The 57,671-nt window shown below is 57.2% G+C and carries 48 protein-coding genes, 2 tRNA genes and 2 pseudogenes (2 of these 52 cut by a window edge); 19 read left to right on the forward strand and 33 right to left on the reverse strand.

Annotated elements, in window-relative coordinates; all coding sequences use genetic code 11:
* Positions 1-930: the 3' portion of an iron-containing alcohol dehydrogenase gene (locus tag ACTZWX_RS03755; RefSeq protein ID WP_444712788.1), read on the forward strand. Its footprint begins 258 nt before the window's first position; 930 of the gene's 1,188 nt are visible here — the last part of the coding sequence; the start codon falls outside the window, past its left edge; its stop codon occupies positions 928-930.
* Between the two features lie 173 nt (positions 931-1,103).
* Positions 1,104-1,883 (forward strand): substrate-binding periplasmic protein, encoded by a 780-nt coding sequence (locus tag ACTZWX_RS03760; protein ID WP_444712789.1) that lies wholly within the window; start codon positions 1,104-1,106, stop codon positions 1,881-1,883.
* 4 nt (positions 1,884-1,887) lie between these two features.
* Here ACTZWX_RS03760 and ACTZWX_RS03765 read toward each other — a convergent pair whose 3' ends face one another.
* Positions 1,888-4,374, reverse strand: a complete 2,487-nt coding sequence (locus ACTZWX_RS03765) for an ABC transporter permease (protein WP_444712790.1) — start codon at positions 4,372-4,374, stop codon at positions 1,888-1,890.
* Complete coding sequence (locus ACTZWX_RS03770) at positions 4,374-5,093, reverse strand: ABC transporter ATP-binding protein (protein ID WP_444712851.1); 720 nt, start codon at positions 5,091-5,093, stop codon at positions 4,374-4,376. Before ACTZWX_RS03770 ends, ACTZWX_RS03765 begins: the two co-directional genes overlap by 1 nt.
* Before the next feature lie 69 nt (positions 5,094-5,162).
* On the opposite strand from ACTZWX_RS03770, the gene ACTZWX_RS03775 reads away from it, so the two are divergent.
* Positions 5,163-5,822, forward strand: a complete 660-nt coding sequence (locus tag ACTZWX_RS03775; RefSeq protein WP_444712791.1) for an arylesterase — start codon at positions 5,163-5,165, stop codon at positions 5,820-5,822.
* Here the strand turns inward: ACTZWX_RS03775 and ACTZWX_RS03780 are convergent.
* Positions 5,765-6,739, reverse strand: a complete 975-nt coding sequence (locus ACTZWX_RS03780) for a YheT family hydrolase (protein ID WP_444712792.1) — start codon at positions 6,737-6,739, stop codon at positions 5,765-5,767. The genes ACTZWX_RS03775 and ACTZWX_RS03780 overlap by 58 nt on opposite strands.
* A gap of 72 nt (positions 6,740-6,811) precedes the next feature.
* Between ACTZWX_RS03780 and ACTZWX_RS03785 the strand changes: the two genes are divergently transcribed.
* Positions 6,812-6,887: transfer RNA gene (locus tag ACTZWX_RS03785), tRNA-Asn, on the forward strand.
* A 52-nt stretch (positions 6,888-6,939) separates the two neighbouring features.
* Here ACTZWX_RS03785 and ACTZWX_RS03790 read toward each other — a convergent pair.
* Positions 6,940-8,229, reverse strand: coding sequence for a M18 family aminopeptidase (locus tag ACTZWX_RS03790; RefSeq protein ID WP_444712793.1), 1,290 nt, complete (start codon positions 8,227-8,229; stop codon positions 6,940-6,942).
* A gap of 115 nt (positions 8,230-8,344) precedes the next feature.
* Here ACTZWX_RS03790 and ACTZWX_RS03795 point away from each other — a divergent pair, with 115 nt between their 5' ends.
* Together ACTZWX_RS03795 and ACTZWX_RS03800 are read left to right on the forward strand one after the other, a co-directional pair.
* Entirely contained in the window at positions 8,345-8,830 is a 486-nt protein-coding gene (locus tag ACTZWX_RS03795) for a hypothetical protein (protein ID WP_444712794.1), read from the forward strand.
* Between the two features lie 105 nt (positions 8,831-8,935).
* Positions 8,936-9,541 carry an outer membrane beta-barrel protein gene (locus tag ACTZWX_RS03800; protein ID WP_444712795.1) on the forward strand — a complete coding sequence of 202 codons (606 nt, stop codon included), beginning with the start codon at positions 8,936-8,938 and terminating at the stop codon, positions 9,539-9,541.
* A 252-nt stretch (positions 9,542-9,793) separates the two neighbouring features.
* Here ACTZWX_RS03800 and rlmKL read toward each other — a convergent pair whose 3' ends face one another.
* Positions 9,794-11,977: a bifunctional 23S rRNA (guanine(2069)-N(7))-methyltransferase RlmK/23S rRNA (guanine(2445)-N(2))-methyltransferase RlmL gene (gene rlmKL, locus ACTZWX_RS03805; RefSeq protein WP_444712852.1), complete on the reverse strand. Its 2,184-nt coding sequence runs from the start codon at positions 11,975-11,977 to the stop codon at positions 9,794-9,796.
* Between the two features lie 322 nt (positions 11,978-12,299).
* Between rlmKL and rmf the strand changes: the two genes are divergently transcribed.
* Complete coding sequence (gene rmf, locus ACTZWX_RS03810) at positions 12,300-12,512, forward strand: ribosome modulation factor (RefSeq protein WP_058090550.1); 213 nt, start codon at positions 12,300-12,302, stop codon at positions 12,510-12,512.
* A 178-nt stretch (positions 12,513-12,690) separates the two neighbouring features.
* Here the strand turns inward: rmf and ACTZWX_RS03815 are convergent, their stop codons facing one another.
* Positions 12,691-13,719 (reverse strand): quinone-dependent dihydroorotate dehydrogenase, encoded by a 1,029-nt coding sequence (locus ACTZWX_RS03815; protein WP_444712796.1) that lies wholly within the window; start codon positions 13,717-13,719, stop codon positions 12,691-12,693.
* Positions 13,720-14,122: 403 nt separating this feature from the next.
* Here ACTZWX_RS03815 and ACTZWX_RS03820 point away from each other — a divergent pair, with 403 nt between their 5' ends.
* Entirely contained in the window at positions 14,123-15,286 is a 1,164-nt protein-coding gene (locus tag ACTZWX_RS03820; RefSeq protein ID WP_444712797.1) for a cation diffusion facilitator family transporter, read from the forward strand.
* 13 nt (positions 15,287-15,299) lie between these two features.
* Here the strand turns inward: ACTZWX_RS03820 and ACTZWX_RS03825 are convergent, their stop codons facing one another.
* The gene (locus ACTZWX_RS03825) at positions 15,300-16,799 is read right to left on the reverse strand and encodes a RimK family protein (RefSeq protein ID WP_444712798.1); all 1,500 of its coding nucleotides are present in this window, start codon (positions 16,797-16,799) and stop codon (positions 15,300-15,302) included.
* A 198-nt stretch (positions 16,800-16,997) separates the two neighbouring features.
* On the opposite strand from ACTZWX_RS03825, the gene rimI reads away from it, so the two are divergent.
* Positions 16,998-18,113, forward strand: coding sequence for a ribosomal protein S18-alanine N-acetyltransferase (rimI, locus tag ACTZWX_RS03830; protein ID WP_444712799.1), 1,116 nt, complete (start codon positions 16,998-17,000; stop codon positions 18,111-18,113).
* On the opposite strand, the gene uvrB is transcribed toward rimI, so the two are convergent.
* Complete coding sequence (gene uvrB, locus ACTZWX_RS03835; protein ID WP_058090546.1) at positions 18,114-20,171, reverse strand: excinuclease ABC subunit UvrB; 2,058 nt, start codon at positions 20,169-20,171, stop codon at positions 18,114-18,116.
* Between the two features lie 191 nt (positions 20,172-20,362).
* On the opposite strand from uvrB, the gene ACTZWX_RS03840 reads away from it, so the two are divergent.
* A complete protein-coding gene (locus ACTZWX_RS03840) occupies positions 20,363-21,547 on the forward strand; it encodes a pyridoxal phosphate-dependent aminotransferase (protein WP_444712800.1) in 1,185 nt (394 codons plus the stop codon).
* A 71-nt stretch (positions 21,548-21,618) separates the two neighbouring features.
* A tRNA-Asn gene (locus tag ACTZWX_RS03845) sits at positions 21,619-21,694 on the forward strand.
* A 601-nt stretch (positions 21,695-22,295) separates the two neighbouring features.
* Here ACTZWX_RS03845 and pyrF read toward each other — a convergent pair.
* From pyrF to purU, 12 genes are all read right to left on the reverse strand, one after another.
* Positions 22,296-23,006, reverse strand: a complete 711-nt coding sequence (pyrF, locus tag ACTZWX_RS03850) for an orotidine-5'-phosphate decarboxylase (protein WP_444712801.1) — start codon at positions 23,004-23,006, stop codon at positions 22,296-22,298.
* A 30-nt stretch (positions 23,007-23,036) separates the two neighbouring features.
* Positions 23,037-24,206 (reverse strand): lipopolysaccharide assembly protein LapB, encoded by a 1,170-nt coding sequence (gene lapB / locus ACTZWX_RS03855; RefSeq protein ID WP_444712802.1) that lies wholly within the window; start codon positions 24,204-24,206, stop codon positions 23,037-23,039.
* A complete protein-coding gene (locus tag ACTZWX_RS03860) occupies positions 24,206-24,508 on the reverse strand; it encodes a LapA family protein (RefSeq protein WP_072677098.1) in 303 nt (100 codons plus the stop codon). Before ACTZWX_RS03860 ends, lapB begins: the two co-directional genes overlap by 1 nt.
* Before the next feature lie 70 nt (positions 24,509-24,578).
* Positions 24,579-24,875 (reverse strand): integration host factor subunit beta, encoded by a 297-nt coding sequence (locus ACTZWX_RS03865; protein ID WP_058090541.1) that lies wholly within the window; start codon positions 24,873-24,875, stop codon positions 24,579-24,581.
* A 132-nt stretch (positions 24,876-25,007) separates the two neighbouring features.
* Positions 25,008-26,699 (reverse strand): 30S ribosomal protein S1, encoded by a 1,692-nt coding sequence (rpsA, locus tag ACTZWX_RS03870; RefSeq protein WP_058090540.1) that lies wholly within the window; start codon positions 26,697-26,699, stop codon positions 25,008-25,010.
* A gap of 131 nt (positions 26,700-26,830) precedes the next feature.
* On the reverse strand, positions 26,831-27,511 hold the full coding sequence (cmk, locus tag ACTZWX_RS03875; RefSeq protein WP_061332741.1) for a (d)CMP kinase: 681 nt from the start codon (positions 27,509-27,511) through the stop codon (positions 26,831-26,833).
* The gene (locus tag ACTZWX_RS03880; RefSeq protein ID WP_444712803.1) at positions 27,511-29,739 is read right to left on the reverse strand and encodes a bifunctional prephenate dehydrogenase/3-phosphoshikimate 1-carboxyvinyltransferase; all 2,229 of its coding nucleotides are present in this window, start codon (positions 29,737-29,739) and stop codon (positions 27,511-27,513) included. The genes cmk and ACTZWX_RS03880 overlap by 1 nt, the downstream gene beginning before the upstream one ends.
* A 1-nt stretch (position 29,740) precedes the next feature.
* Positions 29,741-30,865: a histidinol-phosphate transaminase gene (hisC, locus tag ACTZWX_RS03885; protein WP_152438336.1), complete on the reverse strand. Its 1,125-nt coding sequence runs from the start codon at positions 30,863-30,865 to the stop codon at positions 29,741-29,743.
* 33 nt (positions 30,866-30,898) lie between these two features.
* Positions 30,899-31,996 (reverse strand): prephenate dehydratase, encoded by a 1,098-nt coding sequence (gene pheA / locus ACTZWX_RS03890; RefSeq protein ID WP_072677094.1) that lies wholly within the window; start codon positions 31,994-31,996, stop codon positions 30,899-30,901.
* 2 nt (positions 31,997-31,998) lie between these two features.
* Positions 31,999-33,081, reverse strand: coding sequence for a 3-phosphoserine/phosphohydroxythreonine transaminase (serC, locus tag ACTZWX_RS03895; protein WP_072677093.1), 1,083 nt, complete (start codon positions 33,079-33,081; stop codon positions 31,999-32,001).
* Positions 33,078-35,651, reverse strand: a complete 2,574-nt coding sequence (gyrA, locus tag ACTZWX_RS03900) for a DNA gyrase subunit A (RefSeq protein WP_444712804.1) — start codon at positions 35,649-35,651, stop codon at positions 33,078-33,080. The genes serC and gyrA overlap by 4 nt, the downstream gene beginning before the upstream one ends.
* Positions 35,652-35,777: 126 nt before the next feature.
* Positions 35,778-36,632, reverse strand: a complete 855-nt coding sequence (purU, locus tag ACTZWX_RS03905) for a formyltetrahydrofolate deformylase (RefSeq protein WP_058090533.1) — start codon at positions 36,630-36,632, stop codon at positions 35,778-35,780.
* A 140-nt stretch (positions 36,633-36,772) separates the two neighbouring features.
* Between purU and ggt the strand changes: the two genes are divergently transcribed.
* Genes ggt through ftsH form a run of 3 tightly spaced genes read left to right on the forward strand, consistent with a single transcriptional unit; the run spans position 36,773 to position 40,727 of the window.
* On the forward strand, positions 36,773-38,536 hold the full coding sequence (gene ggt, locus ACTZWX_RS03910; RefSeq protein WP_444712805.1) for a gamma-glutamyltransferase: 1,764 nt from the start codon (positions 36,773-36,775) through the stop codon (positions 38,534-38,536).
* 44 nt (positions 38,537-38,580) lie between these two features.
* Positions 38,581-38,829 (forward strand): YkoF family thiamine/hydroxymethylpyrimidine-binding protein, encoded by a 249-nt coding sequence (locus ACTZWX_RS03915; protein WP_061332734.1) that lies wholly within the window; start codon positions 38,581-38,583, stop codon positions 38,827-38,829.
* Positions 38,826-40,727, forward strand: a complete 1,902-nt coding sequence (ftsH, locus tag ACTZWX_RS03920; protein ID WP_444712806.1) for an ATP-dependent zinc metalloprotease FtsH — start codon at positions 38,826-38,828, stop codon at positions 40,725-40,727. Before ACTZWX_RS03915 ends, ftsH begins: the two co-directional genes overlap by 4 nt.
* Before the next feature lie 13 nt (positions 40,728-40,740).
* On the opposite strand, the gene ACTZWX_RS03925 is transcribed toward ftsH, so the two are convergent.
* Genes ACTZWX_RS03925 through yghU form a run of 3 tightly spaced genes read right to left on the reverse strand, consistent with a single transcriptional unit; the run spans position 40,741 to position 44,869 of the window.
* On the reverse strand, positions 40,741-41,598 hold the full coding sequence (locus ACTZWX_RS03925) for a universal stress protein (RefSeq protein ID WP_444712807.1): 858 nt from the start codon (positions 41,596-41,598) through the stop codon (positions 40,741-40,743).
* Positions 41,588-43,987: a Lon protease family protein gene (locus ACTZWX_RS03930; RefSeq protein WP_444712808.1), complete on the reverse strand. Its 2,400-nt coding sequence runs from the start codon at positions 43,985-43,987 to the stop codon at positions 41,588-41,590. Before ACTZWX_RS03930 ends, ACTZWX_RS03925 begins: the two co-directional genes overlap by 11 nt.
* Before the next feature lie 9 nt (positions 43,988-43,996).
* Positions 43,997-44,869 carry a glutathione-dependent disulfide-bond oxidoreductase gene (gene yghU / locus ACTZWX_RS03935; protein ID WP_444712809.1) on the reverse strand — a complete coding sequence of 291 codons (873 nt, stop codon included), beginning with the start codon at positions 44,867-44,869 and terminating at the stop codon, positions 43,997-43,999.
* A gap of 161 nt (positions 44,870-45,030) precedes the next feature.
* Here yghU and ACTZWX_RS03940 point away from each other — a divergent pair, with 161 nt between their 5' ends.
* The 5 genes and pseudogenes from ACTZWX_RS03940 to ACTZWX_RS03960 all read left to right on the forward strand — a co-directional run bounded on the left by ACTZWX_RS03940 (position 45,031) and on the right by ACTZWX_RS03960 (position 51,870).
* Positions 45,031-45,756 carry an ABC transporter ATP-binding protein gene (locus ACTZWX_RS03940; RefSeq protein WP_444712810.1) on the forward strand — a complete coding sequence of 242 codons (726 nt, stop codon included), beginning with the start codon at positions 45,031-45,033 and terminating at the stop codon, positions 45,754-45,756.
* A gap of 4 nt (positions 45,757-45,760) precedes the next feature.
* Positions 45,761-48,139 carry an ABC transporter permease gene (locus ACTZWX_RS03945; protein ID WP_444712811.1) on the forward strand — a complete coding sequence of 793 codons (2,379 nt, stop codon included), beginning with the start codon at positions 45,761-45,763 and terminating at the stop codon, positions 48,137-48,139.
* Positions 48,140-48,162: 23 nt separating this feature from the next.
* Positions 48,163-49,368 carry an efflux RND transporter periplasmic adaptor subunit gene (locus ACTZWX_RS03950; RefSeq protein WP_444712812.1) on the forward strand — a complete coding sequence of 402 codons (1,206 nt, stop codon included), beginning with the start codon at positions 48,163-48,165 and terminating at the stop codon, positions 49,366-49,368.
* 128 nt (positions 49,369-49,496) lie between these two features.
* Positions 49,497-50,807 (forward strand): annotated as a pseudogene (locus tag ACTZWX_RS03955) (methyl-accepting chemotaxis protein).
* Between the two features lie 84 nt (positions 50,808-50,891).
* Positions 50,892-51,870: pseudogene (locus ACTZWX_RS03960) on the forward strand (IS110 family RNA-guided transposase).
* A gap of 322 nt (positions 51,871-52,192) precedes the next feature.
* Here the strand turns inward: ACTZWX_RS03960 and ACTZWX_RS03965 are convergent.
* The 10 genes from ACTZWX_RS03965 to ACTZWX_RS04010 form a co-directional block, all read right to left on the reverse strand.
* Positions 52,193-52,486, reverse strand: a complete 294-nt coding sequence (locus ACTZWX_RS03965; protein WP_444712813.1) for a HigA family addiction module antitoxin — start codon at positions 52,484-52,486, stop codon at positions 52,193-52,195.
* Entirely contained in the window at positions 52,486-52,764 is a 279-nt protein-coding gene (locus ACTZWX_RS03970; RefSeq protein ID WP_444712814.1) for a type II toxin-antitoxin system RelE/ParE family toxin, read from the reverse strand. The genes ACTZWX_RS03965 and ACTZWX_RS03970 overlap by 1 nt, the downstream gene beginning before the upstream one ends.
* Positions 52,765-52,872: 108 nt before the next feature.
* Positions 52,873-53,376 (reverse strand): hypothetical protein, encoded by a 504-nt coding sequence (locus ACTZWX_RS03975; RefSeq protein ID WP_444712815.1) that lies wholly within the window; start codon positions 53,374-53,376, stop codon positions 52,873-52,875.
* Position 53,377: 1 nt separating this feature from the next.
* Positions 53,378-53,692 carry a hypothetical protein gene (locus ACTZWX_RS03980; protein ID WP_444712816.1) on the reverse strand — a complete coding sequence of 105 codons (315 nt, stop codon included), beginning with the start codon at positions 53,690-53,692 and terminating at the stop codon, positions 53,378-53,380.
* A gap of 243 nt (positions 53,693-53,935) precedes the next feature.
* Positions 53,936-54,559, reverse strand: coding sequence for a DUF2931 family protein (locus ACTZWX_RS03985; RefSeq protein ID WP_444712817.1), 624 nt, complete (start codon positions 54,557-54,559; stop codon positions 53,936-53,938).
* Between the two features lie 170 nt (positions 54,560-54,729).
* Complete coding sequence (locus ACTZWX_RS03990; protein ID WP_444712818.1) at positions 54,730-56,001, reverse strand: T6SS phospholipase effector Tle1-like catalytic domain-containing protein; 1,272 nt, start codon at positions 55,999-56,001, stop codon at positions 54,730-54,732.
* Between the two features lie 27 nt (positions 56,002-56,028).
* Positions 56,029-56,382, reverse strand: a complete 354-nt coding sequence (locus ACTZWX_RS03995) for a PAAR domain-containing protein (protein ID WP_444712819.1) — start codon at positions 56,380-56,382, stop codon at positions 56,029-56,031.
* A gap of 187 nt (positions 56,383-56,569) precedes the next feature.
* A complete protein-coding gene (locus tag ACTZWX_RS04000; RefSeq protein ID WP_444712820.1) occupies positions 56,570-56,914 on the reverse strand; it encodes a DUF4345 family protein in 345 nt (114 codons plus the stop codon).
* Between the two features lie 137 nt (positions 56,915-57,051).
* Positions 57,052-57,327 (reverse strand): hypothetical protein, encoded by a 276-nt coding sequence (locus ACTZWX_RS04005; RefSeq protein ID WP_444712821.1) that lies wholly within the window; start codon positions 57,325-57,327, stop codon positions 57,052-57,054.
* A 74-nt stretch (positions 57,328-57,401) separates the two neighbouring features.
* Positions 57,402-57,671 carry the final stretch of an AbiU2 domain-containing protein gene (locus tag ACTZWX_RS04010; protein WP_444712822.1) on the reverse strand. It continues 342 nt past the right edge of the window, so 270 of the gene's 612 nt are visible here — the last part of the coding sequence; its start codon lies beyond the right edge, outside the window; it ends in the stop codon at positions 57,402-57,404.

The raw sequence follows: 57,671 nt of genomic DNA on the forward strand, positions 1-57,671 counted from the left end.
TACCGCAAGGAAAAGTGCGATTCCATTATTGCCGTGGGCGGCGGTTCCGCCATTGATACCGGCAAAGCCGTCAACATTCTGGTCTCCGAAGGTGGCGATGACATCGCCAAGTACAGTGGCGCAGGTATTCTGAAGCATCCCCTGAAGCCCTTCTTCGTGGTACCAACCACAGCCGGAACGGGCTCTGAAGTCACATCCGTTGCCGTGATTACTGATGAGAAAAAAGGCGTGAAGCTGCCGTTCACCTCATCGTTCCTGTTGCCGAATGCGGCGATCATCGACCCACGGATGACGCTGACCCTGCCTCCCCATATCACCGCCGCAACCGCCATGGATGCCATGACTCACGCGGTCGAAGCGTTTACCTGCATGGCCAAGAATCCGCTGAGCGATGCCTATGCCACGGCTGCCATCAAAAAGGTGAGCCAGTCACTTACGGCGGTGATGGACAACCCCAAAGACGAGAACGGGCGGCTTGAACTGGCCCAGGCCTCTACCATGGCCGGCATTGCCTTCTCCAACTCCATGGTTGGGCTGGTACACTCCCTGGGCCACGCAACCGGCGCGATCTGCCACCTGCCCCATGGCCTGTGCATGAGCCTTTACCTGCCGTATGTTCTTGAATTCAATATTGAAAGCATCCGTGAACCCTTGGGCGAGCTGCTGCTCTATCTGGAAGGCCCGGAAGTTTACTCAGCAACCCCGGCGGCGCGCCGCGCCGAAGCCAGCATCTCCGCCATCCGTAAACTCAGGGATGCGCTGCACAAGCGTTGTGAGCTGCCCCGCACTCTGAAGGAAACCGGAAAGGTGCTGGAGAGCCAGTTGGAGGCCATTGCCGAGATGGCACTGGACGATGGCTCCATCATGTTCAACCCGCGGGAAGTTACCCAAGAAGACGCCCTTGCCGTGCTTCGGCGGGCCTGGGCCTGATCACAGATGTCACGTGGCTAACCCATTGGTCGATGGGTTAGCCTAAAGTCAGATTCACAATGATTGATTTATAGGAGGAAGGCGTTACCATTTAGCGACGTTCTGGCAGGGAGTTGGCCGGGTAAGTTTGACCGATGTACCGCAGTGGCCTGCAACAACCTGAGTTTCTTTTAATGAACGATCTTTTGTCCAGAGCATCGCTTTTATCACGCCGTAGCCTTGCCATCCTGACGGCGAGCCTGTGCCTGTCCATGGCGGCACACAGTGGCGAAGACCAATCCGGGACCTTCCGTTTCAACATATCCCCCAACGGCTATCCCCCATACCTGATTGTGGATGGTGAGAAGCCCTCCGGCATCATGTGGGACGTGGTCGCGCTGATCGTGCCGCGCCTCGGTTACGATCTTGAGTTCATGAAAATTCCAAGAAAGCGAGTCGACCAGATGCTGGCCGACGGTTTTCTGGACGGCACCCCCCGTGCCATCGAATGGACGGAGAAGCCCGAGCAGTATCTGTTCACCAACCCGGTTGTCCACGTAGAGGAAGTGTTCTTCTTCGCAAACGGCGCCGAATTTGAGTACAACCACCCGAGCGACCTGTTCGGAAAAACCGTGGTTACTCACCTGGGCTACATGTACCCTGCCCTTGATTCCTACTTCGAAAGTGAACAGATTCGGCGTTTTGACGTCTCCCGTGACCGGGATATGTTCCGGTTTCTGCTGCACGGTGAGCGGTTTGACACGGCACTGGCCGATCGCCTTGTCGGCAAGTGGATTATTAAAACCGAGGGTGTGTCGGAACAAATCAGCAGCTCAGAGACGGCCATCAGCCAATACGGTTTTCGGATTATGGTGCGCCCGGAATGGACCGAGTTCACAGAAGCTTTCAACGAAGAGCTGGACAAGATTCGCGAGAACGGCGAGCTACAGGCCATTCTCGCGAACTATCGCTGATAGTTTATTCCAGCCGCCGCAACAGCAGCATGGGTGACACACTGAGAACCGGGCGCAACTGCCAACGCCCGAACAACGCAAGCAGCACCGCACTGATGAAAGGAATGGGCAGCATCACCTGCCAGTGCCAGCGGAAATTGCCCTCAAACATCCGGAGCTGTAGCGCATAGACCGCAGCCTCTGCCGCAAGAACCCCCATGATACCCGCCACAAAGCCCAGCAAGGCAAACTCCAGCATGGTACTGCGGGCAAGCAACGACTGCTGACCGCCCAGGGTGCGAAGCAAAGCGCCCTCCCGCTGACGATCCCGCAGTGTGGCGCTGACCACCGCCGCCATCACCACCAGAGCCGCCGCCAGGATCAACGCTAGAATGGCTTCGATGGCTTGAGTAACCTGGTGCACAATCTGCCGGATACGCTCGATGATATGATCGATTTCCAGTACCGAGACGGTCGGGAACTGGCGTGAAAACTCGTTCAGCGCCACTTTGTTACCCTCATCCAGATGGAAACTGGTAATCCAGGTGCCAGGCATATCCGTCAGCCCGCCGCCCGGCGGGAAGGCCATATAGAAGTTGGGTTTCATGCTGTCCCATTGCACCGTACGAATGCTGGTGACCGGTTCTGTGACTGTTTCCGAACCGATGGTGAAGGTCAGGCGATCCCCCATGACCAGCCCCATACGTTCTGCCAGCTCTGCCTCAACCGACACACCGATGATGTCGCCGGGGGCAAACCACTCGCCGGCGACAATCTCATTATCTTCAGGCAGCTCCGCCATCCAGGTCAGGTTCAGCTCACGGTTCAGGGCACCAATGCGTTCATCCTTGCTCACGGCCTCAAGAACCGGCTGATCATTCAGTTCCGTCAAACGCCCGCGCACCATGGGATAGATTGTATCCAATGGTGCGTCACGCTCTGCCCAGAAGGCTTCCACATCGTCCACGGCATCCGGTGCAATGTTAATCAGAAAGTGATTAGGGGCATTATCCGGTAACTGGGCCTGCCAGTCGTCGAGCAAAGAGGTGCGCACCAGAATCAGCGTGGCCGCCAGCATGAGTGTCATGGCAAACACCGCCATTTGCGCCATGCTGGCCTGCCGATGCCGGTAAAGACCTACCAGGGCCAGGCGCCAGGCGTTGCCGCCACCCCGTACACGGCGCAGAATCGCCACCATCAGGCCACCAACCAGCGCCAAAACGGCCAACAGGAGTGCCAGGCCGCCCAACAAGGCAAACACCAGTGCAACCTCGCCAGCGTATAGCCAGACCAAACCAAACACGGCCAGAATCGCAATCGCAATATCGGGGATCGCGTCTCGTCCACTTTCCCCGGGCTGCGCCCGCAAAACCCGCATGGCAGCCACGTTACGCAACCGGCGAATAGGTGGATAGGCAAACGCAAACAGGGAAACCAGGGCCGTGAGCAAAGCCGGCAGCAGGGCCGAAGGCGCCAGATGGAAATCGACCGGCTGCTCCAGCACGTCACTCAACAGGCGAACCAGAATCCAGAACAGCGGCAGCGCCACCAGAAGACCACCAATCACCCCGGCGATACCCCACAGCGCCAACCGGCGCAGGTAAAGGCCGCCAATTCCCCGGCTAGACAGCCCGAGGGTCTTAAGAAGTGCCACGGTATCCCTCTGAGACAAGGCGTACTGACGGCTGGCAACCGCCACCGCCACTGCCGCCAGCAGAACCGCCAGGCTGCCACCGAGCAACAGGAAACGTTCAGCACGCTCCAGGGACCGGGAGAAGGTTTCGCCATCGCGTACGCTTTCCCATTCATGGCTTGGTTCCAGGCGCGGCTCCAGCCATTGATAGTAATCGTCAAGCAGGTTGTCCGGGCCGGCGAACAAGTACACGTACTCGGCACGGCTGCCTTCCTGTATCACGCCGGTGCCGGGCACATCGTCCACATGAATCATCACACGGGGTGCCAGGGAAGAGAGCCGGAAGCCGCCATCTGGCTCCCGTATCAGCAGGCTGGTGATCTCAAGTTCAAGATTGCCCACCTCGAGCGTTTCACCAATCTCCAGCTCCAGCAATCGCAGCAACCTTGGGTTTACCCAGATCTCGCCCCTCCCGGGGCCGGCGGCCACGGTTTGGCGAGCAGCATCCGCACCTGGCTGAATTTCGATCTCGCCACGTAACGGGTATTCGTCACTGACAGCCTTGACCGACACCAGCTGGAACCCGCCCTCCCCAAAGACCATGGTGGAGAATTCAATCAGCTGGCCGGTTTCCAGGCCCCGATCACGGGCTTCGTTAATCCATTCACCCGGCACTGGCCGGCCATTTTCCGCCTCAAGCTGACGGTCCGCCGCCAGAAAGGAGCTGGCCGAAGACACCAGGGTTCGCTGCAACTGGTTGGCGAACAGGGCAATGGTGGCGACGGTGGCCACGGCAATCACCAGGGCCACCAGCACAACCCGTACATCACGTTCGCGCCAGTCCCGGCGCACCGACATCAGTTTTTTTGCAGCCGCCATCAGTCAGCCAACTCCCGGGCCGCTTCCGGCTCTGTCAGCACACCGGCTTCAATGTGAAGTTGCCGGCCACACCGGGCTGCCAGGTGTTCATCGTGGGTGACCATGACCAATGTGGTGCCCTGCTCCCGGTTCAGATCCATCAGCAGATCCGACACCGCCTGGCCCGTGCGGTTATCCAGATTGCCGGTGGGCTCATCGGCAAACAGGATCACCGGGTCTGAAGCAAAGGCCCGGGCAATGGCGACCCGCTGCTGCTCACCACCAGACAATTGCCGTGGCGTGTGGCTCAGGCGCTCGCCCAACCCTACACGCTCCAGCAGCTCTTTGGCCCGCGTCTCCGGCGATTCCATCCCCGCCAGTTCAAGGGGCAGCATTACGTTCTCCAGCGCGCTCAGCGCCGGCAAAAGCTGGAATGACTGGAACACGAAGCCAACCCGGCTTGCCCGGAGCTGGGCGCGCTGGTCTTCCGTCAGGCTGCTGATTTCAGCACCGTCCAGCTCTACTTTCCCTTCGGTCGGGGTGTCCAGCCCGGCAAGCAATCCGAGCAAGGTGGTTTTTCCGGAACCGGAGCGGCCAACAATGGCTACGGACTCTCCCCGATTGATTTCCAGACTGACCCCCTGCAAGATCGTCAACGTATCAGTTTCCAGGCTCACCCGGTGGGTAAGATCGGTCACCCGTAACATGGGGTTTGTGGCGGCTAGCTTGGGGTCCGTCATCTGGTTCACGGTGGCTCCGTTGTCTGGTGCTGTGTTTTATTGAATCTGTAAAGGGTATACGAATTTACTATGGATACGGTATCGGCGTTGGTCAGATCATTTGCCCTCTCAGCACTGATGTTGCTGTCGCTCTCCGCCCTGGCCAGCCAGAACACACTGCTGGTAGTCGGCGACAGCCTCAGTGCCGCCTATGGCGTGCCATCCGAAACCGCCTGGGTTCAACTGCTGAGGGACAGGCTTGATGAACAGGGCCTGAACTGGAACGTTGTGAACGCCAGCATCAGCGGCGAAACGACCGATGGCGGCCTTCGGCGGCTGCCTGACCTGCTTCAGAAAAACCAGCCAGACGTCGTGATCATTGAGCTTGGCGGGAACGACGGCCTGCGCGGCTTCCCGCCCGATGTGATCGAATCCAACCTGGCCGACATGATCGAGCAGGTGCGGGATATCGGCGCCATCCCGGTGCTGGTGGGCATGCAGATTCCACCCAACTACGGCCAGCGTTACACCCGCATGTTTGCGGACATCTTCCCGAACCTGTCTGACCGCTACGACACCCCCCTGGTTCCCTTCTTTCTTGAGGGCATCTACAACGCCGATGGGTTAATGCAGGAAGACGGCATTCACCCCACCGAAGCCGCCCAGCCGGTGCTGCTGGACAACGTATGGCCTCAGCTGGAGCCGTTAATTCTGGACAGGAACCCCAGCGCCCTGCGCTCAGACCAGTAATAACCATCACGGGCGTGTTCAACAAACCCCACATGCCCTCCCCACTTTGGCGCTTCGACGGTAACATGGGCGCCAAGGATATTACGGCCTTCCGGGAAACACCGGGCTGACAGGAAAGGATCGTCCACCGCATTGACCATCAACGCCGGTACCCGTATGTCCTTCAACCGGTACAGTGCCGAGCAGCTGGCCCAGTAATCCTGGGCATCCCGGAAGCCATGCAAGGGCGCGGTATAGCGGTTATCAAATTCGTGGAAGTTGCGGATGCTCTCGAACCCGGCCACGTCAATCAGTTCAGGAAACCGATGGGCCTTTTCCTCCATTTTTACGTGCAGATCTTTCAGAAAGCGCTGCATATAGATTTTGCGACTGGGCAAGGCCAGCATATCGGCACTGCCTGCCAGGTCTGCCGGTACCGAGTAGGCAACGGCACCACTGATGCGGCTGTCAACACGTTCGCCCTGCTGGCCAAGGTAGAGCAGGGTGAGGTTGCCGCCCATGCTGAAGCCAGACAGGAACAGGTTTGTATATTTACCTTCCAGTGCGTGGGAGACCACCGTATGCAGGTCTTCCGTGGCGCCGCTGTGATAGAACCGAGGTTGGCGGTTCATCACTCCGCCGCAGGAGCGGAAGTTCCAGGCCAGCACATCCCAGCCATCCGCCATCAACGCCCGCGCCAACCCGAGCACGTAGGGGCGCCGACTGTGGCCTTCCAGACCATGGGACACAATGGCCAGGCGATCACTGCCCTGACGGTACCAATCCAGGTGAAGTTCGTCGTTATCCGGTGTGGCCAGAACGGCGGTTTCCGGCTCGGGCATGGCGACATTTCGAAACAGCGTCGGCCACACAGACTGAATGTGCCCGTTACGTAACCAGACCGGTGGGCGGTAGCCCGATTGACGGAGCTTGTGCAAATTTTGACCTTTCTTTTCAGGGGGTTGACGAACCAAGTTAAAGAACTTAATATGCCCGCCACTTAACGCTGTTCCCCGATAGCTCAGTTGGTAGAGCAACGGACTGTTAATCCGTTTGTCCCTGGTTCGAGCCCAGGTCGGGGAGCCACTTATTCCGAATAAGCCGCTGATTCCACATCAGCGGCTTTTTCATTTCTGCTTCAGAAAACCTCTTCCCGCTGCATGAATTCCTTCAGGGCCTGGTACAGGGTATAGCCATCCTGGCTCCCGATCATTTCCCGGATCGAATGCATGGCGAACTGCGGCACACCGATATCCAGCGTGGTCACGCCCAGATTACCGGCCGTCAGCGGTCCGATGGTGCTGCCACAACCCATATCACTGCGCACCACAAAGGTCTGATGCGGCAAGCCAAGCTCGTCGCTGATATGACGATACAGCGCAGCCGACCGGCTATTGGTGGCGTAGCGTTGGTTGTGGTTGACCTTGATCACCGGTCCCTGGTTCAGGATCGGGCCATGGTTTTCATCGTGCTTGTCCATGAAGTTGGGGTGCACGCCATGGGCGTTATCCGCGGAAATCATCATGGAACGGGCAATCGCCCTACCCTTGCCAGCGCCACACCAGCGCTCCAGAACGGCTGCCAGGAACGGCCCCTGGGCACCTTCCGCCGACATGCTGCCCACTTCTTCGTGGTCATTGCACACCAGCAAGGCGGCTTCATCTCCAGAGGTATGCAACAGTGACTGCAAACCGATATAACAGCTCAACAGGTTATCGAGCCGGGCAGAAGCCAGAAATTCTTCACGCAGACCCACGAAGGACGCGCCCTGAGCATCATAGAAGCTCAACTCGTATCCAAGCACCTTGCGGACCTTCAAGCCAGACTCGCGAGCAATTTCCTCACGCAGCAAATCAGCAAAGGCAGTTGTATCTGTCTCCGGCACCTGCATGATCACCGGCGGCAGGTCTGTCTGGGCATTCACCGAGCGATTGCTGTTGGCTTCCCGGTCCAGGTGAATGGCCAGGCTGGGGATAATTGCCACTGGCTTTCGGAAGTCCACCAGGGTGTCCCGCACTTTACCGGCCTCGTCCAGAACGGTGACGCGGCCAGCCAGCGACAGATCCCGGTCAAACCACGGGTTCAGCAACACCCCGCCGTACACTTCCACGCCCAGCTGGAAAAAGCCCTTGCGGCGAATCTCGGGGTTTGGCTTTACCTTCAGGCAGGGGCTGTCGGTGTGGGCACCGACCATCCGGATGCCGGAGGTAACCACATCGTTCTTGCCGGTGCGGAAGGCGACAATGGACGAGCCATTACGAATCGCGTAATACCCCTGCCCTTGCTCCAGCGCCCACTCTTCCCGCTCGTCCAACTGCTGGAAACCGGCAGCTTCAAGCCGGGATTTCATTGTGCTTACTGCATGCCACGGCGTTGGTGAGGCATTCAGAAATTCAATCAAGTCATTATTAAATTTAGTGTGTTCCATGATCTTCCTGATTGCATGATAATGGCCGCTACAGTATGGCACGAAGCCGGCCCCGCTCCTACCGGGCTGCCGGTTAGTCCCTATACGCACCCACTGATCAACACTGGAGCCCACTGTGTCGATACCCCGTTTCCTGGACATCGAATACTGTCAGACTGACGACGCCCTGTTTCCCGTCGCCATGGCCTGGTCGCTGGCCGATGGCCAGATGAAAACCGTGGTCATTGCCCCGGAAGAAGCTTGGCTACCAGACGACGGCGATTTGGGCGACTTTGACCTGCTGTACCTGGAAGAACAGGGGGTACCTTTGCTGGAACTGGTCCAGGAACTTCATCAGGACTTACCGGACCAGACCGTATACGTGGACGGCATGGACCCGGATGAAATTCTGATCGACCTGATTTTCAGTGCCGTCAGCCAGGACGCACCCTTCGAGATAGCCCCGATTTCCGAACTGATTGCCGGCCTGAACAGCGACACCCTCGAAGACCGCCGCCGCCAATTGATGTTTGATGAAGGGCTGGAACCACAGCTCCCGGAGAACGGCGTGTACGCCCTGCTCCTGCTCGCCCAGGAACATGGCCTTCTGGCTGACCTGTAAGCCAGAAGGCTGACACGGGGAAGTGTGACCGGTGTCTGCGTAACAAAGCGTTACACAAGGCAGAATCTGGCGTCAGCACCGTTACTGACAGGAAGCCGGATAATAATGAACAAGGTCGCACTTCGTTTCCTCAGCTCCAGCCTGATGGCCCTGAGCCTCGCCCCTTTGGCGACACAGGCTCAGGACTCCCCTCGCTCCGACAAGCACTACGTTGGCCTTCTGGTGACCGCACTGGAGCACCGCTCTATTGGCGACCGCACAAAGGAAGATGCCTGGGGACAAGCCGGCACGCTGGTTATTGGCGGCCACCTGAACGACCTGATTCACGCGGAGATCCGCCTGGGTGGCGGGTTCAATGATGCCGATGTCTCCGGTGGCGACCTGACCCTCGCCGTCGATTACTTCGCCAGCTGGTACATGGGCCTGCACTACCCGATCACCGATTATGCCAACGTGTATGCCCAGGCGGGCTTCACCCACGTAAAAGGCGAGGCGACCCTGCCCAACCGCGAGGAAGGCTACAACGCCCAGTTCCGGGACATCGAAGGCGATTACCCGGACAGCAGTTTCAGCATCAGCTGGCTGGCCGGAGTGGATTTCGAAGTATTGAGTAATACGTTCCTGGTGTTTGAGGGTGGGCGGCTGTTCAAAGACACTGGCAGTAGTGCCAATACGTTTCAGTTTTCCACGGGTCTGCGTTACGAGTTTTGAGTGTGCTGCTTTCTTCGGTGCCGGTTAAGAGGGCCGGATATCCTTTCCTGGAAACGCTACGAGCCCCCGCAAGCGGGTCCAGCCAGCAATCTTAGATTGCTGTCGTTCGGCGGCGCATGAAGCTTCGCTTCATAAACACTTGCCTCACCCATGTGCGCTTCGCTCCGGCCATCCATGGCCTCCGAGATTCCAGGAAAGGATATCCGGCCCTCTTAACGCATACTTGAGTGCAGGCCGCTGTTAAACCGACCTTTAATCGGTGAGCTTGTGCTGAATATGCCAGCAGCGGTGAATCTTCTGGTTGCGTTGGAAATCTTTGTCCAAAGTGCTTGCCGTTACCTCTTTGACCTCAAACTCTGCTTCAAGATCTTCGTCCAGTTTGAACTTCCGGAAGTTGTTGGAGAAGATCAACAGACCATCGCTGGATAACCGTTCCATACACTTGCGCACCATGGTGCCATGGTCCCGCTGGATATCCAGAACGCCAGCCATTCTCGCTGAGTTGGAGAACGTGGGCGGGTCCATGAAGATCAGGTCGAAGGTCTGGTTAGCGGTTTTGCGATCTGCCAGCCAGGACAGGCAATCTGCCTGCTCGACCACATGCTTGCGCAGGTCGACGCCGTTCAGTGAGAGGTTGTCCTGGGCCCAGCTCACGTAGGTTTTCGACATATCCAGGCTCAGGGACCGGCTGGCGCCGCCAACGGCAGCGTGTACGGTGGCTGCACCGGTATAACAGAACAGGTTCAGGAAGCGTTTTCCTCTGGCGTGTTGCTGTATCCAGTGGCGCACAGGGCGGTGGTCCAGGAACAGGCCGGTGTCCAGGTAGTCCTTCAGGTTCACTTTCAGCACGCAACCGTGTTCGCGAACGTTGAAGTACTCACCACTGGCCGCCTGTTTTTCGTACTGCCGGGTGCCGCTTTGGCGTTGGCGCTGCTTGCACACCATGTTTTCCGGCTTGGTTTCCAGCACTTCGGCAATCACCGCCAGCGCCTCGGCCCAGCGTTCGCGGGCAGCTTTGTCGTCAATAGACTTTGGAGCGGCGTATTCCTGAACATGCACCCTGCCCTCGTAGAGATCGATGGCCAGGGCGTATTCGGGCATATCGGCGTCGTACAGGCGGTAGCAATCAATCCCCTGCTTACGCGCCCACTGGCCGATGGTTTTGAGGTTCTTCTTCAGCCGGTTACGCAGCATGGCCGCACGTTCCGGATTGGCGATGCGGGGCATCACGCCCCCTGCGGCGTCCGGGTCACGGGGTACCCGGGCGTTGTCCGGGTGCACCTCAAACAGCAACAGCTGGGCAGGCAGCTTGCCATTGAACAGGTTGTACTGCTTGAAACTGCGCAAGCCAACGGATTTGCCAAACTCCGGCGCACCGGTGAACAGCCCCAGCCGCCAGCCAGAGAGCTCCCTGAGCACCACTTCACCCAGCTTTTGATACAGGCCCGCCAGCTCTTTGCGCTCGCTCAGGCGCTCACCGTAAGGCGGGTTGGTCAGAACCAGACCTTGTTCAGCCCAGGCAGGATCACGCTGGAACTGAGAGATTGAGCGCACATCCACCTGCACAATGCCATCGAGACCCGCCCGCTGGATGTTCTTTCTGGCGGTATCAATCACCCGGCCATCCTGGTCGAAACCTGCAAACACCGGTATCCGGCGCTGTTTGCCTTCGTGGGCCCGGCGTTCGGCTTCCTGACGGAGCCCCATCCACAGTTCAGGCTGGTGTCCTGGCCATTTATCAAAACCGAAGCGCTCCTGCTTGCGACCGGGGGCAATGTCCAGAGCCATCAGTGCCGCTTCAATCACCAGCGTGCCGGAACCGCACATGGGATCAACAAAGTCCCCGCCGGCAGCGGCAATGTCAGGCCAGCCTGCTCTGAGCAACAGGGCTGCAGCCAGGTTCTCTTTCAAGGGGGCCAGCCCCTGCTCGGTGCGGTAGCCTCGCATGTGCAGGCTGTGACCACTCAAGTCCAGGCCAACAGACAGGCGCCCCCGGTTGAGCCGGGCGGAAATGGTGACGTCCGGATCTTTCTGCGCCACGGATGGGCGAGGTGAGCCGGCGCCACGGATACTGTCCACAATGCCATCTTTGACTTTCTGGGCGCCAAACTGGGTATTGCGAATGGCTTCGTTCTGCCCCAGGAACGTGACTCGAAAGCTGCCACCTGCAGGCACATGGGCTTGCCAGTCCAGGCCAACCACCCCCTCATAAAGTTCATCGGCACTGCGCGCATCCACTTCAGCGATGTGCAGGATGACCCGGTTGGCCAGCCGGGACCACAAACAGGCGCGATATCCGGCTTCCAGCTCCCCTTCTACCCAGATGCCTGCCGGCGCGTTGCGCACTTGAGCCAGGCCAAAGCTTTCCAGCTCATCGGCCAGGAGATACTCAACACCTTTGGGACAGGTTACGAAAAAGACATGCTTGGACAAAATCAACTCCTGGTTTTCTGGATAGAGCCGGTAAGCCGCCGGAATAGCAGCGAAACCCGAATTCGGGCCGTCATCGTTATTTCATAAACCTATAAGAAAAGCTTCATATAGATGAAATAAATAGTGTACATCCGCTCAAGGTTCGTCTTACCTTGTAGTTGACGCGTCGTTCCGGAAGCCAACATAACCGTGCTTCCGTTAACAGGATCCTGACTGCTCTGGCCGGAACTGGCAATAGTGGGTTATCCCGGATGGGTGCCTTCTTTACCATGGCCACAGCAGATGTGTACACGCTTGTTCTGTTAATCCATCAGTGAGGAACGGCATGAAAAGACAGAAGAGAGACATGTACGCTCGTGCATTCAAGCGGGGTTATCTCGCTGGCGTGTCCGGCAAATCCAAAGACAGCTGCCCGTTAGATCAAGCAGAAGTGCGCCAGGAATGGCTGAACGGGTGGCGAGAAGGCCGCACAGATAACTGGGAGGGCATGACCGGCGTCTCCGGCATCCACAAGCTTGCCAACGTAACCGCAACGTGACCGCGGTGTTGGCATACCCCGTTTAACTCGATCTCTTTTTTAGTTACAGCTACACCACAATCTGACGCAGTAACCAGAGCAACCAAAACGGGGCCTCCCGCCCCGTACCATGCGAAGAAGCGCTACGGGGTTCGTTCCCCGCAAGGGCCCGCTCAGCGGGCCCACCTTCTTTCTGGGCTCACTGCTTTTTCTGTTCTTTCCTGATCGCTTCTACTGCTTCATTAATCAAGGCTGGCCCTTTGTAAATAAAGCCTGTGTAGATTTGCACCAGCTTGGCCCCTGCCCGGACTTTCTCTGCCGCACTCTCGCCGTCAGTGATACCGCCAACGCCAATAATAGGGATTCTCTCCCCCAACTCGGCGTACAACCCCTGAATAACCCGTAAAGACGCCTCGCGCACCGGTGCACCACTCAAACCGCCAGCTTCCTGCTCGTGCTTGTGTCCTTGCACCGCTTCCCGGCTAATGGTGGTGTTTGTGGCGATTACACCATCCAGGCCTGCCTCGAGTAATGCCCCGGCGACAAAGCGAATGCCTGCATCATCCATATCCGGGGCAATCTTCACGGCCGCCGGTACATAGCGACCAATATTTTTCTCGCAGATCGCCTGTTCGTCTTTGATCGCATGCAGTAGCTGCTTCAGCGAGTCGCCGAACTGCAGATCACGCAGCCCCGGGGTATTCGGCGAGGACACGTTTACCGTGATGTAGTCGGCATGGGCGTAAACGGCGGAGATACCTTTGCGATAGTCCTGCTCGGACTGCTCATTCGGCGTGTCTTTGTTCTTGCCCACATTAATGCCCAGGACACCGCGATAACGGCGATTCTCCACATTGCTCACCAGATGGCCGAGACCTTCATTGTTGAAGCCCATACGGTTGATGATGGACTGGTGTTCAGGCAAGCGGAACATGCGAGGCTTGGGGTTGCCCGGCTGCGCCAAGGGTGTGACAGTCCCCACTTCTATAAATCCGAAACCCAGGGCTCCAAGGGCATCCAGATGATCAGCATTCTTGTCCAGGCCAGCGGCCAGGCCTACCGGGTTTGGGAATTTCAGCCCCATCACGTTAACCGGGCACGGCTCTGGGTGCTTCGAAGCAACATTTAGAATACCAGTTTTGTAGGCCAGATCCAGGCCACTGAGGGCGACATTATGGGCCTGCTCCGGGGGCAGCCGGAAAAGTAAATTACGTAGAATGCTGTACATCTTGGAGCTCCTTGCCGAGGGGTGGCCGGAGTATACCGGAAGTTTTCCACACCATCCTCCCGAACCTTCAATAAAACGTAAAAGCCCATGCCTCAGCGGTTGGCGAGGCTTTTCCACGGAATCTGTGGATAACTCTGTTGAAAATGCCGGGGCAAGCGTCTCGACCCCTTGATAACTGCGCCAGCCTACAAATTGATTATTTTTTAACCAGTTAAATTTTAACTAAAAATCAATAACTTAAAAAGACAAAATAACCATTTGACGACTTTAGTTACAAAGTGGTAGCGGGTAACGACTTTGTCATCATGTGCATAAATCGACCTGCGTTTCCCGATTAATTCTCCCCAAATTTTCCATTCCTGCCGCTATACTGGCTACCAACAGAATTATCGGAGCCTGAGCCATGGATCAGCCCCCAAAGGCCCATCTACGGACTGACAAGGACTTGCGACAGGAAAAACACGCCGCCTCCCGGGTCACCATCATTGGCATGGTCCTGGATGCGGTCCTTGGTGTGATAAAAATTATTGGCGGCACTCTTTTTCATTCCCATGCTCTGGTGGTGGATGGCATCCACTCGTTTACCGACGTTGTTTCAGACTGGGTTGTTCTTGCAGTGATGCGACTGTCACGTAAAGGTCCGGATGATGACCACCCCTACGGACATCAACGCATCGAAACGCTCGGCACACTTTTGCTGGGGAGCATACTGATTGCAGTGGGTGCTGCCCTTGCCTGGGAAAATATTCTGCGCCTGGTCTCCGGAAAGGATCTCGCGGTACCGGGCTGGCCGGTTCTGGTTGCTGCGGGAATATCGGTCGCCTCCAAGGAATGGATCTACCGTTATACGCGCCATGTGGGCATGAAAATTCGATCCGACCTACTGATCGCAAACGCCTGGCACAGCCGGACAGACGCGTTTTCATCGGTCGTTGTTCTGGTTTCCACTGTCGGTGCAATGGTCGGATATGTTTGGCTGGATACCCTTGCCGCTGTGGTTATCTCCGGCATCATTATTCATATTGGCTGGAAATTCACCTGGGACAGCGTTAAGGAACTCGTCGATACCGGACTGTCTGCGGAGGATACCCGGGTGTTGCGTGCCATTGCCATGGACACAGACGGCGTGCGCAATGTTCACGAGCTACGCAGCCGGCGTATGGGTCACGACATACTACTGGATGTCCATCTGGTTGTTCGGCCTGAGATAAGCGTTTCTGAGGGACACCAGATCGGCATGAAGGTGGTTTCCGGCATGAGGGATGCCATCGATAATATCCGGGACATCAACTTTCATATCGATGCCGAGAACGACGAACACACACCGCATCAGACCGACCCGCATTTACCCAGCCGCGAGGATATCCGCCACCTGCTGTCGCAGCCGCTCGGTGAGCTGCCGCCGCACAGCCGGCTGAGACTGAATTACCTCAAAAACCGGGTTCATATCGAAGTCTTCCTGGACGAACAGCATCCGGCACCCGCGTTGACCACCGAAAGCGTCCGGGAGGTTCTGTCACCCTATCCCTGGTTTGGTTCAGTCCGGGTTTGGGTGTCCGCTAGCTGATCAAGCGCCGGTATTACCGGCGCCGGTTTTCTTCCATGCGGGACAGGAACTCCTGCATGACCAGGGTATAAAGCTCGCCACCCAGGAATTTGTCCTCCACCCCGGAATCGATGCTGGGGTTGTCGTTAACTTCAATGACGGCCACCCGGTTACCGGCCTGTTTGATGTCCACCCCATACAGTCCATTACCGATCAGTCGGGTGGAGTTCAACGCCGCCTGAATGACATTCCGGGGCACCTCATAGGTGGGCATGGTTTCAAACCCGCCACTTTCCACCGCCGCGCCACCGTGTTGGTAGATCTGCCAGTGCCCCTTCACCATCATGTATTTGCAGGCATAGATGGCACGGCCGCCCAACACACCAATGCGCCAGTCGTAATCGGTGTAGAAATACTCCTGGGCCAACACCAGTGCTGATTGCTTGAACAGCTCTTTAAGGCCCGCCCTGAGCTCTTTCTCATCCTTGGCTTTGGCCACGCCCCTTGAGAAGGCGCCGTCCGGAATCTTGATGACCACCGGGAAACCCAATTCGCTGACCACCTGATCAACCGCATCTTTCTGATCCTTGGACAGGATCAGCGTTTTTGGAGTTGGCACCTTGTTGTTCTTGAGCAGGTCGGCCAGGAACACCTTGTTGGTGCAACGCAGTATCGAGACCGGATCATCAATAACTACCATGCCTTCGGCCTCAGCCTTGCGGGCAAACCGGTAAGTGTGGTGGTCTATCGCGGTGGTTTCCCGTATGAACAGGCCATCGTATTCCGGCAACCGCATGTAATCACGGCGGGTAATTCGCTCCACATTAATACCCAGTTTTCGCCCTGCTCGCTCGAACCGTTTGAGGGCAGCCTCATCACTCGGGGGCATTTTCTCTTCCGGGTTCAACAGCATGGCCAGATCAAAGCGGTAACGGCGGCGGGTCCTGGGTTTACGCCAGATCATACTGCTGAAGCGGTCTAACGCGGCCGCAAACACATCCTGCTCACGCACATCCAGATCCGGCGGGGCGGCTGGCTTCATGGATTCGATCTGCCACTGCTTGCGTTGGCGGAAGACCACTTCCAGAATCGGACAGGGGAAGCGCTCAAACAGAGCCCGTGCGACCGGTTTGAGATCCGCATGCTCTGCCTGGCCAAAATAGGTTCGAATGCGCACCTCATGGGTGGCGTCCCGTGCATCGGTGGCCGGGTCGATTTCCCGGGCTTCCCGCTCCAGCCACTGAATAACGCTGTGGTCCAGTTCCTCCAGCTCGAGGGAGAACAAGCCCTTGCGGCTCAGGTCATTCAGTGTCATTACCGAGGGCACCGCATGGTGGCCCCGTGCCTCTGCCAACAACGAACAATAGTAACCACGACTAAGGTATTTCGCGCTCTGGCAAAGGTTGATGACGCGCACCCGGCTGTTGGCGGGTGTGGAAAAATTCAGGTACTGATCAAAGGTCAGCACATCCTCGCTGGGGTAATAGGGTGACCAGTCCCTGGCACGGTCCACAACGATCAACAAACGAGACATTAAGGGCGTTCCTCCCTGAAAGGTTCAGCCGGCAGATGGCGCAACAATACGCCGCTGGCACACAGCGTACAATCGGTTCAGGATGCGTGCTTTTACGCATGACTACCCGCTATCGAAACCGGCCTGTCTCTACCATAATAGCGGCGGTGGAAGTGCTCGCCAGCTACTGCGATTCTCGCAACCCGGGGTCTGTTAACGATGCAGGATGTTTTCCTTCGACAAGCAGTTGCCGATGATCTGACGGCCCTGGTGCAATTGGAGAATCGTTGTTTTACCGAAGACCGGATTTCCCGCCGCAGTTTCAAACGTTTTCTGGATTTGCCCAGGGACCGACTGATTGTGGCAGAGCAAGGCTCCGAGCTGGTGGGCTATTGCCTGGTTTTGATGAATGCCGCCACCCGACTGGCCCGCATCTATTCCATTGCGGTATCACCAACTGTTCGCGGCCGAGGCGTGGGCGAGCAACTGGTGCGGCAAGCGGAGAAGGAAGCCGTAGAGGCAGACCGCATTATCATGCGTCTGGAGGTTCGGGAAGATAACGCTGGTGCCATCAACCTCTACAGGCGATTGGGCTACCGTCAGTTCGGCACCTACCGGGATTATTACGAAGACCATGGCGATGCCCTGCGCTTCGAAAGGCGCATTCTCTATTACGAGCCGTCCCGGGAATACCTGCCCGTCCCCTATTACCCACAAACCACCGAGTTTACCTGTGGTCCCTCTGCGCTGATCATGGCCATGGCGGCACTGGATGAAGCACAACCCCTGAATACCCTGGAAGAACTGAAAATCTGGCGGGAAGCCACCACCATTTTCATGCTAGCCGGTCATGGCGGCTGCGGGCCTCACGGCCTGGCCCTGTCAGCCTGGCATCGAGGTTTTGAGGCCAGCGCCTGGATAAGCCAGGAGGGCGCCCTGTTTAAGGATACCGTGCGTAACGACGATAAAAAGCGCGTACTGGAACTGGTGCATGAAGGCTTCCTGCACGATATTGGCCAGACCGGCATCCAGCTGCACCACGACCCACTGACCCTGGAAGCCATGGAAGCCGCCCTGCATGAGGGCCGCATCCCGGTCATCCTGATCAGTACCTGGCAGCTTAACCGCAGTCGTGTACCCCACTGGGTGACCGTATGCGCCATGGATGAAGACTTCGTGTACCTGCACGACCCGGAGATCGACACTGACGTGGACGAGACCGTGGCCGACAAACAATATTTACCTGTCGACAAGCGGGTATTTGGCAAGATGTCCAGCTACGGCCGCAACCAACCCTTGCAGGCGGCCGTGATCGTCGGGCCGAAACGGCCCTGATCAGCCGGTACGAATGGCCGCTTCCTTGAGTTCGGAGATCTGGTCCCGCAATCGCGCTGCGGTTTCGAAATCCAGGTCGGCGGCGGCCTTGTACATGTCATCCTCCAGGCGCGTCACTTCCTTCAGCAGCTCTTCCGGAGAGCGCTTGCCTGCCTTGACCATATAACCTTCCGCCTCTTCCGCAGCCTTCTGGCCCGGGCGTTCCGCCTTGCGGCGACCACGGCCACCGCCGGTGGCGCCCTCCATGACATCGGCGATCTTCTTGTTCAGGCCTTTCGGCGTAATACCGTGCTCTTCGTTATGGGCCGTTTGCTTCGCTCGCCGGCGTTCGGTTTCGTCAATGGCCCGCTGCATGGAACCGGTGATGCGGTCCCCGTACAGAATGGCTTTACCATTGAGGTTACGGGCGGCACGGCCGATGGTCTGGATCAACGAGCGTTCGCTGCGCAGGAAGCCTTCCTTGTCTGCGTCCAGAATCGCCACCAGAGATACTTCCGGCATATCCAGGCCTTCCCGCAACAGGTTGATGCCTACCAGCACATCAAACTCTCCCCGGCGTAAATCCCGGATAATCTCGACGCGCTCCACGGTGTCGATGTCTGAGTGCAGATACCGAACGCGAATGTCGTGTTCCATAAGGAAATCGGTAAGGTCTTCGGCCATGCGCTTGGTCAGGGTAGTGACCAGCACCCGCTCCTCCACAGCCACCCGAGCGTGGATTTCCGAGAGCAGGTCATCCACCTGGGTAGACGCTGGCCGCACCTCGATCACCGGATCCAGCAGGCCGGTCGGCCGAACCACCTGCTCCACCACCTGGCCGGCGTGCTCCGCCTCATAGTTACCCGGCGTGGCCGACACGAAGATCATCTGGGGTGCAATCCGCTCCCACTCCTCAAACCGCATGGGCCGGTTATCCAGTGCCGACGGCAGGCGAAAACCATACTCAACCAGCGTTTCCTTCCGGGACCGGTCACCTTTATACATGGCGCCAATCTGGGGAATGGTCACGTGGGACTCGTCTACCACCAGCAATGCGTTGGGCGGCAGGTAATCAAACAGGGTGGGTGGCGGCTCGCCAGGCGCCCGGCCGGACAGATAGCGGGAGTAGTTCTCGATGCCGTTGCAGTAACCCAGCTCCATCATCATTTCCATGTCGTAGCGGGTGCGCTCCTCAAGGCGCTGAGCCTCCACCAGCCGGTGGTTATCCCGCAACTGCTGCAACCGCACGTCCAGCTCCGCCCGGATATTCTCTACCGCATCCAGCACCTTCTGCCGGGGGGTCACATAGTGCGACTTCGGATAGATGGTGACCCGTGGCACACGGCGCAGTACCTCGCCGGTCAGCGGGTCGAAGTAACTGAGGTTTTCCACTTCATCGTCAAACAACTCGATGCGAATGGCTTCCCGCTCCGATTCCGCCGGGAACACATCAATTACATCGCCCCGAACCCGGTAATTGGCGCGGTGGAACTCGATATCATTACGAGTGTACTGGAGCTCTGCCAGTCGGCGCAGAATCGAGCGCTGATCTATCTGATCACCCCGGTCCAGGTGCAGCATCATCTTCAGGTAAGATTCCGGATCACCCAAACCGTAGATGGACGACACCGTCGCCACGATGATCGCATCCGGCCGTTCCAGCAACGCTTTGGTGGCAGACAAACGCATTTGCTCAATGTGTTCGTTGATGGAGGCATCTTTCTCAATGAAGGTGTCAGACGACGGCACATAGGCTTCCGGCTGATAGTAATCGTAGTAAGACACGAAATACTCCACCGCGTTATCCGGAAAGAACTCCTTGAACTCGCCGTACAACTGCGCCGCCAGGGTCTTGTTATGGGCCATGATGATGGTGGGCCGCTGCACGTCCTGGATCACATTGGCAATGGTGAACGTCTTGCCTGAGCCGGTCACCCCCAGCAACGTCTGGTGCGCCAGCCCGGAATGAATGCCGTCCACCAGGCCGGCGATGGCCTTGGGCTGGTCACCGGCCGGCTGATATGGGGAATCAACTCGGAACACACCTTCACGGGAAGCGCTGGATGCTTTACTGGCCATAACTGGCGATTAACCTCCGGGTTCGGCGCCGGCCGCAATACGGCACAACCCCTACAAGAAATTTAGTGTTCTGGCTGCTTCATGATACCATCTGTGCGATCGACGGCTGGGAGAAAAACAGCCAGCACCTTTGGCTCCATAGTTGCCCGGCCGATCGCAGCCCATAAGACGCAGCTTTAAGGAGCTCAAGTTTGGACCTTCAACTTTCCAGCCGAGTACAGGCGATCAAGCCTTCCCCCACCCTCGCAGTCACCAACAAAGCCGCAGAACTCCGCGCGGCCGGCCAGGATATTATCGGCCTGGGTGCTGGCGAGCCGGACTTCGACACCCCCGAGCACATCAAACAGGCAGCCATTGAAGCCATTAACAACGGCCAGACCAAGTACACCGCCGTTGATGGTACGCCGGCCCTGAAGAAAGCGATTATTGCGAAGTTCAAACGGGACAACGGCCTGGATTATGAAGCCAACCAGATCCTGGTAAGCAGTGGTGGCAAACAGAGCTTTTTCAACCTTGCCCTGGCCACATTGAACCCGGGCGACGAAGCCATTATCCCCGCGCCTTACTGGGTTTCCTACCCGGATATGGTGCTGGTGGCTGAAGGCAAACCGGTAATTATCGAAACCTCCGCCGAGACCCGCTTCAAGATCACCCCGGAGCAGCTGGAAAGCGCCATCACCGAGCGCACCCGCCTGTTCGTGATCAACAGCCCGTCCAACCCCAGCGGCATGGCCTATACCTTGGAAGAGCTGCAGGCGATCGGTGAAGTGCTGAAAAAGCACCCGAACATCATGATTGCTACCGACGACATGTACGAGCCGATCCTGTGGACTGGCAAGCCGTTCTGCAACATCCTGAACGCCTGCCCGGAGCTGTATGACCGCACCTTCGTACTGAACGGCGTGTCCAAGGCCTACTCCATGACTGGCTGGCGTATCGGCTACGCCGCAGGCCCGGCGAAGATCATCGGTGCCATGAAGAAGATCCAGTCGCAAAGCACGTCTAACCCGGCCTCGATCTCCCAAGCCGCCGCCCAGGCAGCCCTGGATGGCCCGCAGGAGTGCGTCGGCGAGATGGTCAAGGCGTTCAAGGAACGCCACGACTGGCTGGTAGCAGCTCTGAACAAACTGCCAGGCGTTGAGTGCCTGAACGGTGACGGTACTTTCTATGTGTTCCCAAGCTTCCAGGGCGCGATCGATGCCACTGACGGCGTGAGCACGGACGTTGAGTTTGCCGAGAAGCTGCTGACCGAAGCAGGCGTTGCCCTGGTTCCGGGTTCTGCTTTTGGCAGCCCTGGCCACATGCGTCTGAGCTTTGCGACCAGCATGGATAACCTGCAGAAGGCTATTGAGCGTTTGCAGAAGGCGCTTGGCTAAAAATTTTTAGTCAGAGGGTTGACGAGGCGGTATAGCCAACTTAATATACGCGCCTCGTCACATGACGACGTTCCCCGATAGCTCAGTTGGTAGAGCAACGGACTGTTAATCCGTTTGTCCCTGGTTCGAGCCCAGGTCGGGGAGCCATTATTCCGAAAGCCCGCTAGTTCTCTGAATTAGCGGGCTTTTTCGTTTGCTCTCGTTTATGTCTATTGCCTGCAACTTTTGGCGGTTTTGCCGGACTCCTGCCCTAGCCTGCTTGTTCTGGCGGGGTGTCAGGGTGGGATAGCCTTTCCAAAAAACGCTACGAGCACATCCATGTGCGCTTCGCTCCGGCCATCCATGGCCTACGAGATTTTTGGAAAGGCTATCCCACCCTGACACTCAGAGAACGCAAGTATAGGCAATCAAGAACCGGGAATCTGGGAACGGAAAAGAGCTCTTACCACCGAATATAATCCGAAAAGCTTCTTCAGCGCACTATGACTACACCTCCATTTGCCTGAAGGGCGCGGATGGGTGTCCCTCCCGAAAATCTCGGAGGCCATGGATGGCCGGAGCGAAGCGCACATGGGTGAGGCAAGTGTTTATGAAGCAAAGCTTCATGCGCCGCCGAACGACAGCAATCTATGATTGCTGGCTGGACCTGCTTGCGGGTGCTCGTAGCGTTTTTCGGGAGGGACACCCATCCGTGCCCTGCCCGCCAACCGGGCAGGCTAGGGACAAGAGCCAGACCAACGCACGAAAGTCAGACCGAAACCACCTCAGCGTGAATGGCCTCAAGGGCGGCCAGAGGATCGGATGCCTGGGTAATCGGACGACCGATGACGAGGTAGTCGGAGCCGGCTTTGAGGGCATCAGCTGGGGTCATGATGCGTTGCTGGTCGCCTTTGTCGGCGGTCAGCGGGCGGATTCCCGGGGTGATTAGCCGGAACTCGGCGCCCTGCTCTGCTTTCAGTCTGGGGGCCTCCTGGGCGGAGCAGACGACGCCGTCCAGGCCGCAGTTTTTCGTCAGGGTGGCCAGGCGGGAAACGTGAGCTTCTGCAGAACCGGTGATGCCGATGCCTGCCAGGTCTGAATCGGACATGCTGGTGAGCACCGTGACGGCGATCAGTAGCGGCTTGTCCGCACCGAACGACTCCAGGCGATCCCGGCAGGCGACCATCATCTTTTCACCGCCCGAGGCGTGCACATTCACCATCCACACACCCAGATCCGCCGCTGCGGCAACCGCCGCCGAGGTGGTGTTCGGGATGTCGTGGAATTTCAGGTCCAGAAACACATCAAAGCCCCGGCCCTGCAGCGACTTGACCAACTCCGGGCCGGAACGGGTGAACAGTTCCTTGCCTACTTTCAACCGGCATTTGGACGGGTCCAGCTGATCAGCCAGCGCCAGGGCCGGGTTCTGGGAGGGGAAGTCCAGGGCGACGATGATTTTCGGATCATTAAGGTTTTGCACAGTCAGGTTCCGGTTCAAAAGGTTAAAACGTTATTCCGCTTCCACGCCCTGAATGGGCCGCACGGTTTCCCATTGCTTGCAGCTTGGGCAAAGCCAGTGCAACTGCTGACCTGAAAAACCGCAACTGACGCAACGGTAAACAGGCCGGTTGGCGAGAATCAGGTGGCCGATGCGGCTGACCAGGCGGCCTTCGTCCGTGGTCATGCCTTTTTCGTAGCCGGCCATTTCTACCAGCCGGAGCAGGCCGCGAACGGAGGGCCGAACTTCAAGCTCTTGCCGGAGCAGATCAATGGCTGCTGGGCGGCCGAAAGAGCGCTCTACCGACTCCACCAGCGCCAGTAACAAGCTGGTGCTCGGATACTGCTCATAGAGCTTGCGGAGTTTCTTGACCAGCCTGCCTATATCGCCGTGCTCCCGCTCAAGCTTCATCAGGCGATCAACGGCCTCGGGGCCAAACTCCGGGTTCTGATCAAACACCTTGAGACTTTGATTGCCCGCTTCGCGGAAGTTGCCCTGGCGAATCTGCTGCTTCATCAGCAACAGGGTCGCCCGAACACAGGAGCGGTCGTAGTCGAGAGCTTCTTTGGCCAGTTTCTGGGCCGTCCAGCGATCGTCTTTGGCCAGCGCCGTATCCGACAACTCGCAGGTAATGTACGCAAGCGTTTTGACCATTGCCGGATCGGCGTCAGTTCGGGTGAGGGTTTGCGCCACCTGGGCGGCTTTTTCCCATTCACGCTCTTGCTGATACAGCTCAATCAGTGCGATTGCCGCACGGCGACCATACTCCCGATCACCCATCAGCTGATGTAACAGGGCTTCCGCCCGATCATGGAGGCCAGCATTGAGATAGTCCATTGCCAGCTCCAGCGTGACCTGGGGGGTATAACGAGCTGGCAGTTCAGGCCGAGCTAAAAGGTTTTGATGGATCAGAATCGCGCGGTCGGTTTCGCCTTTGTTGCGGAAATGGCTACCGATGGATAGATGCAGGCTAACGGTGTCTTTATTGACGGCCAGGGACTGCACAAAGTTGTCGACAGCCTGGTCGGAGTAATTGGTAAACAGAAACTGCAGACGGTCACGAACGGAATCTTCATCGGAGATGGCGCGGGAACGGCGTTTGCTCTGGCTACCAAACCTGCCGGCAACCCAGCCAGCAGCAACCGCTACCGTCAGAAGCAGCCACTGTAGAACTATTTCCATCAAATTGCCCGGTCGTTCTGTGCCCTGGATTTCTCTAATGCGTGTTCAGCACGCTCGAGTCTTTTCTTGAGAGTCCGCCGGGACACCGACGTACGGAATGTGGCAAGTAAGGCAATCAACACCCCCACAAGGGCGCCAATCACAAACGACATGATAATCCAGACGGCAACACCATGGGGCTGCGTTTCAAACAACAGGAAGTTAAGCGAAACGGCCATCTGATTGTTCAGAGAAAACACCAGCGCCAGGAGTATCAGAACCAGAACCAGAACGGTGATTAGGATCTTCTGTAGTCCTGCCATGTCAATATCTCTCCAGACGGGCGCCAGGCCCGATAGTGCGGTGTTCCATCAGCATTGCCTGGAACCGGGTTTAAAAACCCTTCTTCAAGCTGTCATTCACCTGCTCACGCAATTCTTTGCCGGGCTTGAAGTGCGGAACATACTTGGCAGGCAGCTGCACCGCTTCACCAGTTTTCGGATTACGCCCGGTTCGGGCTGCCCGGTGGTGCAGGGAAAAGCTGCCAAATCCCCTGATTTCAATACGCTGACCATCGGCAAGGGCCTGAGACATATGCTCGATGATGGTCTTAACCGCTAACTCCACATCCTTGACGGAGAGCTGTGTTTGCTTGGAGGCAATCAGTTCAACCAGTTCGGACTTCGTCATGAGGCGTTTCCCTCTGTCATTATTATTCCGCAGTCAATTACCGGGTCCCAATGCCTCTAGTTTAGCCAAACCAGAAAAAAACACAAAAAAAACGGGCTCTTAGAGCCCGTTTTTTCTATGCCAACCGGAAAATTAATCCTTATTGGCGTTTTGCTGCTGCATCTGCTCTTTGATCAGATCACCGATGGTGGTCGCACCAGAGGATTCTGCAGTCTTGCTACGTACGTTTTCCAGAGCCTGCTTGTCGTCTTCAACGTCTTTGGACTTGACAGACAGGTTGATTACGCGGTTCTTGCGATCGATGCTGATGATCTTCGCTTCAACTTCTTCGCCTTCTTTCAGAACGTTACGCGCGTCTTCAACGCGGTCACGGCTGATTTCAGAAGCCTTCAGTACCGCCTCAACTTCCTCGTTCAGGGCAATGGTAGCGCCTTTGGCGTCTACTGCAGAAACAGTACCCTTCACGATGGAGCCCTTGTCGTTCAGCTGAACGAACTCGGCGAACGGATCGCTTTCCAGCTGCTTGATACCCAGGGAGATGCGCTCACGCTCTGGATCAACAGACAGGATAACGGTTTCAACTTCGTCGCCTTTCTTGTATTCGCGAACGGCTTCTTCGCCAGTCTCGTTCCAGCTGATGTCAGACAGGTGAACCAGACCGTCGATGCCACCGTCCAGGCCGATGAAGATACCGAAGTCAGTGATTGACTTGATCTTACCAGAGATACGGTCGCCCTTGTTGAACTTGCCGGAGAAGTCTTCCCACGGGTTGGCAACGCACTGCTTGATGCCCAGGGAAATACGACGACGCTCCTCGTCGATATCCAGGATCATCACTTCAACTTCGTCGCCTACCTGAACAACCTTGGACGGATGGATGTTCTTGTTGGTCCAATCCATTTCGGATACGTGAACCAGACCTTCAACACCCTCTTCCAGCTCGGCAAAGCAGCCGTAGTCAGTCAGATTGGTGACGCGTGCAGTAACCTTGGCACCTTCAGGGTAACGGGCCTTGATTTCTACCCACGGATCTTCACCCAGCTGCTTCAGACCCAGAGATACGCGGTTACGCTCGCGATCAAACTTCAGGACCTTAACATTGATTTCGTCGCCCACATTCACGATTTCGCTCGGATGCTTGATGCGCTTCCAGGCCATGTCAGTGATGTGCAGCAGGCCGTCAACACCGCCCAGATCTACGAACGCGCCGTAGTCGGTCAGGTTCTTGACGATACCCTTGATTTCCAGACCTTCGGTCAGAGTTTCCAGCAGAGCTTCGCGCTGCTCACTATTTTCAGCTTCCAGAACGGCGCGGCGGGAAACAACCACGTTGTTACGCTTCTGGTCCAGTTTGATAACCTTGAACTCGAGTTCTTTGTTCTCCAGGTGCGCAGTGTCGCGAACCGGACGAACGTCTACCAGGGAACCCGGCAGGAAGGCACGGATGCCAGCCAGATCAACAGTGAAACCACCTTTGACCTTGCCATTGATAATACCCTTGACCACTTCTTCCGCTTCGAAGGACTTCTCAAGCACCTTCCAGGCTTCAGCGCGCTTGGCCTTCTCACGGGACAGACGGGTTTCACCGAAACCGTCTTCAACTGCATCGAGAGCCACATCGACAACGTCGCCGATAGCTACTTCCAACTCGCCTTTTTCGTTCAGGAACTGGGAGGCGGGGATAACGCCTTCGGACTTCAGTCCGGCGTTAACGGTGACCCAGTCGTTATCGACGTCTACAACGGTTCCCTGAACAATGGAACCTGGTTGCATATCGATTTCTTTCAAACTTTCTTCGAAAAGATCCGCAAAGCTCTCGCTCATTATGTGCCCTATATGATCAACGCAAGTGTGCTCCGTGCCGCCAGCAACACGGTCTGTTAACGATTTCCGGAATCAGCCAGCGGCTGGCAATTTAGCGCTGTTTCCGGCATTCCAACAACAAAAAGGTGTAGTCAGGCCTGACCTGCTGCGGCCATACACCTGTCTAACACCTCTTCTATACTCAAACCCGTAGAATCAATGACTTGCGCATCATCCGCAGGCTTGAGAGGGGCCGCTGACCGGTTCATATCCCGATCGTCGCGCACCCGTATCTCTTCCAAAAGGGCGTCAATGTTAACATCGACCCCTGCTTGCTTCAACTGATTATAACGGCGCCGCGCCCGCTCCTCGGCACTGGCGGTCAGGAATATCTTTACCGGCGCATCGGGGAAAACCACCGTCCCCATATCCCGACCATCTGCCACCAGCCCGGGCAGCTGCCGAAAATCCCGCTGGCGCTGCAACAGGGCATCTCGCACCGGCTGTATCACCGCCACCTTTGAGGCATTGTCGCCACAGGTTTCAGTGCGGATTTCCGAGGTTACGTCCTCACCTGCCAGCACCACCTTGACCGGGTGACCTTCTCCGGTGGGCTCGAAAGCCACATCCAGGGTAGCCGCCACCTTTACCAGACCGGCTTCGTCATTCAATGCCACGCCCTGTCGCATAGCCGCCAATGCCGTCAACCGATAAAGTGCCCCGCTGTCGAGCAGATGCCAGCCAAGCTTTCTGGCCAGCATCTGAGTGATGGTACCTTTACCGGAACCTCCGGGACCATCAACGGCGATTACCGGTGCCTTGCTTTGGGTCATTAAAACTCGCCTTCTGTACTGATTTGAATGCCAGTCTTTTTGGCCAGGTCGACGAAGCCCGGGAACGACGTGGCCACATTTGAGCAATCGTTGATATGGATCGGGCCTGTGGCGCGCAGTGAGGCAACGGCGAACGACATGGAGATCCGGTGATCTTCATGGCTTTCAACCGTGCCGCCACCAATGGTCTGGCCGCCCTCAATAATGATGCCATCCGGGGTAACCGTGGTTTCCACACCCAGGGCAGCCAGGCCATCAGCCATTACCTGAATCCGGTCACTCTCTTTTACCCGCAGCTCTTCGGCCCCGCGCAACACGCTGCGGCCCTTGGCGCAGGTTGCAGCAATAAACAGCACCGGGAATTCGTCGATCGCCAGCGGCACCTGGTCTTCCGGAATATCGATACCGCGCAGCTCTGCGGACCGAACACGCAGGTCAGCCACAGGCTCGCCGCCAATCACCCGCTCTTCGAGCACCTCAATGTTGGCGCCCATCTGGCGAAGGATATTGATCACCCCTACCCGTGTCGGATTCATGCCAACATGGCGCAGGGTCAGGTCGGAATCCGGAGCGATACTCGCCGCCACAAGGAAGAATGCCGCTGAGGAAATATCCGCCGGCACGTCAATGGCGCAGGCGGTCAGCTTGCCACCACCGGTGACGCTGGCTGTGGCTCCATCACGGTGAACGTGGTAACCGAAGCCCTCCAGCATTCGTTCGGTATGGTCACGGGTCGGTGCGGGTTCCGTTACCGACGTCACGCCTTCGGCATACAGGCCCGCCAGCAGCAGGCAGGATTTGACCTGGGCACTGGCAACCGGCATTTCATAGTGGATACCGGTCAACGGGTTACCGCCGCGGATCCCGAGCGGTGGGCGACCGCCCTCGGCGGTATCAATCACCGCACCCATCGCACGCAGCGGGTCAGCAACCCGGCCCATGGGCCGCTTGGACAAGCTGGAATCACCGGTTAACTCGGAATCAAACGGCTGTGCCGCCAACAAGCCCGAGAACAGGCGCATGGCGGTGCCAGAGTTACCCAGGTAAAGAGGGCCGCGCGGCGCCTGGAGGCCATGCATACCTACGCCATGAATGCGCACGAAACCGTCTTCCGGGCCTTCAATGGTTACACCCATATCCCGGAATGCCTGCAGGGTGGCCAGGCTGTCTTCACCCTCAAGGAAACCCTTCACCTCGGTGACACCTTCAGCAAGGGCTCCCATCATGATCGACCGGTGCGACATGGATTTGTCACCCGGAACCCGAATATCACCCCGAACGGAACCGCCGGGCTGCATATGAAAAATAACCTGCTTGTCGGTATTGTTTGTCACGTAGGCCTGTCCTGAAAGCATCTTCGAAAAATGTTCCCGCGCCGCTTTGGCGCGACTGAAAACCCGCAGCAGAGTTGCGCCATCGCCGCTGGCAATGGCCGCCCTGAGCTGATCCAGGTCTTGGGTAAAATGGTCAATCACGCGCAATACGGCGTCGCGGTTTGACAGAAAAATGTCATGCCACATCACCGGATCACTGGCAGCAATGCGGGTGAAGTCCCGGAACCCGCCGGCGGCGTACCGGAAAATGTCCATATTCTCGTCTTCGCCCGCCAGGGTGTCCACCAGGGAAAAAGCAATGAGATGGGGCAAATGACTGGTGGCCGCCAATACTTCGTCGTGGTACGCCACCGACATGGTCAGGACCGTTGCACCGGTGCCCTCCCACAGCGCCGTAAGCCCTGAAAGCGCTGCGGCATCGGCATCGTCGGCCGGGGTCAGAATCACTTTATGGTTGGCGAACAGCTCCGGATTGGCAGCGCGGATACCGCTTTTCTCGGAACCGGCAATCGGATGGCCGGGGATCACTCTTGGCGACAGGCTGCCGAATACCGCTTCAACATCCGCAACAAAACTGGACTTGGTGCTGCCGACATCCGTCAAAACCGCGTCGCTAGCCAGCCAGGGCTGGATCTGTTCCAGCACCACCCGCGTTGCCCGTACCGGCACGGCCAGCACCACCAGATCACTGCCGCGCACCGCCTGTTCCAGAGTGGCCGCCGCCTCATCAATAACACCGAGATCCACGCCCAGCGCCGCGTCTTCCGGCTTCTGATCAAAACCCACTACAACCCGGGCCAGGCGTTGCTTGCGAATAGCGCTGGCGAGCGAGCCGCCAATCAGCCCGAGACCAATCACCGCAACTCGCTGGAACAGAGGCTGATCGTCAGCCACCTCAGCCTCCCTGCCCGGCAGCCGCCAGGGACTGGGACAAGGCATCCAGGAATCGCTCGTTTTCCTCTGGGAGCCCCACCGACACCCGCAGGTGATACGGCATGCCATAGCCGGCGATCGGGCGAACAATCACACCATGAGACAGCAGCGCCTGATAGATTCCCTGGGCCTGATCGCCCACTTCAACGGCAATAAAATTACCCGCAGACGGAATATAAGGCAGGCCCATTAATTCAAAGGCTTCCGATAACTGACGCAGGCCAGCCTCATTCACTTCCCGGGAACGATTTAGATAGGCTTCATCCTGCAAAACCGCAGTGGCCGCCGCAAGGGCGACCGAGTCAACATTAAACGGCTGCCGCACCCGGTTCAGGATATCAGCAATGGCCGTCGAGCTGATGGCATAGCCAACCCGCAAAGCTGCAAGCCCCCAGGCTTTGGAGAACGTGCGGCAAACAATCAGATTAGGATAACGCTCAAGCAGTTTGATGCCGTCCGGGTATTCACTACCGGTCAGATACTCGCAGTAGGCTTCATCCAGAACCACCAATACCCGCTCCGGAATTTGATCCAGAAATGCCTCAATCGCCTTCGCCGTGTGCACGGTACCGGTAGGATTGTTGGGGTTGGCCACGAACACCAGCTTGGTGCGTTCGGTCACCGCGGCCGCCATGGCGTCCAGATCGTGCCCCCACTCTTTGGCGGGAACCGGCACCCCTTTGGCACCAATGGCCTGGGTAACGATGGGATAAACCGCAAAGGCATATTGGGAAAACACCACTTCACTATCGGTGTCGGCAAAACAGCGGGCAATCACCTCGAGCACATCATTAGAGCCGTTACCCAGGGTAATCTGATCCATACCCACGCCAAACCGGTTGGCCAGTGCCTGTTTCAGCTCAAAGCCGTTGCCGTCCGGGTACAGGCAAAGTTCTTCCAGCGCTTTACGAGCGGCCGCCAGGGCCTTCTCGCTGGGCCCCAGAGGGTTCTCGTTGCTGGCCAGCTTGATGATCTCCGCGGGATTCAACCCCAGTTCCCGGGCAAGCTCCTCAATGGGCTTACCGGGCTGATACGGAGACAGAGCCTGAACACCTTTTACCGCAAGACTCTGGTAATCCACTGCCATTCAACTTTCCTCCCGTTGAGGTCTGTTCAGGAATCAAAGCACGCCGATGGGATAGGAGCCCAGGCGCTTCAGCTCCACGGCTTCCTGGTCGATTTCTGACAACACTTTCTTTACCTGCTCATCTTCCACGTGCCCCTCGAAATCGATGTAGAACACATAGGCCCAGGTACCACTGGGCGATGGCCGGGTTTCGATGCGAGTCAAGCTGATGCCATGGCGATGGAAAGGCTCCAGCACCGCATACAGGGCGCCAGGCTTGTTGCGCATGGACACCAGTACGGATGACTTGTCCTGGCCGCTGGCCGGCACCTCTTCGCGCCCGATAATAAGGAAGCGGGTGGTGTTGTCCGGGCGGTCCTCAATGCTGTTGGACAGCTTTTCCAACCCGTACAGCTCTGCGGCCATATCACCAGCAATCGCAGCGGAGCCGGGCTCTTCCGCCGCCCGGCGGGCCGCTTCCGCATTGCTGGACACGGTGATTCGCTCAATGCCGTAGCGGTGCGTATCCAGCCACTGGCGGCACTGGGCAAACGACTGCTGATGGGAATAGATGCGAGTAATGTCCTGGTCTTTGTGTTTGGGCGAGACCAGCAAATGGTGGTGTATGCGCAGCTGCACCTCACCGCAAATCTTCAACGGCGAGGAAATAAACATATCCAGCGTGTGGTTGACCATGCCTTCGGTGGAGTTCTCCACCGGCACCACACCGTATTGGGCCGCACCGGATTCCACTTCGCGGAACACTGCGTCGATGGCTGGCAGCGGAACGCTGATAACCGAATGGCCAAAGTGTTTGAGCGCCGCCGCCTGGGTAAAGGTGCCCAAGGGCCCCAGGAACGCGATGTGCATCGGCTTCTCCAGGGCCAGGCAGGCAGACATGATCTCCCGGAACAATCGGGCCATCTCTTCCGCTGGCAGTGGGCCGGGATTCTGTTCCTTAATGCGGCGCAGCACCTGGGCTTCCCGTTCGGGACGGTAGAAGAACACGTCCTGGCCAGGATTGGCAGCCATCTTCACATTGGCCACTTCCTGGGCACACTTGGCGCGAGCGCTGATCAACTGCATGATCTGTTGATCAAGACTGTCTATTTCGTCCCGCAGTTCGCCCAGGCGGGTCTTCTCATCCGTCATGATCAGCCCCGCTCCTTCGCAAATTCCGCCATATAGTCAATCAACGCATCCACGCCCTCTTCCGGCATGGCGTTGTAGATACTGGCGCGCATACCACCCACAGAGCGATGCCCCTGCAAGTTGAGCAACCGGCGCGCTTCTGCACCCTTAAGGAACTCACCATTAAGAGCATCGTCCGCCAGGGTAAACGGTATATTCATCCAGGAACGGAAGCGCGGCTCAATGGGGTTGGCGTAGAAATCGTTGGTGTCGATGAAGTCATACAACTTCCGGGCTTTACGGGCGTTGATCTCACCCATGGCCTTGACGCCGCCCTGCTCTTTCAGCCATTTGAACACCAGGCCAGACAGATACCAGGAATAGGTGGCCGGGGTGTTGTACATGGAGCCGTTATCCGCGATGACCTGATAGTTCATCATGGTCGGCGTTTCCTTGCGAGCCTTACCCAGCAGGTCCTTGCGGATAATCACCACCACCAGGCCAGACGGCCCGATGTTCTTCTGGGCGCCGGCGTAAATCAGCCCGAACTTGTTGATTTCCAGCGGGCGCGACAGCATGGTGGACGACATATCCGCCACCAGCGGCACACTGCCGCTGTCCGGAATGAAGTCGTATTCCAGGCCACCGATGGTTTCATTTGGGGTGTAGTGCAGGTAAGCGGCATCGGCACTGGTGTTCCAGGTTGACTGATCCGGAATGGTGGTAAACCCGCCATCCTCAGAGCTGGCCACCACATTCACGCTACCGTAGCGCTTGGCCTCGGCAATGGCCTTTTTGGACCAGATACCGGTGTTCACATAATCGGCCGACGACTTGTCACCAAGCAGGTTTAGCGGGATGGTGGAAAACTGACTGGAAGCTCCACCCTGCATGAAGAGTACGGCGTAATCATCTGAAATGCCTGCAAGTTCCCGAAGGTCCTTTTCAGCCGCATCGGCAATGGCCACAAACTCGTCACTACGATGGCTCATTTCCATAACCGACATACCGGTGCCACGCCAATCCAGCATCTCGTCACGAGCCTGCTTCAGCACGGCTTCCGGCAAGGTGGCCGGACCGGCACAGAAATTAAACGCCCTGCTCATTCTTCGGTTTCCTCGCCTTCTACTTCGACGTCGTCGTCATCAGACTCTGCAATACGCTCCACACCCACCAGGCGCTCATCCTCCTGAGACAGGCGAATCAGGCGCACACCCTGGGTATTCCGGCTAAGCACGGAAACCTCGTCGGTACGGGTACGCACCAGGGTGCCCTTGTCGGAGATCAGCATCATCTCGTCGCCTTCAAACAGCTGAAGCGCCGTTACCAGATTACCGTTACGCTCGGAGCACTGCATGGCGATAACGCCCTGGCTGCCACGGCTGTAAGCCGGGAACTCATCAATCGCGGTACGCTTGCCGTAGCCGTGCTCACTGGCAGTAAGAATCACACCGCCTTCCTGCGGGATAATCAGGGACACCACATGGTAGCCTTCCGGCATCTTGATACCACGTACACCACGGGCGGTCCGGCTCATCGGGCGTACCTGCTCCTCCTGGAAGCGGACGGCTTTGCCCGCAGTGGAAAACAGCATCACTTCGGCGGAACCATCGGTAATGGCCGCGCCAATCAGGGTATCGCCTTCATCCAGGTTCAAAGCAATCAGACCACTGCTGCGCGGACGGGAGAAGTTCGGCAGCGGGGTTTTCTTGACCACACCGGCAGAGGTGGCCATCAATACAAACTGGTCTTCCGGGTAATCCCGCACCGGCAGGAAAGTGGTAATACGCTCACCTTCTTCCAGGGGCAGAATGTTGACCATCGGCCGACCACGGGAACCACGGCTGCCACGGGGAATCTCGAACACCCGCAACCAGTACACCTTGCCACGGTTGGAGAAACACAGAATGGTGTCATGGGAGTTGGCCACCAGCAGCTTCTCGATGAAGTCTTCGTCTTTCATCGATGTAGCTGCCTTACCGCGGCCACCGCGGCGCTGGGCCTGATAATCTTCCACCGCCTGGGTCTTGGCATAACCGCTGTGGGAAATGGTGACCACCAGGTCTTCTTCATCGATCAGGTCAGCAATCGTCAGATCACGCTGCGAACTGGTGATCTCAGTGCGGCGCTCGTCACCGAACTCGGCAACCACGGCTTGCAGCTCCTCGCGGATGACCTGCATCAGGCGGTCCGGGTCCGCCAGAATTTCCAGCAGGCCGGCGATCTTCTCGAGGATATCCTTGTACTCGTTCTGGAGCTTTTCGGTTTCCAGACCGGTCAGGCGGTGCAGGCGCATGTCCAGAATGGCCTGGGTCTGCTCCGGAGACAGGTAATACAGACCATCACGCAGGCCGTAGATTTCCGGCAGGTCGTCAGGCCGGCAGGCGTCTTCGCCAGCCCGCTCCAGCATGGCCAGAACATCGCCTGGTGCCCAGCCCTTGGACATCAGCTTTTCTTTGGCTTCCACAGAGCTCGGTGATGCTTTGATCAGCTCGATCATTTCGTCGATGTTGGCCAGGGCAACCGTCAGACCTTCCAGGATATGGCCACGTTCACGGGCCTTGCGCAGCTCGTAGATAGTCCGGCGCGTTACCACTTCACGGCGGTGGCGAACGAACGCATCGAGCATTTCCTTCAGGTTCAGAATCTTCGGCTCGCCGTTAATCAGCGCCACCATGTTGATACCGAACACGGTTTGCAGCTGAGTGTGGGCGAACAGGTTGTTCACGATCACTTCGGGGTTTTCACCACGGCGAAGCTCGATCACCACCCGGATGCCTTCCTTGTTGGATTCATCACGAAGCTCGGTGATGCCTTCCAGGCGCTTCTCTTTAACCAGTTCAGCAATCTTTTCGATCAACCGTGCCTTGTTCAGCTGGTACGGCAGTTCGGTGATGATGATGGCGTCGCGATTGGTTTTCTTGTCGTGCTCAATCTCGTGGCGGGCGCGGATGTAAATACGGCCGCGGCCAGTGCGGTAAGCTTCAACAATGCCGGCTCGGCCATTGATAATGCCCTGGGTTGGGAAATCCGGGCCGGGAATAAACTCCATCAACTCGTCAATGGACAGGTCCGGGTTATCAATCAGCGCCAGACAACCATTAACCACTTCGGTCAGGTTATGGGGCGGAATATTGGTCGCCATGCCCACGGCGATACCGGAAGAACCATTCACCAGCAGGTTCGGTACGCGGGTTGGCAAAACTTCCGGGATACGCTCGGTGCCGTCGTAGTTGTCGACGAAATCCACGGTTTCCTTGTCCAGGTCCGCCAGCAACGAATGGGCAATTTTCTCCATGCGGATTTCGGTGTAACGCATGGCGGCGGCGTTATCACCGTCGATCGAACCGAAGTTACCCTGACCGTCCACCAGCGGGTAGCGCAAGGAGAACGGCTGAGCCATACGAACGATGGTGTCGTAGACCGCGGAGTCACCGTGGGGGTGGTATTTACCGATAACGTCACCCACCACACGGGCGGATTTCTTGTATGCCTTGTTCCAGTCGTTACCCAACTCGGACATGGCGAACAGCACCCGACGGTGCACGGGCTTGAGGCCGTCACGCACATCTGGCAGCGCCCGGCCGACGATAACGCTCATGGCGTAATCGAGGTAGGACTGCTTCAATTCGTCTTCAATATTGACCGGCAGGATCTCTTTGGCTAACTCACCCATCGAGAAAGGTTCCTTTGCGTTATCTGGAAGTCGTACCGGGGCCGTTTCCGGGCCCCGTCTTTATTCTTCAACAAGCCGCCAAGCATACCACAGTCCAGTACCCCGAGGGGCGACTGTGGCACAGCCTTAATCGAACACTACGGTCTTGTTTTCGTAGGTAATCACGCGGTCTTCGATGTGAGACCGAAGACCACGGGCCAGCACGTTCTTTTCAACGTCTTTGCCCAGGCGAACCATGTCTTCAATGGAATCGCTGTGGCTGATGCGAATCACGTCCTGCTCAATGATCGGACCTTCGTCCAGGTCCTGGGTCACGTAGTGGCAGGTGGCCCCGATCAGCTTCACACCCCGGCTGTAGGCCTGGTGATACGGGCGGGCCCCGGCAAACGACGGCAGGAAGCTGTGGTGAATGTTGATCACCTTGCCAGCGTACTTTTCGCAAAGCTCAGCCGGCAGAATCTGCATGTAACGGGCCAGCACCACCACGTCGGCATCGTACTTCTGGAAAAGCTCTTCAATGTGAGCAAAAGCCTCTGCCTTGTTTTCCTTGCTGACCGGTATATGGTGATAGGGAATATCGTGCCACTCCACCATCCGGCGCAGGTCATCGTGGTTGGAAATAACCGCCACCATTTCGGCGTTCAGTTCCTTGCTGTGCCAGCGGTGCAGAAGGTCCGCCAGACAGTGCGATTCCTTGCTGCACATCAGGATGACACGTTTGGGCCGGGCGGAATCAGCGATGTGCCATCGCATGTTGAATTCGCGGGCAATCGGTTCGAACGCGGCGCGGAACTGATCAAGCCCGAAGGGAATCGACTCAGCCTTGATCTCGTGACGCATGAAGAACCAGCCAGACTGGGTGTCTGAATGGTGGCTCGCCTCGGTAATCCAGCCGTTGTAGGTGGACAGAAAATTACTCACCTTGGCAACAATCCCTACCCGGTCCGGGCAGGAAATAACAAGACGATAGGTATGCTCCATTAAGCCTTTCCTTAACTTGAATCCGGGAAAGCGGGTGCGCCGGAAAACCGCAAACATCCGCCTGCGGTGGCGTGCCTGGGCGCACCGGTAAAAATGACCGGCTATGATAGCCTATCTGGCAGCCAGAAACGAGGAATCCAATGACACACAGAGTGATCCACAGCCCCCGGCCAAGAATTCCACTGAGGCGCCTGTGGGGCCTGACAGCCGCACTGATAGCGTCACTGGCACTGAATGCCGCCTACGCCAGCAATCAGGCCATCCTTGAGGGCGAGCGATTCCACCCGGTTCAGGCCACCCAGGGCATGGTAGCCACCAGCCACACCCTGGCCAGCGAGGTGGCCCTGCAGGTTCTCAAAGACGGTGGCAACGCCATTGATGCAGCAGTCGTCGCAGGTTTTGCACTGGCGGTCACCCAGCCTCGCTCCGGCAACATCGGTGGTGGCGGCTTTCTGCTGTATGCGCCCGGTGACGGCAGCGCGCCAGAAGCCATCGACTACCGGGAAACCGCCCCGGCCAGCGCCAGCGAAACCATGTTCCAGGATGACGATGGCAACGTCGTCAGCCAGCGAAGCCGCTTCAGTCACCAGGCCGCCGGCGTGCCCGGCACCGTCGCTGGCCTGGCCCTCGCGCTGGAACGGCACGGCACTCTGTCGTTAAGGGAAGCCCTGGCCCCGGCCATCCGGCTCGCTCAGGAGGGCTTCGTGGTTCCCCATCGTTTCACCGAAGGCCTGGAACAAGCCAGAGAACGCCTGCAACGCTGGCCCGCTACCAAGGCGACCTTTTATAAGGAGGACGGTTCGGCACCGCAACCGGGTGAAGTTTTCAAGCAACCTGACCTCGCCGACACCCTTAAGCGCATTGCAGAGCATGGCCCAGAGGGTTTTTACCAGGGGAAGACCGCCCAGTTGATTGTCGAGGAGATGCAACGCCACGACGGCCTGATCACGCTGGATGACCTCACAGCCTATCGGCCCGCCATCCGGCACCCGGTGCATGGCCAATACCGTGGATACGACATCTACTCCATGTCGCCACCCTCCTCCGGCGGCACCCATATCATCCAGATCCTCAACATCCTTGAGGGCTTCCCCATTACCGAGATGGGCCACAATTCCGCCGCGACCATTCATCACATGGCCGAGGCCATGAAACTGGCCTATGCCGACCGGGCTGAATACCTGGGCGATACCGATTTCGTGGAGGTTCCGCTGCGCGGGCTGACCAGCAATGCCTATGCAGCAGAGTTACGAAAAGGCATCAACCCGGACAAGGCCCGGCCCGCCAGCGACATCAAACCCGGCCAGCCGGCTGCCTATGAAAGCCCCGAGACTACTCATTTTTCCGTGGTGGACCGCTGGGGCAATGCGGTATCCAACACCTACACCATCAACTTCAGCTATGGTTCCGGCATTACCGTGGCGGGCGCTGGCTTCCTGCTAAATAACGAAATGGATGATTTCAGCGCCAAGCCGGGTGAGCCCAATGCTTACGGCCTGATCGGCGGCGAGGCCAACAAGATCCACCCGGGCAAACGCATGCTCAGTTCCATGTCCCCGACCGTGGTGCGCAAAGACAACCGCAACTTCCTGGTAACCGGAAGCCCTGGCGGCTCCCGCATTATCACCACCACCCTGCAGGTTCTGATGAATGTGATAGACCACAACATGAACATCCAGACCGCCGTTGCCGCGCCCCGCATCCACCATCAGTGGCTGCCCGACGAAATCCGCATGGAACAGGGCATCAGCCAGGACACCGTGCGCCTGCTGGAGGCCAAAGGCCATGAGGTCACCACCAGCACCGCCATGGGCGCTATCCAGAGTATTATGATTGTAGAAGACGGCACCCTCTACGGCGGTGCCGATCCACGCCGGAGCACGTCATCGGCGATGGGCTTTTAACCGGGCGGGAATTGACCCGCCTCAGACTGTTTGGGAGGCAAATCATGTATCTTTCTGTACAGCTGAGCTGTTATCCGCTTAAAGACGATTACAAGCAACCGATCTGGGATCTGATTGATCGCCTGAAACAAACCGGCCTGGAAGTCTATCCCGGGCGTATGAGCACCGAAATTTTCGGCGACTATGATGAAGTAATGACTGTGCTGTCCGATACCATGAAGTGGTCTTTCGAAACCTACGGAAAATCGGTGTTCGTGGCCAAGATCATGGAGGGCGACCGGAGGCCAAGATGACCCATCCGAATGAACCAGGCAAACCCGATAACAACGACAAGCCTCAACCAGCCATACCGAACCAGTATTCATTCCTGTGGCTGAGCGCCGCCTTTTTCCTGATGTTTTTGTGGCTACAGGACACCGGTCGCCCGCAGCAGCAGGAAATGGCCTATTCCGAGTTTAAAGGAGCGGTACTGAACGGGCAGGTGCAGGAGGTCACCCTGCGCAACGAAGAAATCCGTGGCCGGTTAACCGAGGCCGGTGCCGCCCGGTTCAGTTCCGATACCGGGCGCAGCACAGAGAATTTCCTGACGTTACGGCCACCGGTCGACGATCCGGATTTGCTGTCATTGCTGGAGCGGCAAGAGGTTGTCATTCGTGGCGCGCCCTCGGGCCGGCCCTGGTGGCAGGAACTGATTCTTGGCTTTTTGCCCTGGATACTGTTGCTGGCGCTGATGTTCTGGTTCTGGGGCGCCGCACAAAAACGAATGACCCAAGGTGGCGGACCATTCGACTACGCCAAATCCCGAGCCCGCCGGGCCCGCAAGGAAACCTCAAGCACCACCCTGGATGACGTGGCAGGCATAGAATCCGCCAAGCGCGATATCGCGGAGATCATCGACTTCCTGAAGTCGCCCGAAAAATACCGGCGCCTCGGGGCAGTGATGCCCAAGGGTGTGCTGCTGGTGGGGCCACCGGGAACCGGCAAAACCCTGTTGGCGAGAGCAATCGCCGGGGAGGCAGAAGTACCCTTCTTCAGCATCAGCGCCTCGGAGTTTATTGAAATGTTCGTGGGCGTAGGCGCCGCACGGGTTCGGGACATGTTCCAGAATGCCCGCAAGGAAGCACCCGCACTGATCTTCATCGACGAGCTGGATGCCATTGGCCGCTCCCGGGGCGCAGGCCTGGGCGGCGGACACGATGAGCGGGAACAAACCCTGAACCAGATCCTGACCGAGATGGACGGCTTCGAAGCCCACGAGAATGTTCTGGTGCTGGCAGCCACCAACCGCCCGGACGTTCTGGACAGCGCCCTGCTCCGCCCCGGCCGTTTTGACCGCAAGATTACCCTGGATCGCCCACACAAAGAGGCCCGGGAAGCCATCCTCAAAGTGCACGTGCGCAAAGTGCCATTAGCCGCCGATGTGGACCTTGCGCAGTTATCGGCCCGCACCACGGGTTTCTCGGGCGCAGACCTGAAAAACCTGGTCAACGAAGCGGCCCTGACCGCTGCAAGGGAAAATCTGGACGAGGTTAACGCCCACTGTTTTGAGCAGGCCCGGGACCGACTGATTCTTGGCGAGGAGCGGGATGCCCAGCTAACGCCGGAAGAACGGGAAGTGGTGGCCTACCACGAGTGCGGGCACGCCATCATGGCCTATTACATGCCCAGGGCCGACCCACTCACCAAGATCACCATCATCCCCCATGGCATGGCCATGGGCGTAACCGAACAAACGCCCCGGGAAGACAAATACAATTACACTGAAAGCTACCTGCGGGATCGCATCAAAGTGATGCTGGGCGGCCGCTCCGCCGAGAAAATCATCTATGGCGAAGTCAGCACCGGTGCCCAGAACGATCTTAAAGAAGCCACCAAGCTGCTGCGCCGAATGATCGGCCAGTGGGGCATGAGTGAGAAAGTGGGCCCGCTGGGACTGGGTATTGGTGAGGAGCATGTATTCCTGGGACGGGAGATGGGTGCCCCCCGGGAGTACAGTGAAAAGCTGGCCGACCTGATCGATTCGGAAATCCAGTCGCAACTCATGGATCTGGAATCCTACACCGTCAACTTCCTCAAGGAACACCGCAAGGAGTTGGACGCCTTGGCCAAGGCGGTGATGAAACACGAAACCCTGTCCACCGAGGAAATCACTGAGGTGTTGAGCAAAGCCGGCGACCGGAAAATTGCCTGATTCTCCGAAGGCTTCAGGGTGTTACCGTCACCGGCAGGTTCATTTCAATCAGCAGGGTATCCGCACCCTGCTCACGGAACAGGCTGCACTGCCGGCTAAGCACCAGTTGCGAGGCGCCCTCCTCCCTGATCACCCGTGCAAAAGCTCCGGCACTGGCCATGGGCAAGAAACTGACCCGGGCGGTAATACCCTCGCTCTCCATACAAGCCAGCAAATCCTCAGCGATACGCTCATCACGGCCGGTTTCGGTTCGCAGCAGGATCGTCAACGGCTGCCGGTTACGCCTTGCCAGCTCAGCGCCAACCCTGACAGCCCGATGGTTCACCCCTTGATCGTGATTCAGCAACACCACAATGCGATTTCGGGACCGCATGGGCGGATCGGCCCACAACAACACATCCCCGAGTGCCTGGCTCACCAGAACCCTGGCCGTGGACCCAAGGCGAGAGCCCGGTATGCCAGACCAGCCCACGCGGCCTAACACAAGCAAATCCCCTGGCCGCGCCAGATTCAGTACTTCATCTGCCACACGGCCACGACACAAGGTTAGCGCCTGGGCAAGCCCCCGTTGCGCCATGGCACGCTCCAGCGATCTTCTCGCCTGCTCAGCCAGCGAGCGCATCCGGGCCTCAATAGCCGCAAGGTCCATTGGCCGGCTGACTCCGGAACTTCTGCCCACTTCCCTTGTGAACCCGTAGCCCGCGCTTCGCAACAGGTTCACCTCTTCCACGAACACCCCCAGCACTTCGGCTTTGCGCGCCTGGGCAATGTCCGCCGCGGCTTCCAGAGCCGCCAAACTTAACCTTGAACCATCCAACAGAATCAGCACCCGGCCCACTGGCTCAACCGGTAGCTGTTGCTCAGCGGTCACCGTTCTTGCCTCCGCTGTCGTTATCCTGGGCGTCTTCCCTCTTTTGCCCTACCTTTGCATACTCAGCCAAACGATCAGCCACGCGACGGTTGAAGCTCCCTTCCGGATAACCACCCTCATCGTCAGGCAAGCCTGGCACCATGCCGGTCATCAGCTCAATGGCCTGATCAATGTGGGTCATCGGGTAAATGGCAAACACGCCCTCCCGAACCGCCGTGCGCACCTCTTCATTCAGCATCAGGTGCTCAATGTTACTGGCGGGCAGCAACACGCCGTGGCCATTTACCCCACCGTTTTTCTTGCAGACATTGAAGAAGCCCTCGATTTTCTCATTCACCCCTCCCACTGCCTGAACCTCACCGTGCTGGTTCATGGAGCCTGTCACTGCCAACGACTGTTTCAGAGCCACGCCGGTAATGGCAGACAACAGCACGCAGGTTTCCGCTACCGAGGCAGAATCCCCTTCCACGCCACCGTAGGATTGCTCGAAGGCGAGGCTCGCAGACAGGGATAAATCACCCATGGGCGCATAGCGGCCTGCCAGAAAGCGGGACAAGATCATCACTGCCTTACTGTGAATGGGCCCGCCAAGTTTCGCCTCACGCTCAATATCCACCACCTGGCCTTTGCCGGGCCGGGCGGTGGCCGTGATGCGGGTAGGCTGACCAAAACGGGTGGCACCTATCTGCAACACAGACAGGCCATTCACCTGCCCCGCCTGCTCACCGTCTGTGGCAATCATCACCACACCCCGGAAGATCTGCTCCAGGCTACGTTCCCGAATGCGGCTGGCGCGAAACTCCCGCTCATCAATCGCCTGTTGAATATGCCCGATGCCGATGTGTTTGCTGTAGGCACGGGCAGCCCAGTGATTTGCCTCGCTGAGCAGGTCTTTCAATACCCGGTCATGGGCGGTCAGCTTTTTCTGGTCACCAGTCAGGCGACTGGCATGCTCAATCAAACGCCCCACGGCGGGCTTGTCCATTGGCCGGGCCTTTACAGATTTGGCCATGGTGGCAAGCATTCTGGCGTAGAGCTGATAGCTCTCTCCGTCCCGCTCCAGATCATCCTCGAAATCTGCCTCGACCTTGAACAGGTCCAGGAAGTCCGGGTCGTAGTGTGCTAACAGGTAATACAGGGTCCGGTCGCCCACCAGCACCACTTTCACTTTCAGCGGGATGGGTTCAGGCTGCTGACTGACGGTAGTGGCAAGGCCATAGAGGCGCTCGAGGGATTCAATACGAATTTCATTGGAAAACAGAATACGCTTCAGGCTTTCCCAGGCCATGGGCTGGGTCAGAATGCGGCGGGCATCCAGGATCAGAAAACCGCCGTTGGCCCGATGCAGCGAACCGGCCCGGATCAATGTGAAGTCGGTGTACAGGTTACCCTGGTGAGCCCGATGCTCAATTTGACCAGTGAGGTGCTGGTGATTGGGCAGGTCCTCATACACCACCGGGGCGCCCTGCGTTTCCAAATTATCCACCAACAGGTTCACCCGGTAACGATTGAGCAACCCGGCAGGGGCGCCGTTCTCACTATCCTGGAAGGCTTCCGCGTGTTCCACCACGTCTTCCCGAACCGCATCCAGGTAGGCAACCACCTCCGACAGGTGCGACCACTTCTCGCGCAATTCGCCAATGGGGCCGCCCAGGGTCAACTGAACCATCTCTTCGTTCAGAGCGTGGATACGCTCCCGCACTTCCTTGCGCAGCCGCGGCACTTGCTGGATAGCCTGCTGCAGTTTCTTCTGCAGGTCTTCAACCTTGGCCTCCACCAGCGCCTTCTCATCATCAGAGAAGGTCTTGTATTCCTCCGGCTCAATCACTTCGCCGTTACGCATGGGCGCAAAGGTAAAGCCGGCGGGGGTTGTCAGCATGGCTATATTGTTCGCGTTGGCCTCTTCCTGGATGGCGAACAGGCCCTTCTGCTGACGACGCGTCACCTCTTCCTGAAGCTCCTGAATGCGAGCCTGGTACTCCTCACTTTCAAAGGTAGCCGGAATGGCGGTTTTCAGCTCCGCTGCCAGGTCACTCATATCACGCTTGAATACCCTGCCTTCACCCGGCGGCAGCTCAATGGCCTTTGGTTTGTCGGATTGCTGAAAGTTGAACACATGGCACCAGTCGGATGGCACCGGCTGGCCTTCGGCGTGCTTGTCGAGGAATTGCCTGACCAGTTCGTGCTTACCCGCTCCGGATGGCCCCAGCACGAACAGGTTAAAGCCATTGGCCTCCATGCTGGCGCCAAACTCCATCGCCCGCAGCAGGCGCTCCTGCCCAAAAGGAAGTTCCAGTTCTTCCAGCGTTGCCGTTGTCTCAAAGTTCAACTTGTCCAACGGGCAACGGTGATAAATCTGGTCTTCGGTTAACGCTGCAGGTAGCGCCATTGTTCCTCCTTATTTTTCACCGTCCAGCTTGTCCTGGGTACGCAAATCAAAGTCACTGGCATCATGCCGCTCGTGCAGTTGGGAAGACAGCTCACCCCAGGCCCGGTTTACCATGCGGCCACGTTGTACCGCGGGGCGCTTGGCCAGCTCATCTGTCCAACGCAAAATGTTCTTGTAGGTGTGGGCTTCCAGGAATTCCGCCGCCTCGTACACCGTGTTCTTCACCAGCGAACCATACCAGGGCCAGATTGCCATATCGGCAATGGTGTATTCGTCACCGGCGATGTACTGGTTGTCCGCCAACTGGCGATCCAGCACATCCAGTTGCCGCTTCACCTCCATGGTGTAACGGTTGATCGGGTACTCGTATTTTTCCGGGGCATAGGCATAAAAATGCCCGAAACCACCACCCAGGATCGGTGCACTGGCCATCTGCCAGAATAGCCAGTTCATCGTCTCTGTGCGCCGGGCCCGGTCGGTTGGTAAAAAGGCACCGAACTTTTCCGCCAGATAGACAAGAATAGATCCGGATTCAAACACCCGCACGGCCGGATTCTCGCTTCGGTCCAACAACGCAGGAATCTTGGAATTTGGGTTTACTTCAACAAAACCGCTGCTGAATTGATCACCTTCCATGATATTGATCAGCCAGGCATCGTACTCGGCTTCCTTGATGCCCATTTCCAATAGCTCCTCCAACATGACGGTGGCTTTAACGCCGTTGGGAGTAGCCAGGGAATAGAGTTGAAACGGATGCTCCCCCACCGGCAGTTCTTTGTCGTGCGTAGACCCGGCAACAGGCCGATTGATATTGGCAAACCTGCCGCCGTTGCTGCTGTCCCATTTCCAGACCTTTGGTGGCGTGTAGGTTGAGTCACTCATGTTTGGTCTCCGGTTGACGGTGAGTAAGCTATTTACTGACTTTACCTGATTGCCCCTGCCGTTAGCACCCGTGTTTGCGTTGAGAATGCGCGGGATCAAATGCGAGGCATACCAACAGGCTATACTGGGCTTTGTCTGTTGTTTACGAAGGGAGTCGTCCTATGGCTGCATCGGTACCGGATGGTGCCCCAGTCTTTCACACCCGCGGCCTCACCAAAACCTACCAGCAGGGCGAAGTGCAGGTGCACGCCCTGCGCGGGGTAGATCTCGACCTTTACGCCGGTGAGCTGGTGGTGATGCTGGGCGCCTCGGGCTCCGGCAAATCCACGCTGCTGAATATTCTCGGCGGGCTGGATGTGCCGACCAGCGGTGAAGTCAGGTATCTGGATACCGACCTTGCCCGAGCCACCGATAAGGAGCTCACCCGCTACCGCCGGGATTACGTAGGCTTCGTGTTCCAGTTCTACAACCTGATCCCCAGCCTGACCGCCCGGGAGAACGTCGTCGCCGTTACCGAAATCGCCCGCAACCCCATGAAGCCGGACCAGGCGTTGGAGCTGGTCGGGCTGGCCAATCGGGCAGACCACTTCCCGGCCCAGTTGTCTGGTGGCGAACAACAACGGGTTGCCATTGCCCGGGCCATCGCCAAGCAGCCCAACGTGTTACTGTGCGATGAACCCACGGGAGCCCTGGATTCCGCCACAGGCGTTTTGGTACTCGAGGCACTGGACAAAGCCAACAGGGAGACGGGCACAACGACGGTGATCATCACCCACAACGCCTCTATTGCCCAGATGGCTGACCGGGTGATCACCCTCTCAGACGGCCTGATCAGCGGTGAGCAGCGCAATACCCACCGGCAAGACCCGAAAACCCTGAACTGGTAGCACCATGGCTCTTTTTGGTACCAGCGTTCTCCACATCAAACTGCGCCGCGAAATCTGGCAGATGCGCGGCCAGATGCTGGCGATTGCCCTGGTGATTGCCGGTGGCATCGCGGTTTGCCTGTTGTCACTGGTGAATTACGCATCGCTCAATGCCACCCGGGATCAGTACTACCAGGAACACCAGTTTGCCGACGTGTTCGTCAATCTCAAACGAGCACCCAAACAGGTACTGGCGCAAGTTGCCGACATCCCCGGTGTTACGCGCCTGAGCGCACGGGTGGAAGGCGTAGCCAAGCTCGACGTTGCCGGTTTTCAAGACCCGGTATCCGCACAGCTGGTGTCGGTTCCCGCCACCGGCCAACCTGCCGTTAATCAAGTCTACCTGCGACAGGGCCGCTTGCCGGATGCCAGCCGTACCGACGAGATAGCCATTATCGGCAGTTTTGCGGATGCCCACGATCTGCAGCTGGACGACCGGATAACGGGCATTATCAACGGCCGTAAACAACCGCTGACGATAGTGGGCATCGCCGAATCACCGGAATTCATCTATGTCATTCCACCCAGCGGAATGTTGCCAGACTACGAGCGCTACGGCGTAATCTGGATGCCCGAGGAGGCGCTCGCCTCGGCCATGGACATGCGCGGGGCCTTCAACAGCCTGGTGCTGCAAACGGCCCGAGGCCAACCTGTTGAGGATGTGATCGACCGCCTGGACCGGTTGCTTGAGCGCTTCGGCAGTGCCGGCGCCTTCGGCCGTGCCGATCAGTTTTCACACCGCTTTCTGAGTGATGAGCTTGAACAGCTGAAAACCATGGCCACCATCTTCCCGGCCATTTTCCTGGGCGTTGCCATGTTCCTGCTGAACGTGGTGGTCAGCCGGTTGATAAGCACTCAGCGAGAAATCATCGCGGTGCTCAAGGCCTTTGGCTACAGCAACCGGCAGATTGGCTGGCACTACAGCCAGCTGGTACTCGTTATTGCCTTGATCGGATTGGTTATCGGAACGCTCGCCGGGCTCTGGCTGGGGCGGGCGCTGGGTGAGCTCTACATGGACTTTTACCGCTTCCCCGAACTGCTGTTCCGGATCAACCCCTTGTGGGTTTTGCTGCTCGCCGGCATCAGCCTGGGGTTTGCCTGGCTTGGTGGATGGCGCGCTATTCGCGCGGCAGCCATACTGCCTCCGGCACAAGCTATGCAACCGGAAGGTCCGGCACGTTTTCAGGTCAGCACACCGGAACGCCTGCTGGGGTGGGTCCGGTTCACTCAGCCGTCTCGCATGATCGTTCGGCACCTGTCACGGCGGCCCGGCCGAACCCTGCTTTCGATCACCGGCATTGCCATGGCCACTGCGATCGTGGTGGTGGGTAACTTTCAGTTCAGTTCCGTCTCGCTGATGGTACACACCCAGTTTGCCAAGGTTCAGAAACAGGACCTCACGGTCAGCCTGACAGATCCGGTAAGCCAGTCAGCTATGTACGGCTTAGCCCGGCTTCCCGGCATCTGGTACACCGAAGGCCGTCGGGTTACGGCGGTGGAGCTGATTAACGGCCACCGGCGCTGGCGAACCGCACTGACCGGCATCCCGGACGAAGCCAAACTGCAGTTTGTGGTCGACCACCAACTTCAGGATGTCAGCATCCCCCAGGCCGGCATACTGCTGACCGATTTCCTGGCCGACTCCCTGGGCCTGCGCCCGGGTGACACCGTCACCGTGCGTGTACTGGAAGGCCAACGCCCTACCCTCAACCTGCCCGTTTCCGGTGTTACCAGCGAATTTCTGGGCGTGGGTGCCTATATGAACCTGGACGCCATGAACCGGGCGTTAAGGGAAGGCCCCGCTATCAACCAGATACTGATGAACCTGGACCCAGACCTCACAACTACGGTTTACCAGGAACTGCGCGATACACCCAAAGTGATGGCCCTTAATCTACGCCAGGCCATGCTCGACAGCTTCTTTGAAACCCTGGCCAAAACCTTCCTGACCTATACCTTCATTATCAGCTTGCTGGGAGGCAGCATCGCGTTTGGCGTGATCTACAACACCGCCCGAATCTCACTGGCAGAGCGAGCGCGAGATCTGGCCAGCCTGCGTGTGCTGGGATATAGCCATAACGAAGTGTCCCACATACTGTTGGGGGAGCTTGCGGTATTGTTGATCGTGGGCATACCACTGGGCTGGGCCATCGGCACTGGGCTTGGCCAGCTCGTGGTAACCGCCATGCAAACCGAACTGTACCGGGTGCCATTAATCATTACCGGTAAAACCCTGGCATTGGCGGCCAACGTGGTGATTGCCTCTGCCCTGATCTCCGGCTTCATTACCTGGCGCAGGCTCCGTAAACTGGACCTTGTGGCCGTACTGAAAACCCGTGAATAACATAAACCTGCAAGGAACAACCCATGGCCGTGCGTAACCACATCACCGGCAAAAGACTTTTCTGGTCATTGATGGCAGCACTGATTGTGGTGACGTTCGCGTTTATTCTGAGGCCGGAGCCGGTTTGGGTGGATCTGTCTACCGCGCAACGGGGGCCGCTGGAGGTTACCGTGCTGGAAGAAGGCAGAACCCGGGTGAAAGACCGCTACCTGGTCTCTTCTCCGGTAACCGGCTTTGTACACCGGCTTGAACTGGACGTGGGTGACACCGTTATCCCCGGTGAGTTACTCACCCTGATAGACCCCATGCCCGCCAGCATCCTGGATGCCCGCAGCCGCGCCGAAGCAGAAGCCCGGGTGGCTGCCGCCCGCTCCGCGCTTCAATCCATCCGGCAGAAGGCCGCCGCGGCCGAGGCCGACGCAGACTTCAGCCAACAGGAATACCAGCGGTTACTGGCACTGAAGCCCTCCAGCTTCGTTTCCGACGAACAGCTACAACAGGCGCGAACCACCGCCGCCCGTGCCCAGGCTATCTTGCGCTCTGCCAGGTTTGATGAAGAAGTGGCCAGCCACGAACTGGCGGCCGCCCAAACCCGGCTGCAGGTGTCCAGCGCCGCCAACGGAGGCAAACCGGCCGAACGCGTTGCGGTGCGCTCGCCCATTCACGGTGCGGTACTCGGGCTGGTCAGAAAAAGCGAAGGCATTGTCCAGGCCGGAGAACCATTGCTGGAGTTGGGAGACCCGGGCACCCTGGAAGTGGTGGTAGACGTTCTGAGTTTCGATGCCGTGAAACTGGAGCCCGGGCTGGCCACCCGCCTCACGGGCTGGGGCGGCCCCACCCTTGATGCCGTCATCCGGCGAGTAGAGCCGGTCGGCTTCGAAGATGTCTCGGCGCTTGGCGTTGAGGAACAACGGGTAAAAGTCATCGCGGATATGCTCAGCCCCCACGAACACTGGCAACTTCTGGGCGATGGCTACCGCGTGGATGCCGAATTCATCCTTTGGCAAGCCGAGGACACCCTGCAAGTCCCCGCCTCCGCCCTGTTCCGCCACAACAACGGATACGCGGTTTTCAAGGTGACCGGAGACCGCGCCAACATCCAGCCTGTGGAGACAGGCCCCGGTAACGCACTAAGTACCGTTATCCTGGAGGGGCTCCATGAAGGCGACCGCGTTGTGCGGCATCCGGGGCGTGACCTCGATGACGGGGATCGAATCCGGGTTCGTTAAGCCACTCGGTCAACGCGATATCTCCGCGCTGAGCAGACCCGACCGAAGCCGTTTATTTATTCAGCCAGCACTCAAGAGTGAGCCGCACCGGCCGTTACCCAAGAACTCTCGTTTGTTGGGGTTTCCTGATGTTTAACAGCCTGCTCAAAAAAGAACTCGAAGACCACCGTGCAGAATTGGCCATGCTCCGCCAACTGACGCAACAGATGGATCGAGGCATGCTGTCTATACGGCTTAATTCCGACTTCTGTATCTCTGCTGTAAATCAGGACTTTGCCAACGCGCTTGGTCACCAGCCAGAGCAACTTCTGGGGCGACCATTGTCGGATATTGTGCCGCCCTATGTCTCGAAACTGCCGTGCTTCCATAACTTCAACAAGGCGATGGCAGAGTTTGCGCCCGTCAGCGACAACTACCGTTACCTGAGTGCCAATGGCCCACTGGTATGGCTGAATGTGCATTGGTTTCCCGTGCGCGGAGAGGACGGCAAACTCGCTTACGTTCAAGGCTATGCCCGCGACGTAACCGAAACCGTGGAAGGTGCAGAAGAAAGCGAGGCGTTCATTGATGCGCTGATCCGTTCCACCGCCGTTATCCAATTTAACCTCGACGGCACGGTTATCACCGCAAACGAGCAATTTCAGCGGGCAATGGGCTATCGGCTCAACGAACTCGTTGGCCAGCACCACCGTAAATTCTGCACGCCAGCGGAAGCGAACTCCCCCGAATATGCAGCCTTATAGAAAAAGCTTAACAACGGAGAGTACGTGGCAGACCGCTTCAAGCGGATCGACAGTCGTGGCAACGAGGTGTGGCTGGAGGCCACCTATAACCCGGTCTACGACGCCAAGGGTAACCTGAGCAAGGTGGTGAAGTTTGCCAGCGTGGTCACTGACCAGGTTGCCCGGGAAGCCGAGGTGCACGAAGGCGCAGGCGTAGCCTACGAGGTTTCACAGCAAACCGATGTAAGCGCCCAAAAGGGTACTACGGTGGTTCAGAAGACAGTCGAGACCATGCAGCAGATTGCAGCGCAGATGCAGGCGGCTACAGAAAGCATTGAAGCCCTGAGCAAACAGTCCCTTCAGATCAATTCGATCGTGCAAACTATCGGCGGTATCGCAGCGCAGACAAACCTTCTGGCCCTGAACGCCGCTATTGAAGCTGCCAGAGCTGGCGAGCAAGGGCGTGGGTTTGCCGTGGTCGCTGACGAAGTAAGGCAGTTAGCCGCACGCACAAGCAAAGCCACGGATGAGATCGTCAGCGTCGTCGAGAAAAATCAAGTGCTCTCAGATGAGGTTGTGCACCAGATGTTCAGCACTCGGGAAAATGCGGAGCAAGGTCTTGAGCTGGCCAACCAGGCCGGTGCAGTGATTCTGGAAATCAAGGAAGGCGCCAAAAAGGTTGTGGACGCCGTTGAGCGCTTTGCCAAAGAGTTGTGAGCACCGCTGGCAGATTGTTGGGGCCCTGGGTCTCGCTGTTACTGGCATTTAACGCCTGCAGCATTCGCGCCTACGGAATTCAGTATTCATGGCACCAATCAACACGGCAAGGTCGTGGTTCGCAAACGGCTCAATCGCCCCAAACTGTTGGCGTTCTTCGCACAACTGCCGCCGTGCCTGATCGGCATGGAAGCCTGTTCCGGCGCGCACTACTGGGCCCGGGAGCTGACCAAACTCGGCCACGATGCCCGGATCATTGCGTCCCGCTCTGTCGCGCCGTATCGCAAGAGCAGCAAGAACGATGACAACGATGCCGAGGCCATCTGCGAAGCCGTCAGTCGGCCCAACATGCGCTTCGTTCCCATTAAGACTGATGACCAGCAAGCCGTTCTGTGCCTGCATCGCATCCGCCGTGGGCTGACCAAAGAGCGCACCGCGCAGATCAACCAGATTCGTGGTCTGTTGGCCGATTTCGGACTGATTATTCCTCAAGAGCGCTATCACGCCCGACATCGAATTCCCGAAATCCTGGAAGATGCTGAAAACGGTTTACCCATGCTGGCCCGGCGTTTACTCAACAACATCAACCAGCGCATTCTCCAGCTCGATGAAGAGATACTGGCCTATGACCGGGAAATCGAGGCGATGACCCGGCGCGACGAACAGGCCAAACGGCTGATGGCCATTCCAGGGATTGGACCACAAACTGCCACCGCGATCTTGGCCAGTGCGCCCGATCCCAGACAGTTCAAAAGCGGACGACACTTCGCCGCCTGGCTGAGGCTCGTTCCCAGGCAATACTCGACCGGAGGCAGGCCCCGGCTAGGCAGAATCACCAAGCGGGGGGGACAAATACCTGCGAACACTGCTGATCCATGGCACCCGAGCGGTGATTGCCAAACTTGCCGACAAGAACGATCGGCTCAGCGGGTGGGCCAAAGAGTTGCTCGAACGCCGCGGATACAAGAGAGCCGCTGTGGCATTGGCCGCGAAAAATGCCCGGATTATCGGGGCGCTACTAATGAACCAAACCGAATTCAAAACCCGGCCTGTGGAGGGCTGATAACCAGGCAACAACGACAGGCAGAACACGCCTGCCCGCCGAGTCTAGCAACGGCAAGCGATGACGGAACGGTCAGACCGAGAGTGATTGAACCTGTAAAGCCTTGCGGCTGAAAAAAGCCGACTAACGAATGAGGTCATCACTCACACGCATCATCACCCTGGCCCGGGCAACAATGCTCACAAAGAGGCCGAATGTAGAGCTGCAGTCTCAAACCGCTTCGGAATCAAATGGCGTTGCTTGACCGCAGGAAGAGTCCATGTAGCCTGGCTTTGCGGCGTGCCGGATCGCCAGCGCAGGCGCGTCCGACAACAGCCGCTGGTTAAGCTGCTTCGAAGTCCAGAGGATGAATGCCATCCAGATTGACCTTATTGCGGGCCACCCAAAGATCGTACATGTCCTGCATTGCCAACCAGCTCTCAGGAGTGCGCCCGATAACCTTGGATAGCCGCAATGACATTTCCGGGCTAATACCACTATCTCCTTTGAGCAGCCGAGACATAGTGGAAGGTGATACGCCCAGACTGGAAGCAAGCTGACGGGAACTGATACCGAAAGGCTCCAGGTACACCTCCCGAATGAATTCACCAGGATGCGGCGGATTATGCATAGTCATTAGTGATAATCCTCATAATCAAGAATGTAGGCGTTGCCGTCCTGAAATTCGAACGTCATTCGCCAATTTCCGTTAACCCGAATCGACCACCGCCCCTTGTCTTTACCATTCAGTGGGTGAAGCCGAAAGCCAGGGATATCCATGTCCTCCACCGACGTGGCCGTATCCAGAGCAGCTAACTGCATACGCAGTTTCTTGGCATGGTCAGGCTGTATGCCCGCCGTGCTGCCGGTCGAGTAAAACCGCTTCAGTCCTTTGTGACGGCAAGATTTAATCATGAGGGAATAATAGCATGGTGCGCATCACGCAACAATAGAGCTTAACGCCGCAATCACGCGCTTGTCGCGTGCATTGCCTTGTTATGTACTGATGAGTGATGTACAACACTAATGAAGATACTCTTTGAATAATTTTTTCAGTGTCTTTTTAGTTAAAAAGTTAGTATCCACCTTTAAAATTTTATTATTAGAATCTCTGGTTGCAAAGAATACTGTGGTCTTGGGATCGCTAACGAAATAATAAAAGTTATGACCTTCACCCGACCAAGCTCCGACGTCTCGATCTTCAACAAAAATATGCTGAAATGACTCGACTGCCAGCCTGTCACAATCGTTCTCGGCTTTCCCCAGTACCTCCTTAAAGAACTCCTCAGGGTCGCAGCCACCAGTCGCCATTTCACTTTCAACACTGAATCCGACCAAACCTTCTCCGGGACCATCTCCGTACTTTAAAACGATTGTGTCGTTTTTAGACCCGAGAAACCCAAAAGCTTTAGGAGCTTCTGGAAGATAAAAGTTATAACCGTGGTAAGACATTTTAAAGTGATCGCTTTCAGCGAACGCAAAAGTCGAAAAAGTTATTGCCAATAAAAATAGTGTAGACCTTTTCATATTAAAGCCCCATTAAAGCTTCTTCCATAAATGTTCTATAATTTACTGCCACACGATCACGACACATGTTATATGCTGATGTGTCACCAGACATTATCCGCTTTCCTATTTTCGCCACTTCTTTGACTATATAACTGATACTCGGGGTATAAGTGGGTCTCGGTACGAGATCTATTGAAGCCGTGCACGACTGAACTTCAGAAAGAGCTTCATAGATAACTTTGGCGGCGTTCTCATTTACCGTGTGCGGTTTAGCGAGCCCTTTCCAAAAATAATTGACCGCTGCGGCGACGTATTCCCTTTCGTCGTAGTTCATTCCTTTTCCTCTTTGGTTGTATCAATCGTTCCGTTGATTGCTCTCAAAGCCTACCTGCGACTTTCAGGTCATTCCAGACTGCAGGGTACGTTTTGGGGAACATGTCTCGCTGGGCTACGGAAAAACTGCCCACCACATAACGCCCGCCATCACCGGTGGCAAAGCTGGAGCGAAGCGGAGGGTTTGGCATCCGGTGCATAGCATGGTTATGTGGTGCTTGGCTCATTGGTCAGAAGTACTCATTCACCAACCGTCATATCGTATTCCATTTTTTTGCAGGAAGTCCCCCTCTCTTTCGAGGTAGGTTTCAGTCCGGCGAGTATAGTCCTCTCCTTCTTTTTGGTAATCGTATGGTTTCGCCTGGTACCGCCCAACCTCAATGGCATTTTCTCCACGATTCATGATCCAGAGCACAACAGTACCGCCGGGTGCCAGACCCAGCACAAGCGTGTCCCGAGGCCGAACAGCGATCTCACCAAAGCTTTCAAACGGTGCAGGCTCTTTCATTTTCTCCACAATCTCGTCTGGATTATCCAGCTTGATCACAGCCTCGTAGGACTGCTGTTCAGCAAATGAAAACCAACGTATCAGGAACAGTTCAGGGGTGGTTTGCCATTCAGCGCCGGACAGCGGAGCGCTTTTCCAGCAACAAGAGACAATCCCAAATGGACGACGCCAACCTATACCCTCTGACAAGGACTCAATATAAAACTTGTCCACCCAGACATCGTAATGCCTAGGCGCCACAACACCAATACTCCGGTAAGTCGAGTTGGGACCTGGCTTTGATCGTTCGGAGGCTGTCTGCTCCGAGCATCCTGACAACAAAAGTACGCACACACTGAGCACAAGGCATTGAATTTTCATAGCGTTTCCCCCTCCTCCTCACTTGGTCTTGTTTGGATGGATAACACGTCGACCATATTTGGCCGGCTGAAACGGGTAAATCGGCCATGCGCCTTTCACGTACACTGTCAGGTAATGATCGGAGTGGTGGATATACCGTTGCTTCAATAGTGCCTTGGACTCCGAGGAAATCAGCAGTTCATTGCTATACCACACATGGGCGGCAAGGTTCCTGGCAACGGGTAAAAGCTCTTGAGGTAAAGCGGAATTCGAGAATATTCACCCCGGACTTCTCGATCCAGCCACAGACGAAGCGTGACATCTCCACCAGGCAAACTACGTGGGCGCTCCTGTTCTATCTCCAGTGTGGCAAACGGATTCAGTGGCCCAATCCAGCCCTCGTTTTTAATCAGTGCGCGCTCCTGCAACATGCGTGAGAACTCAAAACTCGCTTCGGGATTGCGGCGATCCTTTCCTTTGAACATGAGGGGCGGGCGAACTTCGATACGCTCCTGAAAACGATCCTGGTAACCACCACCAATATCGGAATGAACACCCGGCAACACCCATTCGCTGAAATGTTCAGGTAAGTTTCCGGATTCGTTTCGCAAGCTGTTCAGTGAAAAGTTGTGTCGGCGTTCATCTCGGGCAGCAAATTGCACGGCTCGCTCGACATGCTCTGGTTGTACGTTAACGTTGATGCATCCCGTATCGACATCGTGGGCAGAAAAATCGAGATTATCCAGGTCGGCAACCGCAGCAACGGTGTCAAATAGCCCTAGAAAACGGACAGTAACCTTGTTCGGCCAGGGAATTCCCTCCCGCTCGAAGGCCTTGACCAACCTACCTTTATACTCGCCGTATAAAGAGCCGGTGGTGTCATAAATCTCCCGGCTGATGAAATGCCGGGCGGTGGCCGCCCCACGGCTAAAACCAAAAACGTCGAGGACCAGTTCGTCGATGGGTTCTGTGACGGCACGGCTTAATCGGAAAGCGAAATCATTACTGCCTTCCTCAATCTTTTTCAATATGCCTTGATCTCCAAGGCCAAGCCCCATGCTCGGACTGTCGTCGGGATCACCGGACTTTGTGCCGACACCAGGCACGTAGGTCGAAAGCCTGACTATGGTCTCGCAATTCTCGCCCTGGCCACCCGTTCGCTGATACAGGTTCTCAAGCTTGGACACATTGGTTTCGGCATTGAGGTAGCTACCACCCATAATCTGCGACAGTTCACTACTGCATTCTTCTTCTGAGATGGCTCCGGCCGCATTGGCCGTCAGACACTCGTCCATCTGCTGTTGATACGTCTGGGTGTTGTCGCGGTTATTGCCAGTGCAGTCGAAAAATATGCCAGCCTCTATCCGGACTTTGGGGCGGTTCTCTTCTTCGGGCGAGTCCTCCGGTGACTCGTTGGAAACGCCTTCGTCAATCAATGCGCCTTTCTGTGCCGCTTTGCGCACAAACTCCTGTGGGTCTTTGTCCAGCAATTATCTGGCTGTGGGAGTAAGTTGGCCCTTGTCATCCAGTGCGCCTGCCATGGCAAAATCCACTACGGGTGCGGTGGTTGTGGCAACGCCAAGTATTACTCGCTGATTACCACTGACAATAGAACTGCCATGACTGGTAGGGCCGCCAAGGTAGGCCACTGGCATACCGTCGGCCAACGCCAGCGGGTAGCCTCGGGTAATAACCGCACCGCAACCGGTTACATCGCCCACGCGGGCAATAGATTTACCTTCGACAAGGATGCTGGAGCCGTTTGGCATGATGGGAGAAGAGCCGTGCCCTTTGATCGGGCAGACGTGCATATCGCCAACGCAGGCGGCAATAAGATTGCTCATGGTGAGAGTTCCTTTCAGTAAAAGTAGCTTCCTGGCTACCCGTGATTAAACATGGTTCAAACGTGTGAGTGTAGCATGGCTGGAACCACATAACGCTTGCATAAACGGCGGTTTTTTTTACGCAGCGAAGCGGAGATAAAACCGTCCGGTGGAGGCCCATCGGGCCGGAACGAATTTGATGCACTGGTTAGAGCACACTTGCGACCAGCAAAAGGCCGATCCCTGCCTCAACGACTATGCCACCCGCATTTTTAGCACTGAAAGCTCGGTCCAGAAAAATAGAAACTGCGCGAGTTGCTGCCGCAATTAACCATGCCAGCCCGACAGCGACGTAAACCTCCGACTGCTGGAAGAGCAAACACGCGATACCCAACCCAATGAAAATGCCGCCGTAGGTAGCCCGAACCTCCGATAGCCCCAGCTTTCCCCCCGGGGCGATACCAACGAGGCCCGCGATTTTTCGGGGAGCGACCAGCCCCAAAGTCCCAAGGGCCAATGTAAAGAACGCACCCAAAACAGGAAGCCATTCCAAAATCTCAGACTCTCCATGTGTGATCAGTAAGCTCTAACGCTGAATGTTAAGCGGCGCCTGCGAAGCGCAGCGTAGTAGGCGTCCGGCGGACGGCCGCCAGGCCGGTAGCGAACTTGAACGATTGGTTATACATAAGGCTACCACCCCCACCAATGCCAAACCTTGGCTATACCGCGCCAGACACCCCCGAGAATAGATGGAAACAGTTTCGGGAGCAGCAACGCCAACACAGCAAAAACCAAGATACAGGAAATGAGGTAACGACTGCTGAGAAAGCCATCCCAGTAGACGGCAAGCTCCAAATTGACCCAGAGCCAAACGAATACTGCCGTTGGGATCGAGAAAAACAGCGATGCAAAAAGGCTGATCAACCTTGTTTCAATTGGCCCACTTTGGCCGCGATTCCTTGCCATGATCTATGAACATTCCTTGTGTATAACGCTGAGCACACCGGCGCCACGACAGTGGCGTCCGGTGCTGTGACTTGTTAGCGAGATTTTCGGAGTTCGGCAATATCGTCAAGCAACCTCTTTACCTCCTCCGCAGGATTAAGGTCGAAGGAATGCTCAAGCTCCAACACCTCGCCACTAACTATATTCATGGCATCTTGCATGTGCTTTATAAGGCTTTTGATTTCATCTGGCGTGATACCAGCACGCTTGTAGAACTCCGCAATACTGAGCTTGTTGCTTCGATGCCCAAACACGTTCGACCGAAGTATGCAGATTTTCGTCCAGTTTTCCCGAATCTCCTTGGC

This window comes from Marinobacter sp. NSM (assembly GCF_052380025.1).
Taxonomy (GTDB): domain Bacteria; phylum Pseudomonadota; class Gammaproteobacteria; order Pseudomonadales; family Oleiphilaceae; genus Marinobacter.

Coding starts and splice junctions, on each gene's coding strand:
- rmf (WP_058090550.1), top strand. CDS start 12,300: ATGAAAAGACAGAAGAGAGACATGTACGCTCGTGCATTCAAGCGGGGT.
- ACTZWX_RS03815 (WP_444712796.1), bottom strand. CDS start 13,719: ATGTACAGCATTCTACGTAATTTACTTTTCCGGCTGCCCCCGGAGCAG.
- ACTZWX_RS03770 (WP_444712851.1), bottom strand. CDS start 5,093: ATGACGGACCCCAAGCTAGCCGCCACAAACCCCATGTTACGGGTGACC.
- ggt (WP_444712805.1), top strand. CDS start 36,773: ATGACACACAGAGTGATCCACAGCCCCCGGCCAAGAATTCCACTGAGG.
- rimI (WP_444712799.1), top strand. CDS start 16,998: ATGCAGGATGTTTTCCTTCGACAAGCAGTTGCCGATGATCTGACGGCC.
- uvrB (WP_058090546.1), bottom strand. CDS start 20,171: ATGGCCAGTAAAGCATCCAGCGCTTCCCGTGAAGGTGTGTTCCGAGTT.
- pheA (WP_072677094.1), bottom strand. CDS start 31,996: ATGACGGATGAGAAGACCCGCCTGGGCGAACTGCGGGACGAAATAGAC.
- ACTZWX_RS03975 (WP_444712815.1), bottom strand. CDS start 53,376: ATGAAAAGGTCTACACTATTTTTATTGGCAATAACTTTTTCGACTTTT.
- ftsH (WP_444712806.1), top strand. CDS start 38,826: ATGACCCATCCGAATGAACCAGGCAAACCCGATAACAACGACAAGCCT.
- hisC (WP_152438336.1), bottom strand. CDS start 30,865: ATGGCAGTGGATTACCAGAGTCTTGCGGTAAAAGGTGTTCAGGCTCTG.
- ACTZWX_RS03940 (WP_444712810.1), top strand. CDS start 45,031: ATGGCTGCATCGGTACCGGATGGTGCCCCAGTCTTTCACACCCGCGGC.
- ACTZWX_RS03820 (WP_444712797.1), top strand. CDS start 14,123: ATGGATCAGCCCCCAAAGGCCCATCTACGGACTGACAAGGACTTGCGA.
- ACTZWX_RS03825 (WP_444712798.1), bottom strand. CDS start 16,799: ATGTCTCGTTTGTTGATCGTTGTGGACCGTGCCAGGGACTGGTCACCC.
- ACTZWX_RS03930 (WP_444712808.1), bottom strand. CDS start 43,987: ATGGCGCTACCTGCAGCGTTAACCGAAGACCAGATTTATCACCGTTGC.
- lapB (WP_444712802.1), bottom strand. CDS start 24,206: ATGGAAATAGTTCTACAGTGGCTGCTTCTGACGGTAGCGGTTGCTGCT.
- ACTZWX_RS03800 (WP_444712795.1), top strand. CDS start 8,936: ATGAACAAGGTCGCACTTCGTTTCCTCAGCTCCAGCCTGATGGCCCTG.
- rpsA (WP_058090540.1), bottom strand. CDS start 26,699: ATGAGCGAGAGCTTTGCGGATCTTTTCGAAGAAAGTTTGAAAGAAATC.
- ACTZWX_RS04005 (WP_444712821.1), bottom strand. CDS start 57,327: ATGGCAAGGAATCGCGGCCAAAGTGGGCCAATTGAAACAAGGTTGATC.
- ACTZWX_RS03950 (WP_444712812.1), top strand. CDS start 48,163: ATGGCCGTGCGTAACCACATCACCGGCAAAAGACTTTTCTGGTCATTG.
- ACTZWX_RS03775 (WP_444712791.1), top strand. CDS start 5,163: ATGGATACGGTATCGGCGTTGGTCAGATCATTTGCCCTCTCAGCACTG.
- ACTZWX_RS03860 (WP_072677098.1), bottom strand. CDS start 24,508: ATGGCAGGACTACAGAAGATCCTAATCACCGTTCTGGTTCTGGTTCTG.
- yghU (WP_444712809.1), bottom strand. CDS start 44,869: ATGAGTGACTCAACCTACACGCCACCAAAGGTCTGGAAATGGGACAGC.
- ACTZWX_RS03765 (WP_444712790.1), bottom strand. CDS start 4,374: ATGGCGGCTGCAAAAAAACTGATGTCGGTGCGCCGGGACTGGCGCGAA.
- ACTZWX_RS03985 (WP_444712817.1), bottom strand. CDS start 54,559: ATGAAAATTCAATGCCTTGTGCTCAGTGTGTGCGTACTTTTGTTGTCA.
- ACTZWX_RS03865 (WP_058090541.1), bottom strand. CDS start 24,875: ATGACGAAGTCCGAACTGGTTGAACTGATTGCCTCCAAGCAAACACAG.
- ACTZWX_RS03945 (WP_444712811.1), top strand. CDS start 45,761: ATGGCTCTTTTTGGTACCAGCGTTCTCCACATCAAACTGCGCCGCGAA.
- ACTZWX_RS03965 (WP_444712813.1), bottom strand. CDS start 52,486: ATGACTATGCATAATCCGCCGCATCCTGGTGAATTCATTCGGGAGGTG.
- cmk (WP_061332741.1), bottom strand. CDS start 27,511: ATGACCCAAAGCAAGGCACCGGTAATCGCCGTTGATGGTCCCGGAGGT.
- ACTZWX_RS03760 (WP_444712789.1), top strand. CDS start 1,104: ATGAACGATCTTTTGTCCAGAGCATCGCTTTTATCACGCCGTAGCCTT.
- ACTZWX_RS03970 (WP_444712814.1), bottom strand. CDS start 52,764: ATGATTAAATCTTGCCGTCACAAAGGACTGAAGCGGTTTTACTCGACC.
- ACTZWX_RS03790 (WP_444712793.1), bottom strand. CDS start 8,229: ATGGAACACACTAAATTTAATAATGACTTGATTGAATTTCTGAATGCC.
- ACTZWX_RS03995 (WP_444712819.1), bottom strand. CDS start 56,382: ATGAGCAATCTTATTGCCGCCTGCGTTGGCGATATGCACGTCTGCCCG.
- purU (WP_058090533.1), bottom strand. CDS start 36,632: ATGGAGCATACCTATCGTCTTGTTATTTCCTGCCCGGACCGGGTAGGG.
- serC (WP_072677093.1), bottom strand. CDS start 33,081: ATGAGCAGGGCGTTTAATTTCTGTGCCGGTCCGGCCACCTTGCCGGAA.
- ACTZWX_RS03915 (WP_061332734.1), top strand. CDS start 38,581: ATGTATCTTTCTGTACAGCTGAGCTGTTATCCGCTTAAAGACGATTAC.
- ACTZWX_RS03980 (WP_444712816.1), bottom strand. CDS start 53,692: ATGAACTACGACGAAAGGGAATACGTCGCCGCAGCGGTCAATTATTTT.
- gyrA (WP_444712804.1), bottom strand. CDS start 35,651: ATGGGTGAGTTAGCCAAAGAGATCCTGCCGGTCAATATTGAAGACGAA.